Genomic DNA, 57,671 nt, shown 5'->3' with positions numbered 1-57,671 from the left:
AAACCGAGCCCTTTGGATGATCCGAATGGCGGCTTCATCAAATCCGTATCCTGCTCTGCCAGAAACAATTTTCGCACCTTGGAGGACTCCATGTTCGTCCACCTGCACCATCACAACGACTGTTCGTTGGCTGATATTGGCGGCTTTAGCAGCTTCAGGAAAATAAGCTTTCAAATCAAAATCAATGATAGGAGTCGGAGGACGATCTCCATTGAAGGAAAACAAATACCCATCTTTGTCAGTTCCATTCCCTGAGAGTTGATTTGGATTCAAATCTGAATTGTCTGGTTTTTCTTCGGCTTCTTTGTTAGATCCCTCCACCCATTCTTGTTTTTCTACTGGAGCGGGACTTGACGTCCCACCGATCAGTTCAGGAGGAATCTCTTCAAACGAAACATCCATATCTTCCATCGATGTTTCTTGAAAGGCAGCATTACTAGGAAGGGTCAGTATAAAATAAATCAAATAACAAAATAGATGCAATCCTACTGAGGCAAAGAGACTAGCACGGAAGAGTCCGAATCGTCTCAGTTTGTATTGCAGATACAAGGTAAATGACTTCATGATATGACTTACTAGTGATGGATATTCGGAGTAGAACTAGAAGATTGGTTGTGTTTTCCGCTAGTGATGAAACTGGCATGGATTTCTTTGGAAAGGATTTCCAAGTGACCAATGATGAGTTTCATTTTACGAGTGAAGTAATTGTTTGCCATCACCACCGGAATCGCAACCGCAAGTCCTGCCGCTGTGGCGAGAAGGGCAGTGGAAATACTACGCATTACCACTTCTGCTCCCGAGTTACCAAGAGTTCCCAGTCCATAAAAAGCTTTGATAACCCCAAGAACCGTTCCAAGTAATCCGATGAAGGGAGTGTTATTCCCGAGGGTGTTGAGAATCGGAAGTCTTTCTTCCAGACCCAAACGTTCTTTTAGAATTTTCCCTTCCATCAGTTCCTCTAGGCCTTTGTGATTTTCCTTTTCTCGTTCTAAAACAAAATGCATGAACCGAGTGTAGGAATTCTCCATGGGATGGGTTTCCAATAGTTTTTCTGTACCTTTTAGGTCTCTGTGACGAACAAGGAGGGTGAGAGAATCCAGAAGAGACTCTGATTCTTTGTTAAAATTACGTTTATAAACAATTAACCTTTCAATAAATACGGCAATCGCGAGAATACTTGCGAATAACATAACGAGGAAAATGATTTTTTCCCCAAGGTCTACGAAATCTTGCATTTTGGAACCTTCTAACGGACAGAATTCTTTACCTTGGACAACAATCAAAGAGAAAAATTACGGAAAAAGAACTTCGGTTGATTCCAAGCCGACCCCAAAGAAAGAATGATTCCAAGGATTGGTATGAAGGCAAAAGACATTCTTCCCAGTTTTTTGGGGCTCATTTTCATCATTTTAGGTGTTTCGTTGGTAGTATTCTATGCTACAAAATCATGGGAGACATTCCTAGGTCTCTGTCCCAACAAAGATTTTTTGTCTTGGGATGAGAATATTCGACTGAACCAGGTGCTTGACCAGTATGTCGACTTCCGCAATGGAAATTGGTTTCGAGGAATTTTGCCTTTTTTGGAAAGTCCCACTTGGCCACCTCTTCGCTCCCTATTAACGTTTGTTACGCTCTATTTGCCAATCGACGCTTATGAAACCTATCGTGATTCTTTTTTAGGACTTTTGTTTTTGGTTTTGGTGTATCCGGCTTTGATTTATATATCTTATCGCATAACAAAGTCTCTCCTTTGGTCAGGAATCATTTCAGGCCTTATTTTTATTCTCACCATCCAAACAGGAGAAGTGCCTGCCTATTCACTTTCTTCGATGTTGGAAACCCAGTCTATGTTCTTTCTTTTGTTTTCTATTTATGCCATCTATCGGTTGTATGATGTGGATAATCGGGAATCGGAAATTGATTCCGGGACCAAGTGGCTTGTTTTCTTTTCTCTGTTCGGATTTTATTTTACTAAATACCCGTATGGGATTTTATTCTTTATGGCATGTTTTGCCTATGAACTCTTACGATCCACATCCACATACAAAGATGCTTTATTCTATCTATTAAAAAATTATGCCAAAGGCATTCGGTTAATGTATTTGATCTTTGTTGTGCTTATGGTTTTATCTTTACCTATACTTCGAGTGGTCACAAAAATCAATTTAAACCAAAAAGGATTCAAACAATTTATGTTCGGGATCACATTTGTTTTGTTTGTGGATCTTTCTGTTTATTTTTTTCGAAAACGGGATGCAATTCAAAAAGTATTTCCAAAAACAGCAGTGGTTCTTTGGGTTTATGCCATTTTTCCTGCCTTTCTATGGTTATTTATGAATCCGGACCGAGTGAATGCGCTTATCGATGCACAGATGATTGTGAATGCATACACTCGCAGTTTCTTCTTAACACTTTGGACAGAACCAGGACTTGATCCTTCCACACCAGGAGTGTTCGACTTTATCTGGGGATTTCGAGCCCTCATTCTCTTTTCTGTTTTGTCCTTGCTGTATTTTTTCTTTCGATCGGGGACCAAATTTCGAACAAAACTAAAAGATCCTCTCCTTGCAGGCACACTCATTTTATTTTTAGAACTTCTTATCTTAGAACTCACGACTGGAAACAAACAACCAAGGCATGTGTTACAATTCATCCCTGCCATTGGACTTGTTGGCTTTCTTTGGATATTGCGTTTGTATGAACTCGCTGATAACAAAATAGAAAGATTGGCTTCAGTTTCGGTATTTTTACTCACCTCCCTTTTTGTATTTTCTAATTCTATATATTCTCAAGGCATTTTGTCTGGAGAATTTTATAAAACGAAAATGTTTTGTTATCGGGGAATGAATGCGAGTGATTTCCAACCGGCAAGAGAGATCGCCGAACAGATATCATCTGAGAAAAAATATGTTCTTATCAATGCATTTCATTTTGAGGAAAAATATGGTTCTCGTGGTCGTGTGCTTGCTTCCGATTTTGATCTTGCCATGAAGTTGAAGACTTATAAAACAGGGATGGTACGAAATGACCACAAATACCGATGGAAAGAATGGACAGATTTTGATTCTGTTCTTTTATTAAGTGATGTTTGTCCTGATAGTTTTGTAGAAGAAAAATTTGAAAACCGAACAAAAATCTTGAATAGTAAGTCAACGTTACTGTCTACTTATAGAGAGAGTTCCGGTATTGCTTGTCTTCAAGAATATAAATTGCTCAAATAGAGAAAAAGATTTATGAGTATTGCTTCCTTTTCCATCAAACGGCCCATTTTCATTTCTTCACTAGTCATCATTATGGTGATCACAGGTTTTATTTCCTTAAAACGAATTGGAGTCGATCTTTTCCCCGACATCAACATTCCCTTCGTTGTGGTTTCCACTGTTTATCCAGGTGCTGGTCCAGAAGAGATTGAAACTTCGATTTCCAAACCATTGGAAGAAGAGCTCAGTTCCATCTCTGGCCTCAAACGGATCACATCTCGGAACCAAGAGGGAATCTCTATGGTGTTTGCCGAGTTCAACCTAACCACAGATATCAAATACGCAGAGCAACAAGTTCGGGATAAAACAGCTCGTGTGAAACCGCTCTTTCCTGAATCCTCCAAAGAACCTTTGGTGCAGAGGTTTGATCCCTCTGACCAACCCATCATGCGGATCTCCCTTTTTGCTGACCTTCCAGAAGGAGAACTTTATGATTTGGCAAAAGAGAAAATCAAAACCAAACTCGAACAAGTCAACAACGTAGGTGCTGTCAAAATCATCGGTGGATCTCGTAGAGAAATCCATATTGAGCTGGATCGAAACAAAATCAATGCCTTCCAAGTTCCGGCCATCTCCATTGGGAACCAAATCAAAAATTCAGGAGTCAACATTCCTGCCGGAAAAGTAGAAGGGGGAGATAAAGAAACTTCCTTTCGAACTGTTGCCAAATATGAATCCTTATCTCAAATTGAGAACACGGTTGTCTCGTTTGGTGGAGAGTTTGGGCGAGGGGTTCTTGTAAAAGATTTGGGCCAAGTTAAGGACACTCTTCAAGACCGCCAAACGCTGGGTATGTTGTATGCACCAATCAGCGCAGAAGAACACGAGGAACCTTCGATCATCGGGAAATTATTATTTAAATATGATGCTCCAAAAAAAGAAAGGGTCCAAAAGAAAGCACTTTTCCTAGATGTTTACAAACAATCGGGAGCTAACACAGTAGAAGTTGCCGATGGAATCCTTGGAAAAATTGATACCATCAATGCTCAAATCAAAGACCTCAAAGGGGCACCCAAGGTCATTTTGATTCGAGATGGATCCAAATGGATTCGTGCAAACATTGAAGACGTAACCATTGCCATCATACTTGGGATTTTACTGGCTGTAATTGTAGTCTATCTCTTTCTTGGAAACATTCGTTCCACTCTCATTACCGGTATGGCCCTCCCCAACTCTATGTTAGGTGCCTTTATCATTATGTATGCCATGGGTTTTACCATGAACGTAATGACTCTCCTTGCCCTCTCTTTAGCAGTTGGACTCCTTGTGGATGACGCCATTGTGGTCAGGGAAAATATCTTCCGTAAACTAGAGGAAGGGGAATCTGTCATTGTAGCGGCAAGGAAAGGAACAGAAGAAGTGACACTTGCCGTTATCGGGACTTCCTTAACTGTCATTGCTGTATTTCTTCCGATTGGATTTCTTTCAGGGATTGTAGGTCAGTTTTTTAAACAATTCGGGCTAACCGTAGTTTTTGCGATGATCATCTCCCTTTTTGATGGTCTGACCGTAGCGCCCATGTTATCTGCTTATTTTGCAGGAAAAACAGACATCCATAAAAAGAAAAACATAGTTCTTCGTAACTTTGATAAGTTTCAAAATTTCTTGGACAGAATGTACGGAATCATCATGAAGTTTGCCCTAAAAAAACCATGGGCAGTCATTTTACTTACCTTCCTTACTCTAGTTACGAGTATCTTTTCCCTTGCTTTTGTGAAAAAGACCTTTCTGCCGGCCAACGACCAAGGGGAATTTATGGTGAATGTGGAAATGGCTCCGGGAACTTCCTTGCAAGGAACATCCGAAACAGTAGAACAAATCCAGAATGAAATCATCAAAGCCATTCCTGAATTAGAACTTCTTGCTACGGTTGTTGGAAATAGCGATGGAGAATCCAATATTGCAACCATTGGTGTGGCACTTCTTCCTGCAGAATATCGCAAACGAACCACAGGAGATGTGAAAGACCAAATCCGTGAATTCCTAAAGGCTTACCCACAAGCAAGACCCAAAGTGAACGACTATTCGGCGATAGGTGGTGGAGTGCAATACCCATTCAATTTAAATCTAAAAGGGGAAAACCTAAAAGATTTAGAAACCTATTCCTTCAAAGTGATGGAAGAACTGCGCAAAGTTCCTGACCTAACCGATGTGGACACCACCTACCGAACCGGAAAACCAGAATTCCAAGTGGTTCCAAACCGTGCTAAAATGCAAACGGTGGGTGTCGTTGCTGGTGTGATGGGGGCTGAGCTTCGTTACCATATTGAAGGTGGGGAAGTGGCAAAGTATTTGGAAAACGGAATTGAATATGACGTCCGCCTAAGGCTGAAAGAAGAACAACGAAACCTTCGTAAGTCCTTCTATGAAACTCGAGTTCCAAACATCCAGAACCGTCTTATCCCTCTCAGTGCCATTGCGGAAGGAAAAGAAAGTAGTTCTCCTGCAAGGATCATCCGAGAAGACAGATCTCGAGTGGTTCCTATCAACGCAAATCTTGCTCCAGGAGGAGCCATTGCTTCTGCATCTGAATCAGCAGCAAAGATATTAAAAGAAAAACTCCCTCCACCTCCGGGAATCACTTATTCCTTTGTGGGCCAATCGGAAGATTTTAAGGAACTGTTACAAAACATCGTCCTTGCTTTTGGAATGGCGCTTATCTTCATTTATCTTGTGTTAGCTTCTCTTTATGAGTCATTTATCACACCGATCACCATTCTTTTTGCTATTCCCCCTGCGATTTCGGGAGCATTCTTTGCTCTGGCTTTGACGGGTGAGATGCTGAATCTTTTTAGTATGATTGGACTCATTCTCCTTATGGGACTTGTAGCCAAAAACTCCATCCTCCTTGTGGATCACGCCATCCTGGCTATGAAAGAACATGGAATGACAAGGGATGAAGCCATCTTTGATGCGGGTTCCAAACGACTTCGCCCCATCCTTATGACATCTCTTGCGATGATTGCGGGAACTCTACCGATTGCTCTGGGAATTGGAGAAGCATCTAAATCAAGAACTGCCATGGGGATTGCCATCATCGGGGGACTTGTTCTTTCGACTCTCATCACTCTCATTGTGGTGCCTGCGGTGTTTGGATACATTGACAGTTTGCGGGAAAAAATTGAGGGAGCCTTCCGTCCTGATTTTGAAATCCGACCAGAAGATTTAGAGGACTAAGCTCAAAACTTATCGAATCTCTGGCATAAATTTAAACTTGCCCAAACTTTGAATTCGGCGTTCTCTTGCTTACATGTCCAGCGAACGCCGAATCTACAAACGAATCTCCGAAAAAGTCCATCTCACATACCGAGTGATCCAATCGGGTGCCGGCTCGGCCCAGTTTTTACCCAAAGACAAAGGGGAGGGGGAATCCCAAGACATTTCTGAAGGTGGATTGTTGTTCCGAACCAAAGAACCCATGTCTCTTGGGACAAGGTTGGAATTAGAACTAAGATTTCCCGATGTAAAGTACGTTTTGTACCCAAAAGCAAAGGTAGTACGTTTGGAGGAATTTGGAGAGGGAGCTTTTTATGAAGTGGGTCTTGAATTTAACCAAATGTTCGACGATGATCTAAAACTTTTGTTAGAACACATTAGCCGATTAGAAATCTAGAATTCAATGTTCTTCTATCTTGAACAATTGTTTGGTGTTTAGGTAGAACATCCCCGTGTTTCATCGGCTGTTAGTTTTTTTCCGTGGGAATCCTCTCGATCCTATTTCGCTTTTTGCTGTTTATTCCGAAATCCTCAGTAAACTATACTTTCTTGGATTTGCCTATTGTCTAGCCTACATTCAGAGTGTGTATTTGGAATGGAATGCCCCAGACCAAACTAACTGTATCCTTTCTGCCATCGAACTGGTGCTGAGCCTCCTCCTCGTTTGTACTTCTTTTTTCTATCGGAGGATTTTTCGGATCGCACCCATCCTTGTTCGTTTGACTTTTTTTCTTTTGGTTCTTGTAGAAATCGAAACAGGATTTCATGATCCGACCATTCCTTATTTTGATCCAAGGAATTGGTTAACTATAACGGCCCTTCTTGCCACCTCTTCTTTCTTTTATCCCGGACTTGTGTGGCAGTACATACTAGAATGGTCTTTTGTTTTATTGATTTATATTCTTCGGGTTTACTTTGCAAACCATACTGTCATTCCTATTGAAACGTGGCGTGAGATGTCCACAATTTTCCCTTTATTTCTAGTTGCCTTCTTTTTAAACCATTGGTGGTTTCGTACTCGGTACATTGCCGCTTACCGAGGTATGTTACTCGAAGAAAAACGCAGAACTTTTTTGCAAGATATTCATGATAGTCTGGGTTCCCAACTTACAGACTTAGTCCTACTTAGCCAAAAGATGGAAAAAACTCCTTCCGAGATTACGGAAGTGCAACTGAAAAAACTAAAAAAACTTTCGGAGTCCGCTTTGCAATCTTTAAGAACACAAGTACAAGAAGAAGACCAAAGGGATTTGTTTCAGGAATCGTTGTTAGACGGACTCAAATTGCTAATCAAAAAAAGATACAAACTTGTGGGTCGGAATATTGAGTTGGAATGGAATTCTATAGAGGAAGATTCAATTATAAAAATTCCTGACCCAGAAGTTGCTCATCATATCATTCAAATCTTTAAAGAAATCACAACCAATGACTTACGTCATGGGACTGGAACTTCCTCTTGGCTAGTAGAACGAACGAATGAACATTTGTTATTCCAATTTATATCTGAAATACAAAAAGTTTTAGAGGGACAAGAAGGTTCTAAGCTCACAACCTTTAAAGAAGATTTCGTTGAATCCGGCATCGGCGAACGAGGATTACAGCATAGAATTAAATCTTTGAACGGGGAGATCACCATCCTAGATTCGCCTTATCAAATCAAAATGAAACTTCCTATAGGAATTTTCGAACTATGAAGTCCACTTCCATTGGAATTATCGAAGATAATGAGGACTTCTTGCAGTCGTTATGTGGAGTTTTGGAACAAAATCCAAACCTTAATTTGACAACTTGGAACTCAGCTGAAGAATTTTGGGCAACTGGACTGACTAAAGAATTTGACCTACTCATTTTGGATATTGGACTTCCTGGTATGAGTGGAATTGATGTACTAAAGACCTATCATACCATTGAATCTAGAAAGAGCCTTGTGATTTCTTCCTTACAAACCGATGACGCTATTTTTTCAGCTCTTCGCAATGGTGCTTCTGGTTATATTTGGAAATCGGAACTGGATTCCTTACACGATACCATCCAAACTTTACTCGACGGGGGGAGTGTGATTTCTCCTTCGATAGCAGCAAAAGTATTGTTATCTTTTCGGAAACCCCAAACCAATTTGGATCCACACGGAATTGGGGTAGAAGTGTTAACACCTAGAGAGAGGCAAATTTTGGAACTCATTGTCGAAGGAGACAACCCCCAACAAATCGCCTCTTTATTTGGAACCACTGTGGGAACCGTACGCCAACAAATCAAAGCAATCTACAAAAAACTCCAAGTGAATACAAGGGTTCAAATGCTAAAAAAAGCCCGTCAATTCGGAATTTTTTGAAGGGAAGTGGTTCGACAATTTATACCATCTGGTAAATGGACAAAGGGCCGGGAATCGTGTATCCTAAAACCATCGACTTACCAAAATACAAACAAACGGGATTAGAGTATGTAGATTGGATCTCTGCTCTTTTCATAAAACTAAGACTAGTTCTTTGGTTTGGGGTGTATTTTGTCCTCGTATTCTTTATGAATTGGGTTTTTTAGTCCGTGCGAATCTTCCCTAATTTTGGAAAGAAAGAGAACATTTGAGGCCAGTCGTAAATTTACCCTTTGCAGTACTTCTTCAAAGATTTCCCCTTTTTATACCATTTGGTAGATAGACAATCCTTCAAATTTCCGCTATTATCGTACAACTGAATTCTGGTCTTCGATACTTTGACTGGTGACTAGCGTACAATTTCCATTAAATATTCCATTGCCAATGCAAATGCCATCGCGTCGCAAACGTGATGGTTTTTTTTAATCAATCCATCAGATGTTTGATTTCTTTTAAGAGAGTGGACTGGCCGGACATTAGTTTTTTCTCCGAGGTTTTGATGGATTCTTTTTTGCCAGGCCTAGCAAAGAACTGTTCGAGGACTACTTCTTTGAGAGTTTCTTCAAACCACATTCGGGTTTGGTCTTCCCTATTTTTCGCATAATAACCGTTTGTTTTTGTTGCGGAAACATAATCCAAAATGAGTTTCCAAATTTCAGCAATGCCTCTGCCGCCGATCGCACTACAAGTGGTGGCTCTCGGTGTCCATTTGGATTCAGGAGCAGGAAAAAGGTGGAGGGCAGATTCATATTCCACCCGGGCACGCATCGCATAAGGTTCGTTTGGCCCGTCTGCTTTGTTGATGGCGATGAGGTCCGCCATCTCCATAATTCCCCGTTTGATTCCTTGGAGTTCGTCTCCGGCACCTGCAAGCATCAGTAACAAGAAAAAATCCACCATGGAGTGGACTTGGGTTTCCGATTGTCCGACACCGACTGTTTCAATAATGATGGTATCAAACCCTGCGGCTTCACAGAGATACATGGATTCTCGGGTTTTACGGGCAACCCCTCCGAGAGAACCACTGCTAGGTGAGGGACGAATGAAGGCATTGGCAGATTTGGATAGAACCTCCATCCTTGTTTTGTCCCCCAAAATAGAACCTTTGGTTCTTTGGCTACTCGGATCAATCGCAAGCACTGCGAGTTTATGATTTTGTTCCAAAAGATAACTTCCAAAACTTTCGATGAAAGTGGATTTCCCAACACCGGGAACTCCTGTAATTCCAATGCGAATCGAATTGCCAACTTTATGCATCACAAGTTCCAGAATGGCTTGGGCTTTATCGTTATGGGCTTCTAAATTACTTTCTACCAGAGTGATTGCCTTTGAGAGGTGGGTTCGGTTTCCCGATAGAACTCCGTCTGCTAATTCCTCTGCGGTAGTTTCTTTACGAGAGAGAGTTTTTCTTTGGTCACGAATGTAGGGAGAAATGGCTGGGGCATCGGCCACACCAGGATTTACCGAAAGTGCCGACTTTGGATTCGATTCTTCCTTAGGAGTTTTCTTTTGGCCCATGTCCTCGTTTGGTGTTTCCATATTGGTTTTTTACCTGAGTGCGAAAGATACAAAAACACCGACTGTCCTATTAGACAAATCGGTGTTTGGTGAAGATACCCTTCTTTACAATTAGAGGCCTTAAGCGGCTCTTCTTTCGCCGAGGAGGATATTTAGAATTTGTTTGGCCGCTTCTGAAATCACAGTTCCCGGTCCAAAAATGGCCGTGGCGCCAGACTTATAGAGGAAGTCGTAGTCTTGGGCCGGAATCACTCCACCGACGACCACAAGCACATCCTCGGCCCCGAGTTTCTTTAATTCCTCAATCACTTGGGGAACTAAAGTTTTGTGGCCTGCAGCTAGGGAAGACACTCCTAAGATATGGCAATCGTTTTCCACAACTTGTTTTGCGACCTCTGCGGGAGTTTGGAAAAGAGGCCCGATATCAACGTCAAAGCCCATATCAGCAAAACTAGTAGAGATCACTTTGGCACCCCTGTCATGTCCATCTTGGCCCATTTTGGCAACCATGATCCGTGGACGACGGCCTTCGAGTTTGGCAAATTCATCCGCAAGATCTCTTGCTTCCAGATACCCTTTGTCTTCGGAAATTTCGGAGGAATACACTCCTGAGATGGAACGAATCACTGCTTTGTACCTCCCAAATACTTTTTCCATGGCATAGGAAATCTCACCGAGAGAAGCACGTTTGCGCGCTGCATCCACTGCGAGTTCCAAAAAATTTCCATCCCCGGTTTCGGCACATTTGGTGATGGCGTTTAACGCGGCTTCTACGGCAGTACTGTCGCGATCTTTTTTCATTTGTTCCAAACGTTTGATTTGAGCAATACGAACAGCAGTATTATCAATGTCTAAAATATCAATAGGAGCTTCTTTATCCAAACGGAAACGATTCACTCCCACAATCACATCTTTGCCAGAATCGATCCGGGCCTGTTTTCTTGCGGATGCTTCTTCGATACGCATCTTAGGGATTCCAGTCTCAATGGCTTCTGCCATGCCACCTAACTTTTGTACTTCGAGAATTAAATTCCAAGCTTTGTGAACTAGGTCGTTTGTGAGTTTTTCTACATAAAAGGAACCACCCCAAGGATCGATCACTCGGTTGATATTGGTTTCTTCTTGTAAGTAGATCTGTGTATTTCTTGCAATCCTTGCTGAGAAGTCAGTAGGAAGAGCAATCGCTTCATCCAGTGCATTGGTATGTAAGGACTGAGTGTGGCCAAGGGCTGCAGCCATAGCTTCAATACAAGTCCTTCCAACGTTGTTGAATGGATCTTGTTCTGTGAGTGACCAACCTGAAGTTTGGCAATGGGTTCGTAGCGCCAAAGATTTGTTAGACTTTGGTTGGAATTGGTTCACTATTTTTGCCCAAAGGAGACGGCCCGCACGCATTTTGGCAATTTCCATAAAATGGTTCATTCCAATCGCCCAAAAGAAGGAAAGCCTTGGAGCAAACTCATCTACCGTAAGTCCAGAAGCAATTCCCGTTTTGATGTATTCCCAACCATCCGCAAGAGTATAAGCAAGTTCTAAGTCGGCTGTCGCACCGGCTTCTTGCATATGATACCCGGAAATGGAAATCGAGTTAAACTTAGGCATATATTTGGAAGTATAGCCAAAAATATCTGCGATGATTTTCATCGAATGTTTAGGTGGGTAAATGTAAGTGTTACGCACCATAAACTCTTTCAAAATATCGTTTTGGATGGTGCCGGAAAGTTTGTCTTTGGAGACGCCTTGTTCTTCTGCGGCAACAATATAAAAGGCAAGGACAGGAATGACGGCCCCGTTCATAGTCATGGAAACGGACATTTGGTCGAGTGGGATTTGGTCGAAGAGGATCTTCATATCCAAAACCGAATCGATCGCCACACCAGCTTTACCCACATCTCCTACGACTCGTTCGTGGTCCGAGTCGTACCCGCGATGGGTGGCAAGGTCAAAGGCAACAGAAAGTCCCTTCTGGCCTGCGGCTAAGTTTCTACGATAAAAGGCATTGGATTCTTCGGCAGTGGAAAATCCTGCATATTGGCGGACCGTCCAAGGTTTGTTGACATACATTGTGGAATAGGGTCCGCGTAAGTAAGGGGGAATTCCTGCAGCGTAACTGAGATGTTCCATTCCTTCCAAATCAGTCTTCGCATAACGAGACTGGATGGCGATTCCTTCTGCTGTTTGCCAAAGGGAAATGGCCTTTGGATCAGGTTTCTCTGAACCGAAAGAAAGAGGGAGTTTTGCAAAATTAGGTTTGTTCATTTTATTTCCCGATCCATTTGGTTTGGGCTTTTTCCATAAATTCCACGATGTTACGTTTCATATGGATGAAGTCGTTGATTCCGAGTGACTCTGCTTGTGCGATGAGATCTTTTGGATATCCAGCAAGTAATTTCCAAGAGTTTGGCAATTGGGTTTTCATCTCCGAAGCAAATTCAGGGAGATAGGTCGCATACTCTTCGTCAGACGAACAGAGAACAACGATATCAGCCCCCAATCCTTTGGCCTCCGACACACCTTCCTTGACCGAAGAAAATCCAAGGGTGTCGATAATTTCATATCCGAGACAACCGAGAAAGTTGGAACTAAAACCGGCCCTTGCTTTCCGCATGGTTAGGTCACCAATGGTAAGTAAAAAAATCTTTGGGAGTTTTTTCCCAGAAGCTAAGTGCGCGTCTGTGATATTTCTCCATTTGTCAAATTCATACGACAACCGGACAGGCACCAAACGAGTGTATGTCGATTTGTTGGAAAAGTTTCCCCGATTCTCTACTTCTTTTAATGAAGTTGCGAGTTCCGGATGTCTTTCGGAAGGAAGAGGGTATTGGTTCGTTCCGAGTAAAATTTCTTTTTTAGTCGCCAGGGCCGTTCTTTTTTTATTAGCCCGAGATTTGATTTCCTTTTGGATAGTACCTTTTTTTAAGGCCTCCCCAAATCCACCTTCTGATTCTAGGGTTTGGAATTTGGCCCAAGCTGTTTCTGCTAGTTTTTTGGTAAGGACTTCTAAATAATAAGAACCGGCAGCCGGGTCTTCCACTTTGTCGAGAAAGGATTCATAACGAAGGAGGAGTTGTGAGTTTCTTGCAATTCGTTTGCCTAACTCTTGTTGCGTGGAGTATTCGGAATCAAATGGTAATACTGATACGAAATCTGCCCCACCCATAACAGCAGACATGGCAGCCGTTGTTCCTCGTAACATGTTTACATAAGGATCATAGGCTGTGAATTGAAAACTGGAAGTCCTTGCTACGATGAGAGCTGGAACTGATTCCCCCAGTCCTGGTTTGTAAGCATTTAAAATTTCCGTCCAGAGGATTCGTATAGCTCGGAATTTAGCGATTTCTGTGAAGTAGTCAGAACCAATCCCCATCCAAAACCAAATGTTGGAGGCTGCATCTTCGATAGAAACGCCTGTATCTATGTGACGATTTAAATAATCCACTCCCCAGGAGAGGGAATAGGCCAGTTCCTGGCCGATGGAAGCTCCAGAATCACGTAAGTAATAACTGTGAATTCCAACGCCAGCAAAACCTTTGGATCCGGAAAGTGCGGCAAAGGATTTGCCTATAGAACTTTCTTCGGTTCCTAGTTCCCCACAAAGAAGTGCTGTCCCATAAGGATCATAATCGCCAAGTACAGTGTTATGCGAAGAAGTGAGCTTTTTAAGGGATTCGGCAAAGGAGAGCGTTCTTGTGGCAAGAGAAATTACTAAAGGAAGTTTCTCTGTCAGGCCAGCCAAATTTTCTAAATCGGCAGCAGAGCTTATTTTTAGTCCAAACTGATTTCCTTTTTCTTCGTGAGAGATAAGGATTGCGGCATCGGCACCTTTTTTAGAGAGGTCACTCAGGTCCGATTCGGAAGTTACGGTTTCCGTCACATTCCAACCAGGGTTACGTTTATAAACTCTTGGCAGGTCTTTCGTATCTTCTTTGCGATAGAAGGGTTCGATTTTGAAACCTTCTTCTGTTTCCCAAGTGACTTTGTCCCAAGGGTTACCTTTTAAATCTTTCAGGATTTGGTTTTTCCAATCCTCAGTCGAAACTTCAGGGAAGTCTGAAAATAGAAATTCGTTCAATTTATTCCTCTACGATTTGGTAATCTTCCATATAACCTGGGAAGTCGCCTAACCCACGTGTGAAGGTGAATTTTGCCGGGTAAACCACAAGGCGTCTGCCGGATTGCAAGAAAGTTCCTGACAGGAGTGTGAAAGGGGAGGCAACGATAAAAGCTGCAGTTCCGAGAACGGTTCCTGCAAGTCCCATTGGACGCGCCACCATCAGATCAATCAACATTTCGCCACCAGAGGGCACTTCTCTTGCGGACAAAGTTTGTGTACATAGGAGACAGATTAAGAAAAAGATGGACAAGGGTCGTGTTTGTTTCATAGGCTGATCACTCGGGCTTTCATCTGATGAAATCTCGAGAATGATATCCCTGTAAAGTAAGAAATATGGCTAAAGAAATTGTTTTGTTTGTTCTCTATTCTGTTGTGCATCTTTTTGCGATCGCTACGATCACAAAGCAGGATGCCCTCTATCTCCCTTCAAAAATCATTCCCATCCTGATCCTCATTGTAGCACTCTTCCGCTACTTTCCGAATTTGGAAAAACGTGGGAAATTGGTGGCTGTAGGCCTTGTGTTTTCTCTTTTTGGAGATGCTTTTCTTGCGCTTCCCAAAGAAGGATATTTTGTTTTTGGACTTGGTTCCTTCCTCATTGCACAGTTGATTTATTCTTACGCGTTCACATTGGACTCGAAAGTAAAACCCATCTTGGCTATCCCTTTTTTACTTTTTGGTTCTTCCTTTTTTCTTGTTCTCGTACCAAAACTTGGATCACTTCTCATTCCAGTTGGTGTCTACATCTCTGCGATTTGTTTGATGGGTTGGCGAGCTGCAGCAAGAAATTCCGTATCAAAACCTTTTTACCTGGGGCTCGTGGGTGCATTGGTATTCATTCTTTCTGATTCCATTATTGCATATTCCATGTTTCTAAAACCAGAAATGGACCGATTCACTGCTTCTATGGGAATTATGATCACCTATTATCTTGCCCAAGTGCTCATTTATGCTGCCACAAAGTCGGAAGAGTTGGATGTTCAATCAGTGAAAAATACTTGATTCGATTACAACTCACGAGTATCGTATTTATGGTTTTTAAAAACCAGGGAATGGGATTATGAAATCGCTAAAAAAAACATCCTTTATTGAGGCAGTTGCTGCCGCAATTGAACATGAAGTTCAATGTTTCAATTTTTATTTAAAACTTTCCGAAAGTTTACCGGAAGGCCAGATTAGAGAATTGTTCAGCCAACTTGCGTTAGATGGTGATGAACATATTAAATTTATCAAAGATATTTATAAAAGTGCCGAAGGAAAAGAACTTCCTAACTTAAAACAACTTTCTGAAATAGAAAAGTTTCATTCTTCCACCATTCAAAAGGTAATGGACCGGTTAGATCGAAACAAAAACGAAGAAGTGAAAGCGGACGAAAGAAAAGCAATAGAGCTTGCCATCCGAGAAGGGGAAGATGCGCGTAATTTTTATGCGACGATCCGTAATAAATTCCAAGATCCAAAAATCAATTTATTATTCCAAAAATTGGCCAATTTTAATGAGTCCAACAATTCATTGTTAGAAGCGCAAGCTATGGCTATGGAGCAGTCCACTCCTGCAGACCAAGTTTTCTATTGGGAAGATGAAGATTTGATGGAAGAGGTCAATCGTCCCACTAAGGCGGCTCCAAAACCAAAAGCTTCTAAAACAGCGGAAAAACCGAAATCCTCGGCTAAAAAAACTTCTAAACCAACCAAACCGGCAAACAAAAAGTCGGTAAAGAAAGCTGTGAAAAAGGCAGCGAAAAAGGCCGTAAAAAAAACAGTAGCGAAACCAAAATCAAAACCCGCTAAGAAAAAAGGTAAGAAAAAATAGTGAAATACCAAGTAACTCATTCATTTCCCGTTTCTCTCGAGAAACTCCTTCATGCAAGAGAAGAGAGATACAAACACCTAGATCAGTTCCCTGATTTAAAAAATGTAACTCTTTTGGAAGAAACCAAGGACGGAAATATCATCCGCCAAAAACGGAAAGTGAGTTTGGAAGGTTCCATGCCTGCCGTTCTTTCGGCAGCACTCAACGACCTCTCTCTTTTGGAAGAATCCACTTTTGACATTACTACCAATACTCACGAATTCAAAATCTCCCCTCCAGGAAAAGACAATGTGTTTGTGATCAAAGGGAAAAGTAAATACGAAGCCGATGGGGCCGAATCCAAAAGATCTTATGATGTGGATGTGGTTTCTAGTCTTCTATTTGTTTCTCCCATTGTGGAAAAAGCCATTGAAGAAATTCACAAACATAGTTTGGAAAAAGATAGAAAATCCATCGCCAAATTTCTGGGGGTCGAATCCTAAGTAAGAAGTGAAGTCTTCTTCTCCTAGCTTTTTACGATCTGTATTGGAACTCAATTTGACGATCCTCATTATGGGGAACGTCACTTTGTTTGCCAAACTCCTTCCCTTTCCTGCAGTTACGATCATCTCTGGTAGAGCTTTATTTTCTGTCATTCTGCTCGGTCTTTTTTTCTGGCTTCGTGGTAAGTCGGTTTCTTACCGAAGTTTTAAGGACTTTTTATTTGTTTTCGGAATTGGGATTTTATTTGCCCTGCATTGGGTGACTTACTTTCACTCCATCCAAGTGTCCACTGTCGCTGTCGGGATGTTGTCTCTTTTCACCTATCCTGTGTTTTCTGCTCTCATGGAGCCACTGTTTGGTGGGAAACGTCCCGAACCTTTTGCTTTTTTTCTGGCATGTTTTTCCTTATTTGGACTCTTTCTCATTGTGCCCGATCTTTCTTGGGATAACCAAATGTTCCAAGGAGTGGTTTGGGGGGTGGTCTCTGCGGTATTGTATGCGATTCGCAACCTACTCACTAAAGAGATGCATGTCCACTATCCTAGTTCCCAAATTCTTTTCACTCAATTGATTGCCACGTCCCTGATTTTACTCCCCTTTGCCGATGGACTTTTTGTGATGCTTGCAGAACCCAAATACCTTTTGTTTCAAGTGGTGTTGGCCGGTGTATTTACCTCACTTGCTCATACGATTTGGATTCGCAGTTTATCGAATTTATCTGTGACCACAGCAGGCACTTTGTCTACCTTAAGTCCGATCTACGGAAGTTTAGCGGCCTGGTATTTTCTCGGAGAGGTGCCACCCGAAAGACTTTGGTTAGGTGGCGCTGTGATTTTATTTTGTGCGGTCCTTGAGGTGTTTCGGAAAAAAGCGGAGGGTGAGAAGGGAGGAGAGGTGGGTTAGGGGTAGGGATTTCACTTGTAAGTAAGCTTTCGTTGCTGATGCTATGGCTTTGATTAAAAAATTTGGTGAGGAAAAAATTTCGTATATGCTTGTTTGTCGTAATCACATGCAACTTTGAAGTTAAATCACAAAACTTCGATTTCCGCCAACTGCTAAGTTTTGAATATCCCACCTTACACCCATTTCATGAACAGTAAGATACCATTCCCAGCCAAAGTACCCATACAAAGGGGCATCGACTAAATCACCCAGAGAATCTCCGTAAAAGGTAATTTGGGTGGAATTGGGATCGAAATCTGTTTGGCATGGGTTTGTAATGTCATTTGTTTTAATCACTAAAGTCCTATCCGCTCTGATTTCTGACATCGCAAAAAAGCAAATTATTGTATAGAAAAGAATATTCTGCAGTCTCATTGTTTTAAATTCCATAAGTTAAATTAATGTGTATGTAATGGATACATTGGCACTTTCATTCTCAATTTCTAAAAAATGACCAACTTCAAATCCCGTAGAATCGAAACTTCCATATGAGTCAAACTCATAAATAGTTTCAGTAGGAGTAGAGGAAGTAGGATTCCCTCTATCTCGATTGCTTATTGTGAATTCGCAGCCTATCCTACTAAGGTAAATGTTTTGAGTTGTCGTGCGATTTATAGTTAATCTAATTTTTTTGTAATCTTGCTTGAAAGCCTGATTTTCAACAAATGTAAACCAAAATCTTTTCCCCGGTTCTAAGGTAATATTGTAAACTTTCCCTTCTTCTAGAAGAATCTCTGGAGCTGAACAATAGTTAGGTTTAAAAAAACCAGCCATAAAAAGGGAAACTATCGTAGACCTTTGCCCTCTTTCCCGAATTTCTGCTTCTTCGTCGCTACAGTTGGTAAATAGGAATAAAGAGATTAGTAATACTAATGACGAAATGGGTTTCATATTTCTTTTACTCCGCGAGCCATCAGCTCTTGTGTGATCTTTTGGCGAAGTGCTACATTTTTTGTCCGCACCATAACCAGAAATTCTTCTGGAATCCCTTGCACATCATCCCCATAATCGATTTGTAGTCGGATGAGAACTAAAGCTACCGTGAGTTGTGTGCGGATATCGATAAGTTCTTGAGTGGTCAATTCGGGAAAAGAGGTAACCACTGTTCCAAAGAAGGCGTCAGCAGCATTTGATTCTTTGACTAAGAGTTCCTCTTTGGTACCTGCTACCTTATCGGGGATGGTTTCTCCTCGCATTTCACGGACAATTTTGCCATTCATTTCTTCGTCTGAATACGGTGAAAATTGAATGGTTTTCCAGGCTTCAATGGATTGTTGTTTTAAAGCAACGTCAGTCATAAGATCCAAATCTTGCATTCCTTTTAAAAAATTCTCCATAGCTTTCGCCTCATTTTTTTCGTCTAACGTCACAATTTTTCGATTTTCAATCCCTAAATGATCCATACTCACATTCCTTCCAAATCTAAAGTATGCTTTCATTGCCGAGAAAGTGAAAGTAAAAATGGTTAGTGCACCCGCAATTTGGTAGTTTGTATAACTTCTTTGAAATCGATCTCTTGCTGCACTGGAATTAAATCCAGTATAGGTTCGTTTCAAAGCTTCGTTAGAATTTTGTGCATCAAAGTAAAAATAACCCGTTAACAAAATTAAACTGATTTTAACAATTCTATCTGTTAAATCTTCCTTATAAATCGATTCCTTGTTTTGATTCCATTGATAGGAAGCGGAAGAATTAAAATATAGGACAGAGTCCAAACTACTTTTCCAAGGATTCGAATCATGCACCTTTTGGAAGTAATCGTTTGAGACAATATCAATAGTATCGCTTTTCCGAATATACTTTCCCATTTTCTCTGATCTAACGAAATAGGCATCATTCGTTTCCGTAAAATCCGCTTCAATGGTATCACCATTTTTTAAGAGAAGTATCCCTTTTTGGAAAGACCCCTCCGCATACAAAGATGTTAAGTTAAGGAGAAGAGAAAGTAAAACAAATCCAAAATTTAGAGAATTTCTGCTACCAATCATTTCCAACGAACCGCTTCACTATCTACTTTTGTCTCAACCCATTCATCATTTTTTATCTCATTGAATATTATGATCTGTTTATTATTTAAATTTTGAATATAATAATCTTTGAAATAAATCCTACGTCCTTCTAAAAAATCTGGTGGATGTGGCAGGACATAAACAGACAATAATGAAACATCCTGGTTTTTTGCCTTTATTGATGGTGATCTGGGTGTCGTATTTTCCGGTTTAGAAACTTGGAGGTTAGGTTTTTCTAATTTTTCTTTCTGGTACGTAAAGATATTCCCTACAAGAGAGATAGCGAGTGCTAAACATAGAAAGATTATAATAATATTCTTTTTCATGAATTCTACAAAAAACAGCCATTTAACAGGAAATACTTGGTTGTGGCTGTTAAAGCAATGTAGGACATTCTATTTTTTTTATTTCAATTAAAAAATAGGCGCAGAAAGGAAAAATAGCAAGATTTAGAAAAGTCCCTTTTTTCGGCTTCAGCTGATTGGAGTTTGGTGCCGATGGATCCCTGTTTAATGGCTCCCAGAGAACTATTGGGGAAAAATTTTCTTAATCCCCCAATCTAATTTTGATTCTATACCGCAGGACTGTATTTGACTAACATCTCTTCCAATATTTTAGAAGGTGTTTCGTAGTACGGATGATTTCGAAAGATTTCCTGATAGTCTAACCTTTGAAAGTCTTCGTATTCGCAATGGATTTCTCCCACCTGTTCCTTTAATCTCCGCACATGGGGCATAGAAAATCGCGGAAGGTTTGGATCGATCCAGCCATTGTTTTGAAAACTTTTCATTTTTTTAGAACAACGACAGGGATTTTTTTCATTCATGAGTCCACACTGATCATCCATAAATGTATATAGATCTTTTCGTGCTCTACTTAATCTCTTTCGAAAGGCATCATTGGAAATATCGAGTAACTCTGCACAGTCTTTGTCACTCAAGCCCATCAAATCCGCAAGGATCAAACTTATCCTTTGTTCTCTATCCAAACAAAGTAACATCCCGAGTGTACAAGATGCTTTTGCTTCTTCTACTAGAATTAAATTTTCAGGGTTTGATAGTTCGTTTGTTGGAATCTCTATATCTGGCATTTTCTCTAATTCGTTTGCATAGCCCGAAAACCCTATTGTAATTTCCTCTAAACGACCTCTCTTTCCATTTAACGCGTGATTGACGGCAATACGATAAGCCCAAGTTTTAAAACTAGCACGTATTGGATCATAGGCCGCAAGGTTAGTGGCAATTTTTAAAAGTACCTCTTGTGTCGCATCTTCCGCTTCTTGTGGATTTAAAAGGATACGGCGGATGACATTATAAATCCAAGTTTGTACATTGGCGAGTAATGATTCTAATGCACGGCGGTCTCCCATCCGTGCCTTTTCAATTAATTGTGTTTCCTCTGGTAAATTTGTCTTCATTAGAGTGTTTGTCGTTCAAACATTTCAAAGATTAAAGTTTGTTTCATCAAGGCGAAAAAATCTTTTCCCGTTTCGGAATTTTGTAGTGTTTCTCCTGCTTTATGGCAATCTTCTACGTTTTCCCAATACAAAAGATCTAACATGATTCCTTCTCTCGTATTTGACCGGAAGGCTCGCCATGCGAGAAAACCTTTTTGGGTTTGCAGAAGCGGTAACATTTTTTTCCGCATCTGGTGGTATCTTTCCGAGTCCTCCACTGCACATTCAACGATCGCAATTTCGATGGCGGTTGATGGGGGTAAACTTTCCAGGGTAAGTAAATCTTGGCCTTGGGCTTTTAAACTTTCTAACATAATGGGTATCCTTCCTTGAGGTTTTCTGCCTCTTTAGTGGATACCCAAGAATGGGGGAGTTGTGACAGAGTTGTGGAAAAAAAGTTAGAAAAAAAAAGAGGACTGATATCCACGGGCATCCTCGGACCAATCGAAATTCTTCAGTTGCAAGCCAATAAATCATAGTGATTTACCATATACCTTCTGTTTTGTGGTCACGGATTCCTTGAAATTGAAAAATTAATAAAAATAGTTAGAATATAGTTTGACTTACGTCAAAAATTTAAGTTTCTAATCTCTCTTTGTAGAAATAATAAATTTCTACAAAGGAGTAAATTTTGAAAAAAATTAGTTTAATCATCGCATTGGCAGTTTCTGTCTCTGCATTCCAGTGCCAGTCAGGAGAAAAAACAACTGTTGATGATTCCCGGACGATATTAGAAGGGAGTTGGGTTCTAACAAACAATTGTGTCAAAAACCCGAGCCCTAATCCCGTTGCATGGCTTCTCATTAGCAACAATCGGGATATCAAATCTTGTTACAAAAGCAATAGTTCTGTTGTGAAGGGATTACTTATCAAACAAAGTGAGGGAAATTATAACATCGATTGGGCGGAAGGTCCTGCGTCAACAGCTCAGTATCCTGTGGGAGGACCTCTGAATCTTTTCGGAATGACTACACAAGGATCAACGGTTTGTTATACTCGTGTGAAAGGCTCAATATACAATCCACCAGCTTTTTGTAAGTGATAGGGAAACTTCAATTGTAAAAACAGGGGAGATTTTTGTTAATACAAAGTTTCTCCGCGCCACCGATTGCAGCGTAAATCCTTTCTGGTTGGAGAACCCATGTTTTCTAAAGGCAATCCTTCCAGAAAGATTGGAGCGGAAAGCGGGATCGCCTAATCGATAGAATGTGAAAACAAAATTCCATTGGCGAGGCGCCCCAAAAAATTTCCTAAAAAATATCTAATTCAATCGTGTAAGTGGTGGACGACCTGAATTAGTTTTTCTTGTACTTCTTTGGCAATTTTTTCGAGTTCGGGATTTTGAACTAGTTTTGTCATGGTCATGGGATCAAAGATAGAAACTTTAGTTTCCCCATTTTTTTCTTCGGTGACAACAACATTGCAAGGCAGTAATAGTCCGATTTCATCAGCGGTTAGGAGGGCTTTGTGCGCAAAACCAGGGTTACAGGCTCCAAGGATGGTATAACGTTTGAAATCGACTCCGATTTTTTCTTTGAGGGTGTGTTTGACGTCGATGGTGGTCAGAACGCCGAAACCTTCTTTTTTTAAAGCTTCGGTTGTGTCGGTGATGGTTTCTTCAAAACTCTTTTTTCTGTGAACGGTTAGTCCTAACATAATTCCTCCGTTATCCTATACCCCGTAGGGTATAGGAGTCGAAATGAAGTTGCAAGAAATTTTTGATTAGGTTTCGAAAAAGATCATTCTTTTTTCGGGAGTATTTGCATCTCTTCCACACTAGGAAGCTGTGTGGACATGTGACGGATTTCCCCTGTGGAATTTAAGAGAAAGTATTGAGGGAGTGGGTCGGTTTTTAAGGAAGCAAACCTGTCATCCAAGATGAGAGTTTGGAATTCCTGCTCTCTGGGGGTGTAGTTAAGAAGGACGTAAGTGCCGAGGTCTGGTTTCCCTTCCCCACATTCAAGCCCTTGCAACATCTCACACCTAGATTTGGTCACTGCAAGGAGGATGAGTTTTCCTTCGCGAGACGCTTGCCCAAAAGCGAAGGATTTGTTATGGCCCCAGTGGATTTCTTCACTCACCATTTCATTGATTTTGATATAACCATAAACCAAAAGTAAAATGAATAGTGGCATGGATAAAAAACCAACCAGGTAAAAAACACGGGAATATTTCTGCATACAAGGCAATGGAACCTAAGGGTCTGGTTCCCGCCAAGTTGAATTTTTAATCTTTAGTAAACCCAAATTTTCAAAAAAAACTACACCTTCTTCTTCCCATATCAAATCTGGTTTAAAGAGAGAAACCTTAGGAGAAATCAATGGAGATTTGGTATACCGAAAAATTGGAATTAGAAAAAGGCCGTGCTGTGAGTTACCGGGTAACAAAAACAATCGAAAGCCTACAATCTCCGTTCCAAAAAATCGATATTTTTGAAACACAATCCTTTGGTAGAATGTTTACACTCGATGGTGTAACAATGGTTACAAATAAGGATGAACATTCTTATCATGAAATGATTGCCCATATCCCAATGATGAGTCATCCCAACCCAGAATCCGTTCTTGTGATTGGTGGGGGAGACGGGGGAACTGTTCGTGAAGTATTAAAACACCCTTCCGTCAAAGAAGTTGTGTTATGCGAGATTGACAAAGCAGTTGTAGACATTAGTTATAAATACTTTCCCGAATGTGCGGATGCCATGAAAGATCCTAAGGTCATCCATTATTATGATGATGGGGCAAAATTTGCTAGGGACAACAAAGGCCGCTTTGATGTGATTTTAGTAGATTCGAGTGATCCTGTGGGGCCAGCAGAAGTACTCTTCAAAGAACCATTCTTTCGCGATATGGCAAGTGCCCTAAAACCAACAGGAATCATTGCCACTCAAGCGGAATCTTTTTGGTATCATGGAGATGTGATTTCTTCACTATTTGATTTCATTCCCAAAATTTTTCCTGAGTATGGATATTATTACACTACGATTCCGACGTACCCTTCGGGAATCATTGGTTTTACTTTTTTATCCAATGCGATTGATCCTTATTCAGTAACACCTGATCCGAAACGTGTTCCCAAAGGACTCAAATACTATAGTCCAGAAATTCATAAAGCGGCTTTTGTACTTCCTGAATTTGCAAAAGCTTATATCAAACGAAAAGGATAAATCTTTGTGAAATGGGTTTCCGTTTTCTATTTTTTAGTTTCTGCTTTTGCTCTGACAAGGCCTGGTTTTCTTTGGGCCCAAGAAACAAGAGCCACAAAATTAGAATTAGAAGCGGAATCCTATGAGGAACGTGGGTATTCTAAAAAAGCAGAAGAACTCCGCTCTAAGGTAAAACGGATTCGGGCGGATCAATTCCAAAATCGAGACCACCAAACGGATGTTTATCCGATCACTTCGAATCTACCTGCAACGAACAAAGGTTCTTTAGAGTTTCACCAAGGTACTTGGGAAATAGGATTTCGGGGGTTTACTCAGTTTGGGAGTTTTTCTCCAGGAAATGAATGGGCACTTGATAATGGTCGTGTTGCTTTCCAAGGAGGGACTCCGTATTATCCGCGTTCTCCTATTGGATACCAGAATATTCGAACCCTTCCTTATTCCTATGAGTTTGAGGATGTAAATCGGACCTCTGGTTCTATATCCCCTCGAGTGGCTTATAAACATAAATCGGCAAAATGGGGATTGGAATATACCTACTTCCAGTTTCAAACAACCAATGATTCTATCTCCTTAGGTTTTTTGGGTGGAACACAGTCGGCTTACCACTCAGATCGTTTGTATAGCGCAGAACATAAGTTAGTAGTAAAAATTTTCGAAGAGTATTCTAGAAATATTGGTTATAGCTGGGATTTCGGAATCCGAGCGGGTTCTTTTCACACAAACTCTGTTTTTTCCTCCCAGACCTTGGGACAGACGGGCGTTATGCGAGACTCGATGCGTTATCTTGCACCGAGTACTGGGATTAAGTTTTATTATAAATTACAAAATGGTTTTTCCTATGAATTGGGGGGAGATTTATTTTTTACTCCCCTAGGTCGGCTCCAATACAGAAGGGATATTTTCACACAAATCGGCGGTGTACCGAGGTTTGCGGAAGGTATAGTTTTAGGAGATGAAGCTTATTCCATTTTTTCAGAAAAACCAGTCCAAACTACCATTGTAGGTCTTGATTTATTAGGACAATTCAACTGGCAACCGTTAGAGCACCATAAATTTCACTTGGGATTACAAGTCATCCAATACATTTGGAGAGCTAACGAATCCTATGCGCCAGGAATTCGAGCCTTAAACCAAGAGTCTTTTCACTCGGGAGTAAGAGATTATTATTTGAGCTCTGCTTATTACGAAGCGGATGGTCGGGACAAACGTCCTTCTCGCAGTTACTTAATTCAGAATTTATACTTTGGATACACTTATGTTTTTTAGTGTTCGTTTTTCAACAATAATGCTTTTGTTTGGTTCTTTTTTAGCCATGGGCTGCGGAGTTTCCCTTCGGGTGTATCGGCCTTTTCCTAAGGAGACAGCTTTTGAATATGTCAAAAAAATGGATCATATTCAAATCATTGTAAATGAGGAAAACCGAATGAAGATGGGAGTTTATGATGGGTATTTTTTTAAGCCCGAAGGACTTCCCAATGAATATGGTCCTTTGTCTTATTTAATACGAAAAGAACTCTCTATCCGAGGAGACCGTTTTCCTTTGTTACTTGATAGAGGAGGAAAAATTCTAGTCGATGAATTTCAATTGGTTTCTTTGGACAGGTGTTCAAAAAACCTAAGTTTTGTAAAAATGAAAGTGCGAATTCAAATTGCAGGAACACAAGAAGAGCAGTTTTCCTATTATGATGAAATTGATTCTCGTGTGACCAATTGTTATTTAACAGGGAGTATTTTAACGGTAGTACCTTTGCTTTGGTATGTGCCATACAATGGATTTCGGGGAAACCGAGAGGACCAATTGAACCAATTAGGTAGAAATTCTTTATCGGAATTTTTTACTAGATTGGAAGTATTATCTGGATATAATAATAACCCTATGATGGAAAAGATGTCGGAACCTCAAAATGAGCCGACACCCGTAAAACCCAAACAAACTCCCACCAAACAAGAGCCAGTGGATCCAAAACTAAAGGAAATTCTAGAGAGTCTATGAAATTCCAAGGTTTTGTCATTCTATTTTGGATTGGGTTTAGTTTTTCCAATTGTTACTCTCTAGAAAAACCATACAATTATGGAAATCCATATCTCCCGAGTCCAGAGTTTACGGAAGAGGATCCTCAATTTGAAGAAGGGGAACCGGTCTGGATTTTGGACCAAACGGGGAATTGGATATTTTCTCTTCCTTCCAAGTTAGTCCTTTGGAATCTAAAGGCAGACAACCACCATATTTCCAAAGAAACCAAAGACTATTTGATTCGTTATATTAAAGAAAATAACTTACGTGATGTGAAAGTTCGTTTCAATCAATACTCTCCCCTTTCGGAATGGAAACGACTTCCGAAAAATAAAAATATCAACCCAGTGGTCCGGTATTTTTTTGGATCGATTTCTTTACTTGCTTATACTTTTCTTCCAGGTCGTTTGTTTGCAGGAACGATCGGAGGGGATCATTATAATTCTTTTACAAACACAATCAATGTATATTCTGATTTGCCTCCTGTTGTCATTCATGAAGGAGGCCATGCCAAAGACTTTGCACAGAGAGAAAAAAGAACTCTATATGCAGCAGTTTATGCAATTCCGGTGGTGGGTGCCCTTTACCATGAAGCAAGAGCTTCCGATGATGCATTGAATTATTTTGCTGAAAAAAATGACAAAGAACAATTGAATTCATCCTACGAACTTCTTACCCCTGCCTATTCCACCTATGTGGGAGGAGCCATTGGAGATGTGGTGGCCAATCCTATCACTGCTGTGGCGGTGATCCCGGGTCATATTTACGGTCGTTATAAAAAAAGGGATATTGATATGGAATTAGAAAAGAGAAAACAAAAGACTCCATTTAAGGAACCTAAGTAAATTTGAATCCAAGATCCAACTTCATCCAGAAATTCAATTCCCGTAGAGACTCGCTTAAATCCTTACTTTGTATTGGTCTCGATCCGGAATTGGAAAAATTACCTAAAGTGAGTTTGGATTCCAAAGCTCCGCTCGTACATTTTACAGAAACCATCATCCGTTATACCCATTCTTATACGACTGCTTGGAAACCAAATGTGGCTTTTTTTGAACGGTTGGGAGCAGAAGGATACTTTGCCTTAGAACATATGGTACAAGTGATGCGAGAAGTTTCCCCAGAAGTGCCCATTGTGATGGATGCCAAAAGAGGGGACTTGGCAAATACCTCCAAAGAGTATGCGAAATACTTTTTCCAATCTTTGAAAGTAGATGCTCTGACAGTGAATCCTTACATGGGCCGAGATAGTTTGGTTCCTTACTTGGATCTAGGTGGGTATATTTTTGTCCTCGGACTTACTTCCAATCCTTCTTCTAGTGACTTCCAAAAACAAAAGTTGGTAGGAAAGGAAATCTTTCTCTATGAAGAGGTGAGTGATCAGATGGCAAAGCTTGGGGAAGAGTATCCGAACCAAGTGGGACTTGTGGTGGGAGGAACCCATCCTTCGGAAATCAAAGCCTTACGTGTCCGTCATCCAGAAATGTATTTTCTTATTCCTGGATTTGGAGCGCAAGGGGGGGATTTAGAATCCATCATCCAAGCCTCAGGGAAACGATCGCTCATCAATTCTTCTCGTGGGATTACTCTTAGTTCTTTAGAAGAAAATTTCGGACAAGTCGCACAAAAGAAAGCAGAAGAAGTTCACTTACAAATGAACCAACTCTTTCTCTGATGGTCTAATCACCAACAGGGAAACAAGTGAAAGAAAGATTAGCCATCGTTGGTACAGGAATCGCAGGTCTCGGCTCCGCCTACTTTTTAAAAAATGATTTTGATTTAACGATTTTTGACAGTGCCGATTATATCGGAGGCCATACCAATACAGTGATGGTAGAGGAGAATGGAGTTTCCATTCCGATTGATACTGGGTTTATAGTATTCAACCATGTAACCTATCCCAATTTACTTAGACTCTTCAAAACATTGAATGTTCCAACAAAAAAATCGGACATGTCTTTTAGCGTACAACATGATCCCACCAAATTAGAGTTTTGTGGGTCTGGGCTTACTGGACTCTTTGCTCAGAAAAAAAATCTTTTTCGACCTCGGTATTTGAAGATGTTGCTTCAGATCGACCGGTTTAATCAATCGGCACCAAAGATTTTGGAAGATCCGAAATATGACGATTGGGATTTGGGTCGGTATATGGAAACTTTTGGGTATGGGAAAGACATCCTAAATTTTTATTTAATCCCAATGAGTTCGGCAGTATGGTCCACTCCACCAGATTTGATGTTAGAATTTCCAGCAAAATCACTCATCCGTTTTTTTTACAACCATGGATTTTTGGGACTGAATACCCAACACCAATGGTATACGGTGGATGGAGGATCCCATGAATATAGTAAAAGGATCATTGCACCGATAAAAGATCGTTTTCGTTTGAATACACCTGTAAAACAAGTGAACCGGACAGCTGAAAGTAAGGTGGAACTTGTATTTGGCGAAGGAAAACGGGAAGTATTCGATAAAGTTTTACTTGCCACTCATGGCCATATTTCTGCGAAATTGTTAGGAAATCCGACAAAATCAGAGAGTGAGTTACTTCCACTTTATCGTTACCAACACAATACCGCCACACTCCATACCGATGCCAGTGATATGCCAAAGGTAAATTCTTGTTGGTCGAGTTGGAATTACAAAATTGTCGAAGGGACCGGTGGAAAACAGGATCCTTATACGATCTATTGGATGAACCGACTTCAAAATGTTTCCAACAAACAAAATTATTTTGTGACCATTAATGATCCTGACCGCGTGCGAAAAGACAAAATCATTAAAAAAATTGATTATGAACATCCACTTTTTTCTGTAGAAGCTTCTCTTGGACAAAGCCGTCTGCCAGAGTTAAACGAAACCGGTCCGATCTACTATGCAGGTGCTTACTTTCGGTATGGGTTCCATGAAGATGGATTTTTGTCTGCCGTAAATGTCTCTCGAAACATTCTGAAAAGGGATCCATGGACTTAAACTCTTGTATGTATGAAGCGGACGTATTTCATGCACGGACCGCTCCAAGACCTAACAAATTCCAATATAGGATTTTTAATTTTTATTTGGATTTGTCTGAAATAGACCAGTTGTCTCACAAAAGCTTTTGGTTTTCCAGAAATCGTTGGAACCTGTTTTCCTTTTATGACAAAGACCATATCCAGTTTGGAAAAGAGAACATTTATGAAAACATAAAGGCCTTCCTTACCGCATCGGGGGTAACAAACATTGGAAAGATATTTCTATTAACGAACCTTAGGGTGCTCGGGTACGGATTCAATCCGGTTAGTTTTTACTTTTGTTATGACAATTCAGGACAACCCCTAGTATCCATTGCAGAAGTAGGGAATACGTTTGGAGAGATCAAACCATACATCGGATACTTTAAGAACACCAAAGGTACGATTGCAAATCCAGAAGTGTACATTCGAGAACAAAAGAACTTTTATGTCTCACCTTTCATTCCTTTAGATTCCGAATTTGAGTTCCGATTGAACATACCGAAAGAACAATTGCAGATCGGTGTCGACTCTTATGAAAATGGGAAACGAATTCTTACGACATCCTTTCTTGGAAAAAAAATTCCATTTCATTCTAAATACTTATTAAAACTTTTTACCCAATTTCCTTTCATCACCGTCAAAATAATAACATTGATTCATTGGCAAGCTTTCAAGTTATGGATGAAAAAAATTCCATACATACAGAAAGGCCAAAACTTAGAGAAACAAACAGGAGTTCCCCTTGGAAAAATCACAGAACCAGTCCCTCTTACAAGACACGATTGATTCAGAACTTTTTACCGAATTAAAGAACAAATCTAGCGTAGAACAATTTCCCATTTATAGGAAAATATTTTTTAAAGCAATGAGTTCCATGAAGAGAGGATCACTTCGAATGATCCTTCCTGAGGGAGAACAGTTGGTCATTGGAGATCCCAATTCTTCCTTTGATCCGAAATTTCATTCAGCGCTGATTCATGTGAAAAATCCAGTTTTTTTCAAAAAATCAGTGTTATACGGAGATATCGGATTTTCAGAATCCTATTTAACTGGGGATTGGGATACTGATTCGATTGAAAATGTGATCTCTTGGTTTATATTAAATGTGGATGACAGTCCTAGCCTTTCGGGTGCAAAGAAAAAATTATTTCATTTGGATTTGTTTAATTTAGGTAATAAATTCTTACATTTTCTAAGAAAAAACACCTTAACTGGGAGTAAAAAAAATATCGTAGAACATTATGATTTAGGGAATCAATTTTATAAATTGTTTTTAGATCCGACAATGACTTATAGTTCTGCTTATTTCGAATCCTTGGACCAGACACTGGAAGAAGCTCAAACTAAGAAAGTAGATACACTTTGCCAAAAGTTAAAACTAAATCCAGCCGACCATCTTTTGGAAATTGGAAGTGGTTGGGGATTTTTATCGATTCATGCAGCAAAAAATTATGGATGTCGGGTTACTACAGTTACTCTTTCCGAAGAACAATATGTTTATGCGAAAGCACGGATTGAAAAAGAGGGTCTTGCTGATAAAATAGAAATTCGAATTCAAGATTATCGTAAAATTGAAGGGCAGTTCACGAAGATTGTTTCTGTAGAAATGTTAGAGGCAGTGGGGGATGCATTTTATGAAACCTTCTTTCAGAAATGCCAAGAGCTTCTTACAAGGGATGGGATTATGGCACTTCAGGTAATCACCTGTCCTGATTCTAGATTTACATCTTTCAAAAATGGAATCGATTTCATTCAGAAACATATTTTTCCTGGTTCTCTTTTGCCTTCCATTGGCCGGATGAACCAAGCCATAAATCGCACAGGAGATATGTATCTTTTCCATTTAGAAGATATGGGTCTTAGTTATGCGAAGACTTTAAGAATTTGGCTTACTAGTTTTGAAGAAAATCTGACTGAAGTAAGAAACCAAGGTTATAGCGAAACTTTTATTAGAAAGTGGAGATACTACTTGGCTTATTGTGCGGCTGCATTTCAAATGAGAAATATCAGCGTAGTTCAGTCTGTCTACGTTAGGCCAAACAATCTAAAAATCTAAATTGGGTTTTCGCCGGAAACTACCGGTGCAGAAGCCAGACTGGTAGTTTTCTATCCAAAAAACATCTTGCCAAAGGAACCTTGAGTCTTTACTACTCTGTCTATGAGAGAAACGAAGTCAGTATTTACTTTTGATGAACCAATTGAACGATTGTGGTCGGGAATCACCGTCTACGAGGTGTTAGTCCATTGGTTGGCTGATGAGGTAAGGGGAAGACCAAAGGTCGATGGTGACTTCTCTTGGACATGGAAATTGGGACTCGAGGGTGATTTCACCACTCATGGGATTTATAAAAAGATTGAACCACTCAAAGAATTGGTTATGGAATGGAAAGACCATCCCGCAGATCCTACTGGAAACATTTATTTACAATTATTATTCGAATCTTTGGGGCCAAATCAGTCGCAACTAACAATTGTTAATGGCGGATTCCCGGATGGAGAAGGTTCCGATGTGTGGATTGAGGGAGCAAAAGAAGCATGGGATGGGCAAGCCGTACACTTAAAAGGCTTTCTTAAGGAAAACCCAGATATCACAAAATTTTTTAAAAAGCCTTGATCTCTAAGGCCTTTCTAAAATCCTGGTAAAAGTAAGGGTTGTTAAGGAGGGTTGGAAGATGGAATATCCCGAATTGGAAACGTATTTCCAGAAATTAACTGATATAACAGACCGTATCGCAATGATGAACAATCATTTTGATGCGACACCTGAAATCGACATATCACAGTTATCTGAGTTTTCCGCTGACATTCAGTCAAAGGATTGGGAGAATACGGATAGAGAGTATTATGAACTCTTTACTAGCTATTTTACTTTTCATGTAAAAACTGTGGAAGAAATCATTCAAGAAGCACGCGAGATTTTGAACCCGGAAAACCGGGAGTATGTAAAGAAACTGGTAAGTCATGTTCGTAATGCGGATGACTGGTTTGTAAATCTTAAAAAGAAACGCAAACTCGCTCGTACACAAGTCGCTTAAACTTTTCTCTCCCTCGGTCGAAACCAAGGGAGAGTCACCTCAATTCGCTTTACAATTAAATCCATTTCCTTTCTCCTTTCAGATATGCTCAAGGCACGGTTTCTTTTTTACCCGCTTATCCTTTTACTATTTCTGTTTTTAGTTGATTCTCTATTTCGAATCCCCTATGTTCAGACAATTACGAAGATCGATTTAACGGCTGTTAACTATAAGGCAAAATCAGATTTTTTAGAAAAACTGATTGCTGAAAAACCAGGGGTCCATTCTCCAAAAACCAAAAAAATCATGTTAATTTTGGGATCCTCGCGCCTACTTTATTTCGATCATGATGAGCTTGTTTCTTTTTATCCTGATTGGGATATTTATAATCTTTCTTCTGCTGTAACAACTCCTGCTTATTACGACTTCCAACTTACGAAGGTATTGGATGCGGGGATCAAACCTGACCTAGTCATCATGGAAACCGATCCAAATCAATTTAACCATAACTCGGTATTCAAAAGTTCTAACCTAACTTATAGTTTTGATCTATCTTATGTTCTTTCCAACTTGAGTTTGTTTGGAAAAGACCATGTGTCCTTTTACATAGGTCGCAAACTTTTTGCTGTGGGAACTTACAAACCTTACCTAGACCAAATGTGGAAGAACTATAAAAACCCTTATTTGGATAATGCCATTGGAATGCATCAGGCTACTTACGATTTTATCCTCACTCATAATGGGAATGGGCTTTCTCCCATAGACAATTATATGGAAAAGGACTCAAACTCTCTGCAAATGACAAGCCATAGGACTTTGGATTGGTTATTTGCATCTTATGTTCGTAGTCCTATGCAATTTGGTTTTTATGAAAAGATTTTGAATCGTTTGCAGACTGAAAAAATCAAAACAGTAATTATTTGGCCCCTTTCTTCCCCAGACTTTGAAACTTTGATGGAAAAAGAACCTCTTGTCAAAACTTGGGAGAAAGAAATTGACGAAGTCACGGCAAAACGTAATTTTTCCATTCTCAAACTAAAGAATGATCCATCATACACTTGTAATGCGTTTGCCGATGGTGGACATGTGGCAAAGGATTGTTATCGTGGTTTGATGCGTTCTATTCTATTGGAATACTTTCGGAAGTATGAACCGAATCATCTGTAAATTCTATCCCACAGATAGGGATTGGTCCTGAATTAGGGTTTTCTTCGATCACCGATTTTAACGAACGAGGTTTTTTAGGAATCACCATTGTGGTTCCTTCTTCATTTGTTTGTATATACTTGAAGCTAACATTGACACCAGCAGGGGAATCAGCCCAAAAAAATACTCCTTTCGACGGTGCCGTCACAATCCTCCCATAGTTCTTGCGCGAATTTGCTGCAGAGATGATCGGCGTGTTCGTATAATAAAAGTTTGTTGATCCTTGTTTGATTGTACCTTTCGAGGTAGTGGGAGAAACGGGATTTGTGATAATTCTTGTCAGACTTGTTGACAACGGATATTTTACTAGAGCTGCAGATAAATTGACCGTGGTTGATCCGGCACCATCAGAATTGACTTGTTCTACTGAAGTTAGGTTTGTGATCCCAAAACTTTGGGCACTGAGTAAGGCAAATAAACGAAAGAATACATCCGAATTTTGAGAACCTAATGCGGTGGAGTCAAAATTGGCAGAGGTTTTAAAAACATTAATCAGATTCCCTGTCGAGTTTGCCCTTGTACCAGAAGCACCGATCACTGTTTCTCTAAAAAAGTTTTGTCTTTGAGTATCTGTAGTTCCAGAGATGTCATAGAGATAACGCATAAATACATAGGCATAGGAATATTGTTTTAGAATGTCCGAACCACTGCTATCCCAATTGAGTAGTGATACTCCGTTGATCCCATCAGCACAACGCGAGTCATTCACTCCCGAATAACAATCCATTCTACTTATTTGTGGTCCATATCCTGCAATATCACTTGCGACTTCGCTTGTACCTTCGTTAATCCAAAGTTCGTCGTTTTGGTTTGCAGCACGCATTCTTGGGTATCGTAGTAAGTGTTGGAATTCATGGGCTGCGGTGGAAGCAAAAGCATTGGGGTCGTGGTTAATAGCGGCTATCAGTTCCTTCCCATCCAGATACAGAACCTCTGCATAGTTGGAGCGAACTCGAGAAAATAAATTGTCTGGAAAATAATTCATGGGATCAAAGTATCCAGCCACGTAAGCACTGTTTGCTGTAGCACCATCCCGAATGTCCATAACGAGGATTTTTACTTTACCATCTCCATCGATGTCACTTGGTGTACCAAAGGTCGCAATTAGTGCAGGATAAGTGATGGTATCAAAATCTCGAGCAAACTTAACTAAATCGTAATTTACGGATAAAGATCTTTCTTTATAAACTTCTACATTGGTTCCAGAACTAACTAAATCGACAGGAACACAGACGCTTGCTTGTGTGATTAAATCCCTGGCCCAAAGATCAGCTCCGTTCACACAATTGGCTCCAATCAGTGCATAGGTTCCAAGAAGTAGAACTAGGTCGTCATTTTTTTCTGTTTGTGGATTGAACGGAATGCAATAAGATGTGAATGATGTTAAAAAGAAGAAGGGAAAAAGGATCAGTCGTTTTAAATGCATAAATTCTTGGTACCCTGTCTTTTTTCCCTAACCTTCTTTTGGACGAATCCAAACTTTGGAAAGTCTCTAGACGGTTTGTATTTTTCCGAGAAGTTACCTACGGAGAATGGCTACCTTTTATTAGGGATAGAGATTTTTACAGAAAAGGGAAACTCTTTTTATAACGCCCAGGAGCTTAGGTTCCAAAAATCTCGTGGCTGGGAAGAGATTTTATTTGTCGGCAAAGTTACAAGAGAGGGAACGGATTTCCTCCTTATCCCAGAAGCCTGTCAAATCCGCGCCGCTGCAACTTGGGGCAAAAAAATGGCACTCCTACGCAGGTTCGATTGCGACCATTTGCAGTTTCGGTTGGGAGTGGGAGATTCTGGATTTTTTGTCCTTTCTGAATCCCTGTTTGGAACCAGAAAAGAAGTGACTTTATCTTATGTCCTAGAACATACCGTGGGAAATTCTGTTGCTGTCCTTTTTGAAGCGCCACAGATGACAACGGAAGGCATTTGGGGCTTTCATTTGAATGGGCTGGGAACAAGGAACCCAGAATGGACCTGGAATCCTTCCAAACGCAGTTGGGAGCCATTCCAAGGTTACCAGTCCCGGGAAGGTTTACAATTCTATCGGTGGAAACGAACCTTTTCTAATTGACCCAGGTGTTCGTTTCAGAGACTTTCCTTTTACATTGAAAAAGATCAGAATTGGGGTCATAGCGGCTGCCGGAAAAGGAACCCGAGCATATCCCCGAACCAGTTTCATTCCAAAACCTCTCTTCGTCATAGAAGGAAAGTCCATTCTCCACCGCAATGTGGAACTAATGGTCAAGACTTTTGGAATCGAAAAGGTCTATGTTTTGGTAGGCCACCTCAAAGAACAAATCATCGCCGAAATCGACCACATTCGTTTGGTTCTACCAAAGGTAGTGATTGAAGCAGTTGATTGGACTCAAAGAGGTTTGGCATCTGATGTGGCAAGTTTGGAAAAAACCATTCACGAACCTTTTCTCACGATCCTTGGTGATGAATTTTATTACCGAACGGATCATGATGTTTTTCTAAAAGTTTTAAACAAACACCCAAAAATGGCAGCATCCATCGGGGTCGTAAAAACATCCTTACTCTCGAGAATTCGGAAAAACTATTCCGTAGTATTAGAAAATGATAAAATACTAAATCTGGTTGAAAAACCAGAGAACCCACCGAATGAACTTTTAGGATTGGGAAGTTATTTTTTCACTCCAGAGTATTTTGATTTTTTTAAAAAAACTCCCCCCTCTGCAAAATCAGGAGTAATTGAGATAACGGATGTTATCGATAAAATGGCAAAAGAGTCCAAGGGCGGTGTTTATGCAACTATGCTAAGTTGCGAATACTTCAATATCAACTCCATGCAGGATTACTATCATGCAGTGTATGAAGTAAGAAATGATTTATTCCATAAATTTAAAACAAGTTTAGTGATCCCAACAAACAATAACGAAAGATCCATCACCGATGTGATCGTAGACTTTAAAGATAAATTTAATGAAATCATAGTTATCGATAATGAATCTACAGATGATACATTGACTCTCAGTAAAAAAGAAAAAGTCAAAACCTATACTTTTCCCGGTGATGGAGATCCCACAAGACTTGGAGAACAAGTGAGAAGGGGAATCGAATATACAACAGGTGATATCATTGTCGTGGTTTCTCCTGATGGATCATTTCGTTCTAAAGACTTTCCTAAATTGTTAGAATACATGAAAGATTCTGACATGGTGATTGGAACTCGCACCACAAGACAGATGATCGAACAAGGTTCAAACCTCAGGCCACTTTATCGTTTGATAAATTTACTTATGGGAAAAATAGTAGAAGTGTTTTGGTGGGGACAAGAACCAAGATTTACTGATGTGGATTGCCAGTTTTTCTCTATTTGGCGAGAGTCATACGAAAGAGTAAAACCACAATTGGTTGTAGAAGATCGTAAGTTTATTTTAGAACTTATGATTGATATCGTTAGGTCTCATATGCGTTGTATTGAAATTCCTGTATCTTATTTTAAACCTGTAGGGCAAGTGGAATACCGGTTGCGTGATATGATTTCAGATTTAATCCATATAATGAAATTGATTTTATCTAAAAAGTTTTACTTAGGAGAAGATCGCGATGGCGAATAAAGTATTGGTAACAGGTGGATGCGGATTTTTAGGATCCCATGTTTGTGAATTATTTCGTAAAGAAGGTTGGGATGTTGTTAGTTTTGATAACATGACCAAATATGAATTAAAACGGACTGGATATGGTTCGGATGCAACTCGTGATTATAACTGGAATTATTTGAAATCGATTGGTGTCACAATGGTGAAAGGTGACATCCGAAACTTAGAACATTTAATGGACCGTTCTTCGGATTGTGATTATATCGTTCATACTGCAGCACAACCTGCGATGACAATTTCCTGGGAGGATCCTGAGTTAGATTTTTCAACGAATGTAATTGGGACTTTTAATGTGATGGAAGCGGCTCGCAAACACAAAATCCCTGTTGTGAATACTTCTTCCATTCACGTATACGGAAACTCGATTAACGATACTTTGACGGAAGGTAAAACTTCCTACGAAAGACAACCAGTAGAAATTTCTGTAGAACAACCGACTATGGTGGGCCAAATTTCTCCATTACATGCATCCAAAATGAGTGCCGAACACTATGTTCGCTCATATACAGATATGTATGGCGTAAAAGCCGCTAGTTTCCGATTTACTGGAATTTACGGAGAACGCCAGTTTGGTGGTGAAGACCATGGTTGGGTAGCAAACTTTGCAATTCGTTCTGTATTTGGATTGCCACTCCGTATTTTTGGAACTGGAAAACAAACAAGGGACATCTTACATGCAGAAGACGGCGCCAAATCTTATTTAGAATTTTTTAAAAACCCTATTCCTGGTGTGTATAATATTGGTGGTGCGAGCCCTCATAAAATTTCCCTTTTGGAATGTATCCATCTGATTGGCGAAATTCTAGGCAAAAAACAAGAAATTCTTTTTGAGGTGGAAAGACCGGGTGACATGCGTTACTTTATCTGCGATATCAAAGAAGCAAAAAAATTCGGATTCAATCCAAAAATTTTGCCAAAAGAGGGTGTGACAAGACTGATCAAATGGATTGAAGCGAACAAAGACGTTTTCAATATCGCTGGGAAGTAGAATGTCTAACAAAACACTGGTCATCATCCCGGCGTATAATGAAGCCGCAACCATTGAAGAAGTGGTTCGAGGGGCAATTGCGTTTGCAGATGTTTCTGTAACGGATGATGCCAGTAAAGATGCCACACCTACCATTTTGGCAAAACTACAGAAAGAATTTGGGAAACGTCTCCATGTCATTCGGCATGAGAAAAATACTCATATCCCAAAGGGAATCCAAGATGGAATGAAGTATGCTGTGGAAAAAGGATATGACTGGGTCATCACAATGGATGCTGGATTATCGCATGACGCAGGTTATCTAAAAGAGTTTCAAACTTTTCCCAATTGTGATTTAGTCATCGGTTCCAGAACATCTACGGTAAATGTTCCAATCTATCGTAAGTTTATTTCCTGGCTTGCTGCTAAGGTGATGAACTATTGTTTGTCAAAAGGTGTGTTCAATCTTTTTGGCGCAAATTTACGAGATTGCACTAGCGGGTACAGACGTTATTCAAAGCCTATGTTTCAAAAAATTGCAGAGTACCCATTAGAGTCGGTTGCCTTTGATTTTCATATGGAAGCTCTATCGATTGTTGCAAACAATGATGGTTCCATAAAAGAATTACCAATTCGTTATATTTTTTCGAATAGTAGTTTCAATCGTAAGGTTTTGAAACTAGCTATTCAATTTGCCAAAAAACTTTTGTTACGAAAATGGAAACTGATCCCACAATACCCTTAGACAAATTACGTTTCGGTTTGAAATGGAAGGTTTTTATTGTCACCTGTAGTTTGCTAGGTGGAATTTTTGTTTTAGATCGGCTTCTTTTTTTTGAATTATATTTTATGTTTCCCAATGAAACTGAATGGGATTCCTCTCCTTGGTATAATTTCATCCATAAAACAAAAGAATTACAATCGTCGAGAGATGAACATAGAACCATCATTACTGGAAGTTCAGTTGCTTTGTATTCGGTTCTACCGGATGAATTGAATCAAAGATTAAATTCAAAAACTAAGTATTCTTTTTTTTCCCATGTTGCCATGGCTCCGACGGATCTTTATTATTATAAAGAAAATCTTTTGGATTCGAATCCAGATTTAGTAGTTTATATACATAATTTTGCAGATTTGCAGTGGGAATACCAAGAACCAATTGAAGGGAAGTTCCAGTTCAACGAAGGCAAATGGGTGAAAGAATTTGGAGATCGTTATCCTGCAAAAACTATCTATCCAAATACCTATTTGAAAGACCATTGGGTAGAGTTACCTAGAAAAACAATTTCCAGATTAGCTACAAAATCTTTATTTTATGTGAGTCGGTTCCGAGTTTTCTTTTGGGATCCTATAGAGGTTTATATAGACAACCACTTCCGAAGTGGAAGAAAGTATCATCTTTACCAAGGTGAAAAACCGAAAGAAGGGATTTGGTCGAAAGGATGGACAAAAGAAACGGCAACTCTTTTTTGTTCTGAAAAAAAATCGAAAGAATCTATCTTTTTTCAAAAAGCTAAAACAAAGTTAAAATTTCGCTTTTATTCGAATCAAAATTCTATTTTGAAAGAAAAACCTATTCAAGAAATAGAAAAAACCTTTGAACGTGCCGGTTGGAATGATTTGGAATGGGCCACCTTGATCCCAAATTCCATAGAATGGTCAGTGGTGCAAATCCAAGTTTTGTCTGAGTTATCTTCGGCAAAAGAAGTGAATCTAATTCGTTATGGTAGGGATGAGTCAGTTGGTGTTCGGTTATCTCATTTTTTTTGTAAAAAAGTAACCTTGGAAAACAGATCTTATTCTCGTGGAAGTTATTGGGATGACACTCGTTTGGTGACAATGACTATTTCGGATTTTCAGGCTGACTACTTTGAGCGAATGATCCGAGATGCAGGAACAAGGAATGAACTTTGGAGGTTACACTTTGTTCGGGAAGCCAAAAAAAATGCAAATACTCTCTCCTTCGAACCTTGGTTAGAATTCAACCGGATACTAATTATTTCTGATTATTTTTACCAACATAAAGTTCCTTTTGTTTTAGTGATGAGTCCAGAAAATCCAATTGAATTTGCATTTTATAAAAATTCACAATGGAGAAAGGATTGGATCGCACGTTTAAAATCGCACTTGGAGACAAGAGGCCAAACTTTTATCGATCATACGGATGTTGTAAGTGATGTTCGATACTTTTTTGATCCACATCATCTAACTTATGAAGGTGCTCATTTCTATAATTCAATTTTTTCTAATTCGATAGAGCCTAAAATTTTACTACCTAATCCTTGATTTGGAGTTATCAAATGATCTTAAAACGTTTATCCCCCATTTTTTTATTTTTTAATTCGAAACAATGGCTCACCGTTTTATTTTTTTTCCTGATCTGGGGTGTATCCACTCTAGGGTATTGGAAAAAGTACGAATGGAATCCTAGCTCAATGGTGAATTTTGGTTATGAATTCGCTATACAAAACCAGGTGGAAACACCCGAAAAAGCAGTTCTATTCAAAGGAGAAGCAGGGGATTTGGGCGCAGGTTATGATGGCCAAATTTTTTATTACTTTTCAAGGCCTCTTTCTGAATTCCATTTAAATTGGCCAAAAGGTTTTGATGAATCTTACCGAGCACCAAGAATCGGCTATCCTCTGTTAATTGCATTATTTGGATTTTTTGGAAAAACGGCTGCCATCTTTGGAATGTATTTCTGGAATATTGCGTTAACACTAATATCTTATTTTTATTTACGTAAACTTTTAGATGAAGAAACCAAACCATACTCCATTTTATACCTCTTAAGTCCCTTTGCTTTGGGAAGTTATTATGTACTGGTAAGTGATTCGGTGATGGTATCCATTCTTATCATTGCTTATTATCATTACGTAAAAGAAAATTACCTCCCTTTTATCGTTTTATCGAGTTTGGCGATTTTAACCAAAGAACCTGCACTTTTTGTGTTATTTCCCGTGGGCCTTGCTGCACTTTTTCGTAAAGATTGGAAACGAATCATTGTTGTAGGGTCAGTTCTTATCATTCCTGTTTGTTGGCATTTGTATTTGGCATATCGATTTCCTAACTGGAGACCTGGTCGACTCACAGACTTTATTTTGCCATTGGAAGGTCTTATTTCTTATATGGAATCCATATGGCGTTTACTTGCAAGTGGAACAAGTTGGAAAGATTTGGCTCGGTTATTGTCAAGGTTCCCTCTTGTTGTTTTGTTTTTTCTTGGACTATTTTTACCTTTTACTGGCAAAGTAAGTAAGGGTTGGGAGTTTCGTATTTCTTTTTTACTGATAATGTTTATGATAGGAACCGCTGGGTACTATCATTTTTGGTCAGTTTACGAAAACGTATCGCGAATGTTTACACTCTCCATCCCTGTTCTTTTGCTTCTCATCAATGAAGACAAAACCATCCGAAAACAAGAGTATATCTTCTTAACTTTGATTATACTCATATTGTTTTTAGTGAAGGTTCTGCTTATTTCCAAACAATTAAGTTACCAAGTTGGATTCTAAAAATTAGAATCCTTTTGGATTTGGAAACTTTTTTTGGCTTCTGAATTTAATGTCTGGATTTCTTCTTTTTTGAAAATCATTTCAAATCCGTCAGACATCACAAAATGAATGTAAGGTGCTCCTGATTCTTTTATCACTGTTTGTAATTGATCCAAGGATTGGACTGGGGTTCCATTCACTGATTTCAGAATCATTTGATGGGCAGTATGATAGGCCTTATTTCCTGAGAGCGGCAAAACCTGTGATAAAAAAACCACTTTGCCTTCATTGGAATTTCGCTTGATACGATAAAAATCGTTTAGATAAAGAAGCTCTTTACTAACTCGATTTCTCCACTGGTTCCCATGTTCCGTTAAATACTGTTCCGATAATTCTTGAAAAATAATTCCAGCTAACATTAAATATTTTGGAGTCTGGAATCTGGAATTTCCATAAGGGATTCGAATGGCAGACTCTGGTAGTGGTTTTAAGTCCATCTCAAGAGATACAGGTTTTTTGTTTCTAAACACTTTCAGTTTGATTTTTTTGCCAAAGGAGGAATCGGGCTCATTTGTATTATGAAACAGATAGGAAACATTGAGTTTTCCAAATTTGGGATGATCAAAGTAACCTTTAGGATCTATTTTGAAATTGGAAACTTCAAGTAATACATCCTCTAACTGTAAAACTCCGTCGGCAGAAGAACCCGGATAAATTTCTGCTACAAGCACTCCTAAATCATCTTTTCTAAGTCCGTAATAATTTCTAGTGGAAGAATCTATCAGTGGCTTGAAACGAAATCCTTTGAATGGGAAGGTTTTTCCGTCTATAAAGTGTTTGATGGTGAAAGCAGGAATCACTCTTCCTGAATTGTTTTCTTTAAACTGATAAAGGACTCCTTGTGGAATTCTAGCAGTTGCATCTACGATCAGTTCTCCCACACCATCTAATTTTTCTTCGGATTGGATTTCCATGTAAGGAAGTTCCACATAACCGCTGGAATAGGAATCCATATCCAAACGAATCATTCTTATTTTTTTCTCTTCTAGATTCCTTTGGTCTTTGCTTTCCATCACAAGGCCTGTTCCAGGCAAAAAAACTTCATTAGGAAATGTGACGGCTTTTAGATCTTTAGAAGCATTAGGATCATTGAATTTTAAAATAGCGAGACCTAAGTCAGGATCCAACCTTTCCAATTCTGCGGTGAATACTTTGAGAGCATCCGGTTTTTTGATTTCAATACTTGTGTAAAAATAAACTGCTTGAGCTGGAATTAAAATTCTATTATCTCCAATATAAATTCCCGTCGATTGGCGAATTTCAGGTGTTTTAAACCTCCAAGGTTGGATGAAGTGAGGGTATTGAACGGTTACCTTTACTTGAAGGATGGCGGCATCGGTCATCGCAACGGGATTGGATTTCCCGGTTACCGATCCAGTTAGAAACAAAAGAAAAACGATGGTGAATCTGCAGGGTTGATTCAAAAATAACATTATATTAGTTTCCTGTTAGGTGGTAGTTTTTTTTGATTTCAAGGTCAGCACGTTCTGACTCTTCTCGGTCTAAAATCATCGGTAATTGGATTCCATAAAATTGGATTCGAATGGTTTTATCCTTAGAAGATTGTAAAATTTCTTTTAAGTGATTTAAATTTTTTACCTTTGTTCCATTAAAAGATTCGACTACCATATTCAAATAAAAATCAGAATTAGAATTAATAGGGTGAGGTAATTTACGATATAAAACTACATCTTCGGATTCCCCATCTGAAAGAGTGGTGGCATCATAGAACCGGTAAACAAGTAAACTGCCACCTTGTGTTTGTCCATTTTTGCTCCAAGCTTCGAGCAGATCTCGGTTAACGGTTTGAAACACCAATCCACCAAATACAAGGTAGTCGTAATTAATTCCGTACCTTGCTCTTTGGTTTTCCATTTGAGGCATTTTTTTTGCCGGAAATTTTACGTTTATTTTTTTCTTATCACGGATAAGATCAAACCGGATCTCTTCTCCCGCAAATTTATTGTCTACTACTTCCAAAAAATCTATGGAATTAGATTCTAATAAGTTTCCATTTTTACCAATTTTTCGTCCGTCAATTGCAGTTAAATAATCACCTGGTTTTAAATGGCCATCGGCAGATCCTTGTTTTAAAACTTTTGTGACAAACACTCCTTCTTCAGCACTTGGAATTCCATAATAGTACCGATGAGATTCTGAATAGGAGGGTTGTGTTTGGATTCCTAACTCCACGTACCCATGATAGATCCCATCTTCAATATCTTTTAGAAAATGTTGGATCACCGCTGTGGGAATTATATAGCCAATGTTTTCTCCTTTTGTAGAAGCTTGGAAAGCCACACCGACCACCTTCCCGTTTTGGAGTGCGGGTCCTCCAGAGTTTCCGGGATTGATGGCGGCATCGACTTGAACTACTAAGTGGCTATCAATTTGCGAATGGGCATAGGTTGACTGTTCAATTCGAGAAACAATACCTCGGCTAACAGATATTTTACTACCGCCAATCGGATAACCAACAATATCGACTGGACTTGCAAGTTCTGGCAAATTTCCTAATTCTAAGTAATTACTGTCGTTATAAAACTCTGGATCCGAAACTTCAAGAAGAGCCAAATCACAATCATGTGCGATAAACAAAACTTTTAACTCATACCATTCGGTTTGGTTGTTCCTTTGGGTCTCCATAAACTTGGCGTTGGACACAACATGGGCATTGGTGAGAATGCGATTTTTTGAAATTAAAAATCCAGAACCGGTGGATGCGGAAATTCCAGAAGAGATCCAGGGAGAGAAGGGGTCTTTGGCCTGTGAAAATACGCGGATTTGGACTACAGATTTCTTAATTTCGTCAATGGATTGTCTGTATTCTTCCGGGTAAAGTGGGCTTAGGAATAAACTTGTAAAAAATAAAATAGTACTCGCAAAGAGAAATGGGGAGAGGAGAATTTTTTTTTGTTTTTGCATGAGTTTGTTTGAATCCATCATATTTGGCTTTACTGCTTTTTTTTCACTGATTGCCGGCATTGTTTCATTTAGAAAGAATCCACGGACAAGAATGAAAACAAGTTTTTCTATCCTTGCGGCTTTTTTCTGTATCGGTGATTTGACAATCCTTTGTGATAGTTTGTTCTTAGAAAATCGAATCTTACACCAACCCCACACTATTTCTACATATCTTGTATTTGAATCTTTTATCCTACTTTATTTTGGATTACAATTCCCTACATTTTTTCGAAATTTTTCGAGACTTGTCGTCATATGTTCTTTTGTTTTCGGAATGGGAATTATGTTGTTATTTGTGGATTTGGGACTACTGAACGAGGTGTACCCAATGGCTAGTTTAATTCTTTTGAAATATTACTATAACACTTATTATGTGCTTGCGTTTTTAGCTTTTGCTTACCTTATCATCGCCAAACTGAGATATAATTTTCCTGCCATCCAAAAGTTTATGGAATATATCTATATTGCGACTTTCCTTACCTGCGTATTTTTTATCACCCTTTGTTTTTTCCCCAACTGGATTCCTTTAACAACCAAATACTTTTTACATTTTTTTCTATTTGTGAATCTGTTGTTTCTCTTTTGTTTTACTGTTTTTTTATTTCATTATTCTTTTACAGAAAATTATTTAACTCATCCTTTTTCCTTTATCTTTGAAAGATCCACTAAGATTTTTGAAGACCAAATCCTTGCCACAAGGTCCCACTCCCGACTCATCAAAGAAAAACTTTGGAGTCTCTATGATTCAAGAAACTGGCGTAAAATTATGGATAGTTTTTGGTTCCAAATTCTTGTGGATGAAACTTTAGACAATGCTTTAGAACATGGAGGCAAACGGGAAGATGACATCATCACCGTACACGTGTTTGAATCTCGTAAATACATTGATGTTTATGTAATTGATAGTGGAAAAGGTTTTAATCCAAGACTCGTTCCAAGTCCGATTGAATCGGATCGGAAGTTAGTGACTGGGGGACGTGGGATTCATATTTTGAAAAAACTATTTGTCGTTCGGTGGAATTTTCTTGGTAACGAGGTAAGTATCCGCGTGGACAAAACAAAGAGTAATGATTGGAAATCTGTAACCTAATCAAAACTCTTTGTTTTTCGGTAAAACTTATAATTTTATCTTAATGTCCTTCAAATTCGCAAATAGAGAATACATCAATTCCATAAGTATCTTTGATCCTTTTTGCTCCACCTAAATCTGGTAAGTTGATGATCGTAGAACATTCATGAACCACACCTTTTAGACTTTGCACCAACTTGATCGATGCTTCCAGAGTCCCACCCGTGGCAATCAAATCGTCCATGATCAAAACTTTTTCACCGGGATTGATGGCATCTGTATGGATTTCCACATGATCCACGCCGTATTCCAAGGCATAGGATTCAGAAATAGTTTCCCCTGGTAATTTCCCTTTTTTACGAATGGGAACAAATCCTACACCCAACTGGAAGGCGAGGGCTGCCCCAGGAATGAATCCTCTGGCATCAATGGCAGCAATTTTATTCAATTTAGCATTTTGGTATCGTTCTACAAACATTCCAATTGTCAGTTGGAATCCTTCTGGATCAATGAGAAGGGAAGTAATATCGCGGAAGAGAATCCCTGGTTTTGGGTAATCGGGAATGGTACGAATCTTAGATTTAACAATGGACATATTAGGATGAAACCAAAGATGACTAGGGCTTTGCAATAAAAAAAGGCCGGCATAGAGCCGACCTTTTCTTCACAAACTAGAAGCGCTTACAATTCTATCTCATTTGTTTGAGAGCGAGAATCCTTTCTTCTAACGCTGGGTGAGTGGCAAATAGGGAAAGAAATCCCCCTTTGTTGGAAGATATTTTAAGGGAAGCCAGAGCCTCTCCTCTTGGATCTTCTGGCATCTCCACCATTTGGCGTAGTGATTCCAATGCAGAAATCATAGACTCTCTACCCGCAAGTTTGGCACCACCAGCATCAGCACGGAACTCACGTTTGCGTGAGAAGTAAGCCACAGCCATGGAACCGAGAATCGAGAACACAATGTCCAGAAGGATGGTGACAACAATTCTTACGATATGGGCCATCTCTTCTTTCACCGCATTCGATGCGATATAGGCAATGATGCGAGAGAAGAACATAGCAAAAGAGTTCACAACACCTTGGATGAGAGTGAGTGTAACCATGTCTCCATTGGCAACGTGTGACAATTCGTGAGCGAGTACTCCTTCCAATTCCTGTGCATTCATACGGTTGAGAAGTCCCGTAGATACAGCCACAAGGGCACTGGATTTACTTGGACCCGTTGCAAATGCATTCACTTCGGGAGATTCGTAAATTCCCACTTCCGGCATAGGAAGGTGGGCTCTTTGTGCTAGTGATTGCACTCGGCGATAAACATCCATTTCTGGTGCAGAAGCTTGTTTTGGATCGATGATTTTGACACCCATCGTCCACTTCGCCATCATCTTGGAAAGTAATAGGGAAATGAAAGATCCCGCCATACCCCACATTAAACAGAATACAATGAGTCTAGTTAGATCCAAACCATAGGCACGGATGCTAAATCCCATCGAACCAAGTAGTGTGGTTACGATAGAGATGGTAGTCATAATCAAAATATTGGTTAACAGGAAAAAACCGATTCGTTTGATCCAAGTCATAGGAAATTGTTCTCCTTAAGGTTTTTTTGAAACCTATTGTTTAGACTAAAACTTTACTTGTTTGAGCCCTAGATTACAAGCAAAATTAATGTCCTGATTTCTCTGCTTTTCCCTTTGGAGCAAGGAACCTAATTGAAAAAAATAAGGTCGCAAGGGATAAATAGGCGATCGGGAAGTCTAGGCTGGCAAGTTCTGTAAATCGATTGAGGATGGCATTTCCTTGCAATTCATAAGCATGGATCCAGCCAATCGCAGAAAGGACTGCGGCAATGGATGCCCAAATCGCAGCTTTGTCCCATTCTCTTTCTAAAACAAAAACCACCATTGCCGACCAAACCATAGAAGTGATGAGAAACCCTTGAGACAAAGCAAGCACTCCACTCAGAGCATAAGGAAGAAAACTTAAATGAGGAGGGATGTCTGATAAGGAAAAGTGGACTATCTGTTTTACACCTAACTCTTGCAAAGTGGTTTGTAATTTCCCATCTAAGAAAATAAATACATTTTGGATAATAAGGACTGCCCAACCCGCAAAGGCAGGTAAAAGTCCCACTACAACCGCAGGGGAATGGTGTTTGGGAATAGCTTGGAAGGCTTGGCTTGTAATCACAATTCCAATCCAAAGGACAATTGCCATTCCCGCTTCCACCGGAATTAAAGCTTGGATGAGTCCCATGAGTCCAAATAAACTAACGATAGTCATAAAAATTCCAGAAAGCACCGAATAACTATGTTTAGCTCCTAGTGCCTTCCAACCTGGATGTCCAATGTAGATGGTAGTCGGAAATGGGGAACCAAAAGCAGTTCCCGCAAGTGTGCCAAGGCCATTTACAAGTAAGGAAGTTTTGGTATCAAAACTATCACCCGAGGCTTCAGCAGATTCTATATTCTGAAGAGAACCAATCACATTAAAAATTCCCATCGGAAGGATCACAGAAAAATAAGCTTTGATATTGGCGTATGTTAAAGTTTCGACAAGAGGACCTAAGGAAAGTTGGGGAAAGTAGAATCCTAAAGTTTCTAACCCACTGTCGATGGCTCCTGGTTTGTAAATAGGATCTCCCCAAAAACTAGACAAATAAGATAATAAAATCCCAAGGACAACAGAAAGTAATCCACCAGGAATTCCAAAAGGGAAACGAACCTTCCCAAAGTATTGTAATAGAATCACACCTAACGGGATAAAGGCGATAATTGGTCTTTCAAAAGTGCGGAGTAAAAAATCCATAGAGATGAAGGTGATCGCAATTCCTGCCAAGGCAGAAAGTAAAGCGGCTCTTGGTGTGTATTTACGGATCTTTGCGGCAACAAAAGAACCAATCACTTCAATACATCCGGAAACAAAAGATACAAGAAGTCCCGCTTTCCAAGCAGCTACATAGTTACCTGTAGCTTGGTAGGTGGGGAACATAACAAAAAATACAAAAGCAAAAAGAGAGACCGTATTGATTCCATAAGGAATGGCTGTAACATCTGTGCGTTTGGTTTTTTGCCCTAGTTTCCACGCTTGCCAGGCATAAAATATATTTCCTACAAGTAAGGAAACGGCAGCCCCTGGCAAAACAACAGCAGTGATAAAGGCAAGTGGGAACCCGCAAACTCCGATACAGAGGGCGGAAAGAACCAGAAGTTGGATGAGGTTGTCTACCATGAGACCAAAAAAACCGTCGAGATCTCCTCGAGTGATGGTAAAAAAATTCATTCGTTTCGTTTCCCTCCAAAATCAACTCGAATCACGTTTCCATCTCCTGTCACTTCCGGCTTAGTTACTTTTGGTTTGGCGCTTATTTCTTCTGCATTGGGAGCTGCTTCCACTTGGAGAAACCGAAGTTGTGTGGCCGAGTTTTGAAATTTATCATAAATTCGAAAGACAGCATCCCATGGAATCATTGTTGGTTCCCAAGCAGAACCAAATTGGAGTTCTGCAAATAAATAGTCTGGTTTACTATCCAAAACTTTTACTGCTTTGTCACCAAACACAAGTACAATGCCGGACTCTTTCTCTGCATTGAGTAATCCACGTTTTCCAATTTCTAATTTTGGATGTGGCATTACGTGAATATAAAATACTCCAAATCGTTCCCAATAGAGATTAAATAAATCTCTTTTAAACTCACGTAATGTTGTGATTTCTTCCTGCGTGAGTTTTTCGCTCATAAGTTCCTTTTACCATGTGATGTTTCCCACTCGATGTATTCGTCGTGGACTTTATATTCGGGAATAATCTCTTTGAAAGCTCCAAAGATTTCTCTATTTTTATTGGCCTTTGCCAAAGAAAACAACCTGTTCAATTTATTTTGAAAGAGGAGGAGGTTGTAGTTTTCCAAAGGTGCCGCAATCCGAATTTTTGGATGGTGGGTTTTTTTAATTCCTTCTTGGTTTAAGAGAAGTTCTTCGTATAATTTTTCGCCTGGACGGAGGCCAGAAAACTCAATGGCAATGTCTTTGTGTGGAGTGTATCCAGACAAACGAATCATTTCTTCCGCAAGAGAAAGGATTTTTACAGGTTCCCCCATATCCAAAATAAAAATTTCACCGTGTTCGCCCATACTTCCGGCTTGTAACACTAGTTGTGTGGCTTCCGGAATGGTCATAAAGTAACGAATGACGTCAGGATGAGTCACAGTCACAGGACCACCTCGCTTGATTTGTTCACGAAAACGGGGGATCACACTTCCATTGGAACCTAATACGTTTCCAAACCTTACAGTAATGAACTTAGTCCTGGAATTTTGGGAGATATGTTGCAAATAAATTTCTGCAGCCCGTTTGGAGGCTCCCATCACATTGACAGGGTTTACCGCTTTGTCAGTGGAAATTAAAACAAATCGTTCCACACCAATTAGGCGACAAACGTCTGCTACGTTCTTTGTTCCCATCACATTGTTTAGAACTGCTTCTGATGGATTGATTTCCATCATAGGAACATGTTTGTAAGCCGCAGAGTGGAAAACAACGGAAGGTCGGTGTTCTTCAAAAATCGCAGAAATACGAGAAAGGTTTTTTACATCAGCAATGACTGGGCGAATGTCTATCTGTAAGTCAGAAAAACTTTTTCTCAGTTCATAATCAATTTCATATAACGGAGTTTCTGCGGCATCTAAAATAACGAGAACACTTGGTTTAAAAAGGGCAACTTGCCTACAAATTTCCGAACCAATCGAACCGCCAGCACCTGTCACAAGAATTACTTTTTTTTCTAAATAAGAGCGAATGGATTCAATTTCTAAATCCACAGTAGGTCTTCCTAAAAGATCTTCTACTTGTACTTCGCGCAGTTGTGTGATATTAGGTTTTCCTGAAAGATACTCTCCGAAAGTAGGAAGGATTTTAAAATCCACGCCTGCACTTTCGCACTCTTTCATGAGTTTTGAGACCACTCGCCCATCCGGCTGCGGAACCGTCATAATTACTTTTTTCACACCGTACCGAACTAAAATTTTACCAATTTCATCCGTCGCTCCAAGGATTGGAACTCCTTGAATGTAACCACCTTTTTTGGATAAGTTGTCGTCCAAAAATCCTATGGGTTGGTAGTCTAAATCCACGTTTCGTCTAATCTCTGTTAAGAAGGAACTTCCTAGTTTTCCTGCTCCGACAAGTAGGATGGGTGTGCCGCGTTTTGATTTGTCAGAATTGAAAATTTGTTCTCGTAACATCCTCCAGCTCAAACTTCTTAAACATAAAAATCCGAGAAGGATGAGTGTGTCGAGAATGGGTACCATTCGAGAGAGTTGGTAGAACCGGTTGTAGAAAAGAAGGGCAAGAGTCGAAACTAACGAAGAAAGGACAGTGGCTTTGATGATGGCAAGAAGATCATGTAACGAGGCGTAGGACCAGAGGGATCTGTAGATTCCTGAAAAAAGAAAAACTATACTCCTTGAGACAACTACGATAGTGGCACAGACCCAAAAGTCAGGATAACTATCCAAAAATCTTATGTTTTCAAAACGCACAAGGTGTGCGAGAAAATACGACAAAAACATAAAGAGTATGTCTACAGGAAAAACCCAGTATCGTCTCGGGATCGTTTTCATATCTGATAAATAAGGGTATTTGGAACAAAATTCCTTGTAAATACAGAATCTGTTCCGAAGAATAGAAAAGAGGAAAAACCTGTTTGAAATCACTTCTTTTCCGCCTAGCGGGAACCTTTTCTGCGGAAATTGGCTCCGAACTCTATCTAAAACTGAAGGAGGAAACTCTTTCCCCCTCTCTTTTTTGCCTTGATTTTTCACAAGTCGAAGAAGTCACAGAAGTAGGCTGGGAGTTTGTTAGAAAGATTGTAGAACGCTGTCGAGAAACGGGCTCAAAAGTGGCCGGGTTTGGGCTCGGAATACCCACATCAAACGAAAATTCCGAACTTATTTCCTTGTATCCAACAGAATCGGATTGTATTCATTATTTAGAATCGCAAATCGTAAGTGAAACTCCCGCAAACGAACTCACTCCCAAATCAGAAGAAAAAACCGTCCATTGCCCTGAATGCCAAACCCTTCTTCGATGGAAACTTGCGGGGGATTACCTCTGCCCTAATTGTAAGAATAAATTTTTTGTGAATAAAAAAGGATGGGTCTCTACTTACGAACGTTTGGTGTGATTTAAATGTTTTGTAGGAATGGCTTCCCAGGGTTTATCGGGCCAGGGGTGTCTTGGATACCTTCCTTTTAATTCTTTTTTTACTTCATGATAGCCATGGTTCCAAAAACTTTCTAGATCTTTTGTGATTTGTACGGGCCTTCGCGCAGGAGAAAGTAGATGGATGAGAATACTCACCTTTCCATTCGCCAATTTTGGCAAAGATTTTAGACCAAATAACTCCTGTAATTTGACGTGTAACTCTGGTTCCAGGCCATCATAATTTAATTGAATCCGTGAGCCGGAAGGGACTTGAAGGGATATGGGGGCTTGGGAATCAATGAGACCTATTTTTTCGTATCCCACATAGGCTTTAAATGCTTCGAAAAAAGGAAGATTGTCTAATGATAATTTTCCTGAATCTAAATTGATAAAAGGGAATAACCATTCTTTAGAATTTTGTTTCAAATGGTTCATGTCTGTATTTGTATCTAAAACTCCATGGCGCTCTAAAAACCTCACTCGGTTGTAAAAACTTTGTAGTTCTAGATCTTTTTTCCATTCCTCTTCCCAAGGAAACTTAGCTAAGTATTCCTCGAGCGCCAAACCGAGTACAGTCGGATTGGAAGATTTAGTTTCTTTAGAATCTAAAATCAAATCGCCTAAACTCATTTCTTCTTTGACAACAAGAAACGATTCTCCTCGTTGGTTTGTCCTTTTTTCGGGAACAAGTTTTTTGGCAATGATAGGGGAGAAATATTTTTCCATTTGGTTTTCCTCTATAGGAAGGAAATGGGTAATATAAAGATCTTGGCCGAAGGAAAAGGTATCGAGTGCGATTATAAATTCTGGAATTTGGATGGAGGTTGTATTTAAAATTCCTAGTTTTCCATTCGAAAGTTTGAAATTTTTTTCATTTAGAACCTTTGCTTTGGCAATTCGATCCGGAAATCCAGAAGCTAGATAAAAGAGGCGGTCCTTTCCTGGTTGCAACATCGAAAAATCCGTTTTTTCCCTGTAAATACGCGAAATTTGATCATATACAGCTCGTAACTCATACGAAAATTGGGAGGGAAAAATTTCATTGGGGAAAGTATTTGCCTCAGTACCAGAATTTTCTTTCCCCACTAATGAAACAATGTCGGCGATAAGATTTTCATTTTCTTTTGGTAGGATGGCCAGAATTTTTCCCAGTCGAATGGGAAGGGGATAACGCAAACATTCTTTTCCGAGATTGGTAAGGTTGGTTTTCTCATCCAAACATCCGAGCAGTTGCAAACGTTGGATGCTTTTTATCACTGAACCTTTGTTTGGTGGGTCTAAAAATGGTAATTGTTGAATTTCTTCCCCCCAAGACTTCACTTCCAAAACTAAACGATCAATATCCCCGTCGAGAATTTCTGGTTTTGTTCGGTCGAGAAATGATCTTTCTTCTTCCTTGGACCAAAGGCGATACACAACACCTTTTCCTTCTCGGGCAGCGCGTCCTGCGCGTTGTTTGGCACTACTCAAACTGATTCGTGTTTTGATTAAATGTGAAACTCCGGAATCGGAATCGAAAAGAGCTTGTTTTTGGTAGCCAGAATCAAAAACCACACGGACTCCAGGGATGGTAACAGAAGACTCTGCAATGTTAGTCGAAAGAATAATCTTTTTTTTACCCTGTGGTGAAGGTAAAAAAATTCGTTCTTGGTCTGCCAAATCCATATCCCCAAATAAACCCATAACTACGGCATTCGATTTGATTAGCGGAATCGATTCCAATCCGCTTCTTAAGTTGTGGATTTCTTTTTTTCCAGATAAAAAAACAAGGATGTCACCTTCCGTCTGTTCAACGGCTTTAGGAACAAGATCCAACAATCTTTGATTTGTATTTTTATTGGAATCTCCCATATGGAAAATTTCCAAAGGATGTGTTTGTGCGCTGACTCGAATGGGTTTGGAATGAATTCCTATGGATTCAAAATTTTGACCTTCTAGGGTTGCGGACATGATGAGTATTTTTAGATCCGCTCGAAACACTTCTTGGGATCTTCTCGCCAAAGCAAAACATAAATCCGAATCCATTCTTCTTTCGTGAAATTCGTCAAAAACAATCAAACCATAGTCTTTAAGCTCTGGGTCTGTGAGTAAAATCTTTGTTAAAATTCCATCAGTGACAAACTCAAGTTTTGTCTTTTTACCCACTTTTGTATCGAATCTGACTCGGTATCCTACTGTTTCTCCCACATCTTCGTTCAGAGATTGGCTGATACGTTTGGCTGCGTTTTTGGCCGCAATTCGTCTCGGTTCTAAAATACAGATTTTTTTCCCAAAAGATACCCCCTTCTTTAAAAGTTCTGTGGGTAGTGCCGTGGTTTTTCCTGTACCTGGAGGTGCATCCAAAATGGTAACGGGATTAATTTGAATCGAATCAACTATGGATTGTAAGGCGGTAAGTACGGGGAATGGATCCAAAGGAAGTGACACTTTTGTTCTTATAGAATAGGGTGGGGTTTTATGAAAAAAAATCAAACAATTTGTGTTTTATTTTAAGAAATCGCAAGAATCGGGTTTTCAGCAGAGATTAAATCCGCTAAGATTTCCTTGTGGATGCAAATCACAAACACTACGAAATCATCAAAAACTCTATCGAATATGTATTGGAACACTTTGAAGACCAACCCCATTTGGATCAGTTGGCCGAAAGAGTTTCTCTCAGTCCCTTTCATTTTCAACGGGTATTTCGAACCTGGGCCGGTGTTTCCCCCAAAGAATTTTTACAATTTGTCACAATTTCTCACGCCAAACGATTGTTAAAAGAATCTACACTTTTAGATACAACTTACTCTTTAGGACTTTCGGGAACAGGACGATTACATGATCTTTTTGTTAAATTGGAAGCCATGACCCCAGGAGAATACAAACGGGGAGGGGAGGGACTCATTCTACAATACGAAGTATTTCCTTCTCCGTTTGGAAACATCTTAATTGTATCTTCTGAAAGGGGAATCCAATCACTGCAGTTTATAGATTCATATGAGAAAGGGATCCTGGAAATGAAAAAAGAATTTCCTTATGCAGATTGGAAGGAAGGGGAATCATCAGAACACCAAAAATTAAGAGACTACTTCCAAAGATTTATGATCCCCAAAACTCCCATCCCTTTATATGTTTATGGAACGGAATTCCAATTAAAAGTTTGGAAATCCTTATTAAAAATTCCACTAGGTAATCTTTGTACTTATGGGGACGTGGCCGAATCCATTGGGCAAACATCGGCTCAAAGAGCCGTGGGGACTGCCATCGGGAAAAATCCAATTGCGTATCTCATTCCTTGCCATCGTGTCATCCAAACATCAGGTCTGTTTGGTGGTTATCGGTGGGATCCAAACCGAAAACGAATGATCATTGCCTGGGAACAATCTAAACTTGTCTCACCAAACAATGAATGGTCAAAATAACCTGAATTAATTTCTAAAAAACCTAATCACACCTAATTCTTTAGATTAAACCAAATGTCTTGTATGAGAGACTAAAAAGAAACCTACGAGTAAAAAACTTTGTGCGATTAGGTAAGTGACCCAAGGAACTTGGAATTCCCATTTGGGGTGTCTTGTTCCATTGATCGTGGTTTCTCCCATCACTGCATCGGAAAGAAGAAAGAATCCTGCTCCAATGGCCAAATAAATCCAAACTCCACCAAATGCGAGATAGGCGTTAAAGCATAACGAAACAAAAAAACAGAGGATGAGCCCATAAACAAAGGCAGAAGCCATCACCCATTTAGACCTTTGTGAATTATAGACTCGGAAATAAAAGATTAGAGCCGGGAGGACTAACAAAGTGCCAGTGATCCCATAAGGTAAAATGCCGGTATACAACTCATCCCAACTGGTTAACTTCCAAAACGATAACAGAAAGAAAACTTGGGCAATGGCAAAACTAAAAATTCCCCCAAGAACCGGATCTTTCATTTGTTTTTTTGCGATGGGGAATTGTAAATTAAACCAATCTCCCAAAAAGGAAAATCCAATGGCATATAAAGGATAAGAGAATCTTGCATGTCCCAATTGGAATAATAACCAAGCAAATAGCAGGATTTGAAAGGAAAATCCCAAATAAACACCACGCGAATGTTCTAAACGTTTGAGAGGATTTGGTTCTTCTTGTAAGGTAAACCAATGGATAAAAAAAGCCGAAACAATGGCTACGGGAATGGTTGTGAGAATTAAGTAGTATACCATAAGTGATATTAACATGGTTCTAAAGTAAATGCAATCAAGAAGTTTGACTAAAGTTACTGTTGGCTTTTTACTTTTTTTTATCCATTTATATTCTTCAAATTGTATGATTTTTCGGTCCAATCAAAAGAATGACCCCGACATATCTCCTACTTCTTCGGCAGATAAAGAGAGTTACTTAGTTCTACGATTGGTTCGTGGGAAAGACAAAACGATGGGAATCGTAGAGGAGATTCCTGTAACGCTTACCTTTGAATCCCATTCTGAAGGAACAAAACACTCGTTACGTATCTACCCTCTGCCCTTGGCTCGGTCCCAAGAACCTTTTTTTTTGCCACTAACACCTAAAACAAAATATCAGGAAGAAATCCTACTGGTTGGGTGTTTGTACTTTTTCCCCATTCCTAACTTCTTTAGAGGGAATTTAAACTTAGAGATTCAACATACTAAATTGTTGTCGGATCGGGAGTTTGTTTTTCAAAAATTGGTTCCTTATGATTGGCAAGGGAACTTCACCAAATACTGGGAATACGACCTCGATCGTGGCGAAATCACGGACAAAACCATCCCCTCTCTCTCCTCTTACAGGCATTTGGAGTGTGAAGATAACATTCGCTATCGTATGAAAATCCCGAAAAATGGGGTAGTAAGTCCCCCAGAAGCAGACTGACCGAGAAACCAAATACAACCTAATCTTGTGGTACAAAATAAGGATCATTTTGGCATTGTTATCAATTTTAAGTTTTTTGTTCCCAAATCTATCGATTGTAGCGGAAATCTCTGTGCACAAAGAAGGAATGTTCCGAAGATTCATTGGGTTTTCCCTAAAATTATCTTTCATATTCACAATTTGTCTCAAATTCTTATGCCGTTCTGAATGCTAGAATTTCAGGACTTGATAGCCAATGTGCTTCTGACGTAAACAAACCTTCTAGTAGTACTAGCACTTACAAAGCACTCGTTGCCGATGGAACAAATCGCATTGCTTGTGCGTCAGCCAATTGTGCAACTGGTGGTACGGCAGAACAAACGGACTGGGTTCTCAAACCGAATAAAGAATACAGAAGGACGGATGGGTTCATCATGATTGGTACGACAACCTCCAGTGGAATCTTTACTGCAGATCTGACGAATGAGGTCTCAACCACAGTCAGTGGGACATCGACAATTGCTACTGGTTTGAGTGCAAATTGGACAAACAATGCCAATGATTGCTCCAATTTTACTGATAGCGCAGGAAATGTTTCCAATGGGAATCACCTTAATAAAACCATAGGAACTTTTCTGACAGTGGGTAATGCCGGATGTGCCAACAACAGTTGGAAACTGGTTTGTGTGGAACAGTAAAAGTTTCGTAGAACTTTGCATCGTAAGTTTGGTCTGGACATTTCCAAAGACAAAACTGTAAAGGATGTACGAGTACACTCAAGTCGCATACCGCCTGCTATGCGACATAAGATCAATTATGGGAAGTGCCTCACTGCATCACGTAAGAATCTACTCGAAACCCTAGCCGTTGCATCATCTAAAAATCTACT

Annotated in this window: 56 protein-coding genes and 1 pseudogene (1 of these 57 running past the window's edge); 33 read left to right on the top strand and 24 right to left on the bottom strand. The window is 39.7% G+C overall.

The features are described from left to right. Positions 1-564 carry the 5' portion of an energy transducer TonB gene (locus JWG40_RS07885; protein ID WP_205285286.1) on the bottom strand. It extends 78 nt beyond the left edge of the window, so the window shows 564 of its 642 coding nt (coding positions 1-564); its start codon is at positions 562-564; its stop codon lies beyond the left edge, outside the window. Between the two features lie 11 nt (positions 565-575). Beyond that, positions 576-1,235, bottom strand: coding sequence for a MotA/TolQ/ExbB proton channel family protein (locus JWG40_RS07880; RefSeq protein ID WP_015682892.1), 660 nt, complete (start codon positions 1,233-1,235; stop codon positions 576-578). A 105-nt stretch (positions 1,236-1,340) separates the two neighbouring features. Between JWG40_RS07880 and JWG40_RS07875 the strand changes: the two genes are divergently transcribed. From JWG40_RS07875 to JWG40_RS07850, 6 genes are all read left to right on the top strand, one after another. After that, on the top strand, positions 1,341-3,221 hold the full coding sequence (locus JWG40_RS07875) for a hypothetical protein (protein WP_232369255.1): 1,881 nt from the start codon (positions 1,341-1,343) through the stop codon (positions 3,219-3,221). A gap of 12 nt (positions 3,222-3,233) precedes the next feature. Then, on the top strand, positions 3,234-6,437 hold the full coding sequence (locus tag JWG40_RS07870; protein ID WP_205285285.1) for an efflux RND transporter permease subunit: 3,204 nt from the start codon (positions 3,234-3,236) through the stop codon (positions 6,435-6,437). Between the two features lie 73 nt (positions 6,438-6,510). Then, entirely contained in the window at positions 6,511-6,873 is a 363-nt protein-coding gene (locus tag JWG40_RS07865; protein ID WP_002980800.1) for a PilZ domain-containing protein, read from the top strand. 49 nt (positions 6,874-6,922) lie between these two features. Next, the gene (locus tag JWG40_RS07860) at positions 6,923-8,170 is read left to right on the top strand and encodes a sensor histidine kinase (RefSeq protein ID WP_205285304.1); all 1,248 of its coding nucleotides are present in this window, start codon (positions 6,923-6,925) and stop codon (positions 8,168-8,170) included. Further along, the gene (locus JWG40_RS07855) at positions 8,167-8,808 is read left to right on the top strand and encodes a response regulator (protein ID WP_205285284.1); all 642 of its coding nucleotides are present in this window, start codon (positions 8,167-8,169) and stop codon (positions 8,806-8,808) included. The genes JWG40_RS07860 and JWG40_RS07855 overlap by 4 nt, the downstream gene beginning before the upstream one ends. 35 nt (positions 8,809-8,843) lie before the next feature. Continuing rightward, positions 8,844-9,014, top strand: a complete 171-nt coding sequence (locus JWG40_RS07850) for a hypothetical protein (RefSeq protein ID WP_205285283.1) — start codon at positions 8,844-8,846, stop codon at positions 9,012-9,014. 259 nt (positions 9,015-9,273) lie between these two features. Here the strand turns inward: JWG40_RS07850 and meaB are convergent, their stop codons facing one another. The 4 genes from meaB to JWG40_RS07830 all read right to left on the bottom strand — a co-directional run bounded on the left by meaB (position 9,274) and on the right by JWG40_RS07830 (position 14,747). Next, positions 9,274-10,386, bottom strand: a complete 1,113-nt coding sequence (meaB, locus tag JWG40_RS07845) for a methylmalonyl Co-A mutase-associated GTPase MeaB (protein ID WP_205285282.1) — start codon at positions 10,384-10,386, stop codon at positions 9,274-9,276. A gap of 99 nt (positions 10,387-10,485) precedes the next feature. Then, positions 10,486-12,624, bottom strand: a complete 2,139-nt coding sequence (gene scpA / locus JWG40_RS07840) for a methylmalonyl-CoA mutase (protein ID WP_205285281.1) — start codon at positions 12,622-12,624, stop codon at positions 10,486-10,488. 1 nt (position 12,625) lies between these two features. Continuing rightward, positions 12,626-14,437: a methylmalonyl-CoA mutase family protein gene (locus JWG40_RS07835; protein WP_205285280.1), complete on the bottom strand. Its 1,812-nt coding sequence runs from the start codon at positions 14,435-14,437 to the stop codon at positions 12,626-12,628. 1 nt (position 14,438) lies between these two features. After that, positions 14,439-14,747 carry a hypothetical protein gene (locus JWG40_RS07830; protein WP_232369254.1) on the bottom strand — a complete coding sequence of 103 codons (309 nt, stop codon included), beginning with the start codon at positions 14,745-14,747 and terminating at the stop codon, positions 14,439-14,441. 65 nt (positions 14,748-14,812) lie between these two features. On the opposite strand from JWG40_RS07830, the gene JWG40_RS07825 reads away from it, so the two are divergent. From JWG40_RS07825 to JWG40_RS07810, 4 genes are read left to right on the top strand one after another with little or no spacing between them, the layout of a single operon-like run. After that, entirely contained in the window at positions 14,813-15,481 is a 669-nt protein-coding gene (locus tag JWG40_RS07825) for a lysoplasmalogenase (protein WP_205285279.1), read from the top strand. Between the two features lie 58 nt (positions 15,482-15,539). Then, complete coding sequence (locus JWG40_RS07820) at positions 15,540-16,292, top strand: ferritin-like domain-containing protein (RefSeq protein WP_205285278.1); 753 nt, start codon at positions 15,540-15,542, stop codon at positions 16,290-16,292. Next, positions 16,292-16,774: a DUF2505 family protein gene (locus JWG40_RS07815; RefSeq protein WP_205285277.1), complete on the top strand. Its 483-nt coding sequence runs from the start codon at positions 16,292-16,294 to the stop codon at positions 16,772-16,774. The genes JWG40_RS07820 and JWG40_RS07815 overlap by 1 nt, the downstream gene beginning before the upstream one ends. 55 nt (positions 16,775-16,829) lie before the next feature. Beyond that, complete coding sequence (locus JWG40_RS07810; RefSeq protein ID WP_232369253.1) at positions 16,830-17,678, top strand: DMT family transporter; 849 nt, start codon at positions 16,830-16,832, stop codon at positions 17,676-17,678. Positions 17,679-17,819: 141 nt separating this feature from the next. Here JWG40_RS07810 and JWG40_RS19905 read toward each other — a convergent pair. From JWG40_RS19905 to JWG40_RS07780, 6 genes and pseudogenes are all read right to left on the bottom strand, one after another. After that, positions 17,820-17,972 (bottom strand): annotated as a pseudogene (locus JWG40_RS19905) (LIC10707 family hydrolase); the annotation flags it as partial. Between the two features lie 138 nt (positions 17,973-18,110). Then, positions 18,111-18,608, bottom strand: a complete 498-nt coding sequence (locus JWG40_RS07800; protein ID WP_205285275.1) for a hypothetical protein — start codon at positions 18,606-18,608, stop codon at positions 18,111-18,113. Beyond that, a complete protein-coding gene (locus tag JWG40_RS07795; protein ID WP_205285274.1) occupies positions 18,605-19,705 on the bottom strand; it encodes a hypothetical protein in 1,101 nt (366 codons plus the stop codon). Before JWG40_RS07795 ends, JWG40_RS07800 begins: the two co-directional genes overlap by 4 nt. After that, positions 19,702-20,052, bottom strand: a complete 351-nt coding sequence (locus tag JWG40_RS07790) for a hypothetical protein (RefSeq protein ID WP_205285273.1) — start codon at positions 20,050-20,052, stop codon at positions 19,702-19,704. The genes JWG40_RS07795 and JWG40_RS07790 overlap by 4 nt, the downstream gene beginning before the upstream one ends. 245 nt (positions 20,053-20,297) lie before the next feature. Continuing rightward, entirely contained in the window at positions 20,298-21,143 is an 846-nt protein-coding gene (locus JWG40_RS07785) for an RNA polymerase sigma factor (protein WP_205285272.1), read from the bottom strand. Further along, positions 21,143-21,496 (bottom strand): antibiotic biosynthesis monooxygenase family protein, encoded by a 354-nt coding sequence (locus tag JWG40_RS07780; RefSeq protein ID WP_205285271.1) that lies wholly within the window; start codon positions 21,494-21,496, stop codon positions 21,143-21,145. The genes JWG40_RS07785 and JWG40_RS07780 overlap by 1 nt, the downstream gene beginning before the upstream one ends. A gap of 317 nt (positions 21,497-21,813) precedes the next feature. Here JWG40_RS07780 and JWG40_RS07775 point away from each other — a divergent pair, with 317 nt between their 5' ends. After that, positions 21,814-22,224 carry a hypothetical protein gene (locus JWG40_RS07775; RefSeq protein ID WP_205285270.1) on the top strand — a complete coding sequence of 137 codons (411 nt, stop codon included), beginning with the start codon at positions 21,814-21,816 and terminating at the stop codon, positions 22,222-22,224. A 224-nt stretch (positions 22,225-22,448) separates the two neighbouring features. On the opposite strand, the gene JWG40_RS07770 is transcribed toward JWG40_RS07775, so the two are convergent. Next, positions 22,449-22,838 carry a DUF302 domain-containing protein gene (locus JWG40_RS07770; RefSeq protein ID WP_205285269.1) on the bottom strand — a complete coding sequence of 130 codons (390 nt, stop codon included), beginning with the start codon at positions 22,836-22,838 and terminating at the stop codon, positions 22,449-22,451. A gap of 83 nt (positions 22,839-22,921) precedes the next feature. Next, positions 22,922-23,362 carry a hypothetical protein gene (locus tag JWG40_RS07765; protein WP_205285268.1) on the bottom strand — a complete coding sequence of 147 codons (441 nt, stop codon included), beginning with the start codon at positions 23,360-23,362 and terminating at the stop codon, positions 22,922-22,924. A gap of 140 nt (positions 23,363-23,502) precedes the next feature. On the opposite strand from JWG40_RS07765, the gene speE reads away from it, so the two are divergent. The 11 genes from speE to JWG40_RS07710 all read left to right on the top strand — a co-directional run bounded on the left by speE (position 23,503) and on the right by JWG40_RS07710 (position 33,539). Then, positions 23,503-24,348 carry a polyamine aminopropyltransferase gene (gene speE, locus JWG40_RS07760; protein WP_002975754.1) on the top strand — a complete coding sequence of 282 codons (846 nt, stop codon included), beginning with the start codon at positions 23,503-23,505 and terminating at the stop codon, positions 24,346-24,348. Positions 24,349-24,354: 6 nt separating this feature from the next. Further along, positions 24,355-25,614 carry a hypothetical protein gene (locus JWG40_RS07755; RefSeq protein WP_205285267.1) on the top strand — a complete coding sequence of 420 codons (1,260 nt, stop codon included), beginning with the start codon at positions 24,355-24,357 and terminating at the stop codon, positions 25,612-25,614. Beyond that, positions 25,604-26,341, top strand: a complete 738-nt coding sequence (locus JWG40_RS07750) for a hypothetical protein (RefSeq protein ID WP_205285266.1) — start codon at positions 25,604-25,606, stop codon at positions 26,339-26,341. The genes JWG40_RS07755 and JWG40_RS07750 overlap by 11 nt, the downstream gene beginning before the upstream one ends. After that, on the top strand, positions 26,338-27,207 hold the full coding sequence (locus JWG40_RS07745; protein ID WP_205285265.1) for a hypothetical protein: 870 nt from the start codon (positions 26,338-26,340) through the stop codon (positions 27,205-27,207). Before JWG40_RS07750 ends, JWG40_RS07745 begins: the two co-directional genes overlap by 4 nt. A gap of 2 nt (positions 27,208-27,209) precedes the next feature. Beyond that, the gene (gene pyrF, locus JWG40_RS07740) at positions 27,210-28,037 is read left to right on the top strand and encodes an orotidine-5'-phosphate decarboxylase (RefSeq protein WP_205285264.1); all 828 of its coding nucleotides are present in this window, start codon (positions 27,210-27,212) and stop codon (positions 28,035-28,037) included. 26 nt (positions 28,038-28,063) lie between these two features. Continuing rightward, positions 28,064-29,335, top strand: a complete 1,272-nt coding sequence (locus JWG40_RS07735) for an NAD(P)/FAD-dependent oxidoreductase (protein ID WP_205285263.1) — start codon at positions 28,064-28,066, stop codon at positions 29,333-29,335. An 8-nt stretch (positions 29,336-29,343) separates the two neighbouring features. Continuing rightward, positions 29,344-30,144 (top strand): DUF1365 domain-containing protein, encoded by an 801-nt coding sequence (locus JWG40_RS07730; RefSeq protein ID WP_205285301.1) that lies wholly within the window; start codon positions 29,344-29,346, stop codon positions 30,142-30,144. Next, positions 30,101-31,414 (top strand): SAM-dependent methyltransferase, encoded by a 1,314-nt coding sequence (locus JWG40_RS07725; protein WP_205285262.1) that lies wholly within the window; start codon positions 30,101-30,103, stop codon positions 31,412-31,414. Before JWG40_RS07730 ends, JWG40_RS07725 begins: the two co-directional genes overlap by 44 nt. Positions 31,415-31,516: 102 nt before the next feature. After that, on the top strand, positions 31,517-31,972 hold the full coding sequence (locus JWG40_RS07720; RefSeq protein WP_205285261.1) for an SRPBCC family protein: 456 nt from the start codon (positions 31,517-31,519) through the stop codon (positions 31,970-31,972). Between the two features lie 58 nt (positions 31,973-32,030). After that, complete coding sequence (locus JWG40_RS07715) at positions 32,031-32,393, top strand: PLU-1-like domain protein (RefSeq protein WP_205285260.1); 363 nt, start codon at positions 32,031-32,033, stop codon at positions 32,391-32,393. 84 nt (positions 32,394-32,477) lie between these two features. After that, the gene (locus JWG40_RS07710) at positions 32,478-33,539 is read left to right on the top strand and encodes a DUF1574 domain-containing protein (protein WP_205285259.1); all 1,062 of its coding nucleotides are present in this window, start codon (positions 32,478-32,480) and stop codon (positions 33,537-33,539) included. On the opposite strand, the gene JWG40_RS07705 is transcribed toward JWG40_RS07710, so the two are convergent. After that, on the bottom strand, positions 33,493-35,004 hold the full coding sequence (locus JWG40_RS07705) for a peptidase MA family protein (protein WP_232369252.1): 1,512 nt from the start codon (positions 35,002-35,004) through the stop codon (positions 33,493-33,495). The two genes, JWG40_RS07710 and JWG40_RS07705, sit on opposite strands and share 47 nt — an antisense overlap. Between JWG40_RS07705 and JWG40_RS07700 the strand changes: the two genes are divergently transcribed. The 6 genes from JWG40_RS07700 to JWG40_RS07675 are packed head-to-tail and all read left to right on the top strand — an operon-like array spanning position 34,999 to position 41,680. Continuing rightward, a complete protein-coding gene (locus JWG40_RS07700) occupies positions 34,999-35,646 on the top strand; it encodes a hypothetical protein (protein WP_205285258.1) in 648 nt (215 codons plus the stop codon). The genes JWG40_RS07705 and JWG40_RS07700 overlap by 6 nt on opposite strands. A 34-nt stretch (positions 35,647-35,680) precedes the next feature. Continuing rightward, positions 35,681-37,156 (top strand): nucleotidyltransferase family protein, encoded by a 1,476-nt coding sequence (locus tag JWG40_RS07695; RefSeq protein ID WP_205285257.1) that lies wholly within the window; start codon positions 35,681-35,683, stop codon positions 37,154-37,156. Continuing rightward, positions 37,146-38,186 (top strand): NAD-dependent epimerase/dehydratase family protein, encoded by a 1,041-nt coding sequence (locus JWG40_RS07690; protein WP_205285256.1) that lies wholly within the window; start codon positions 37,146-37,148, stop codon positions 38,184-38,186. The genes JWG40_RS07695 and JWG40_RS07690 overlap by 11 nt, the downstream gene beginning before the upstream one ends. 1 nt (position 38,187) lies before the next feature. Then, positions 38,188-38,910, top strand: a complete 723-nt coding sequence (locus JWG40_RS07685) for a glycosyltransferase family 2 protein (protein WP_205285255.1) — start codon at positions 38,188-38,190, stop codon at positions 38,908-38,910. After that, positions 38,883-40,451 (top strand): hypothetical protein, encoded by a 1,569-nt coding sequence (locus JWG40_RS07680; RefSeq protein ID WP_232369251.1) that lies wholly within the window; start codon positions 38,883-38,885, stop codon positions 40,449-40,451. Before JWG40_RS07685 ends, JWG40_RS07680 begins: the two co-directional genes overlap by 28 nt. Before the next feature lie 14 nt (positions 40,452-40,465). Next, on the top strand, positions 40,466-41,680 hold the full coding sequence (locus JWG40_RS07675; RefSeq protein WP_205285254.1) for an AZOBR_p60025 family cell surface glycopolymer formation protein: 1,215 nt from the start codon (positions 40,466-40,468) through the stop codon (positions 41,678-41,680). Here JWG40_RS07675 and JWG40_RS07670 read toward each other — a convergent pair. After that, positions 41,677-43,152 (bottom strand): PDZ domain-containing protein, encoded by a 1,476-nt coding sequence (locus JWG40_RS07670; protein ID WP_205285253.1) that lies wholly within the window; start codon positions 43,150-43,152, stop codon positions 41,677-41,679. The two genes, JWG40_RS07675 and JWG40_RS07670, sit on opposite strands and share 4 nt — an antisense overlap. 4 nt (positions 43,153-43,156) lie before the next feature. After that, the gene (locus tag JWG40_RS07665) at positions 43,157-44,704 is read right to left on the bottom strand and encodes a S1C family serine protease (protein ID WP_205285252.1); all 1,548 of its coding nucleotides are present in this window, start codon (positions 44,702-44,704) and stop codon (positions 43,157-43,159) included. 31 nt (positions 44,705-44,735) lie between these two features. Between JWG40_RS07665 and JWG40_RS07660 the strand changes: the two genes are divergently transcribed. Continuing rightward, positions 44,736-45,773 carry an ATP-binding protein gene (locus JWG40_RS07660; RefSeq protein ID WP_205285251.1) on the top strand — a complete coding sequence of 346 codons (1,038 nt, stop codon included), beginning with the start codon at positions 44,736-44,738 and terminating at the stop codon, positions 45,771-45,773. A 40-nt stretch (positions 45,774-45,813) separates the two neighbouring features. On the opposite strand, the gene JWG40_RS07655 is transcribed toward JWG40_RS07660, so the two are convergent. The 5 genes from JWG40_RS07655 to JWG40_RS07635 form a co-directional block, all read right to left on the bottom strand. Beyond that, positions 45,814-46,347, bottom strand: a complete 534-nt coding sequence (locus JWG40_RS07655) for an adenine phosphoribosyltransferase (protein WP_205285250.1) — start codon at positions 46,345-46,347, stop codon at positions 45,814-45,816. Positions 46,348-46,441: 94 nt separating this feature from the next. Next, entirely contained in the window at positions 46,442-47,332 is an 891-nt protein-coding gene (gene htpX, locus JWG40_RS07650) for a protease HtpX (protein ID WP_205285249.1), read from the bottom strand. Between the two features lie 85 nt (positions 47,333-47,417). After that, positions 47,418-49,034, bottom strand: coding sequence for an NCS2 family permease (locus JWG40_RS07645; RefSeq protein ID WP_205285248.1), 1,617 nt, complete (start codon positions 49,032-49,034; stop codon positions 47,418-47,420). Next, positions 49,031-49,489, bottom strand: coding sequence for a ClpXP protease specificity-enhancing factor SspB (locus JWG40_RS07640; RefSeq protein WP_205285247.1), 459 nt, complete (start codon positions 49,487-49,489; stop codon positions 49,031-49,033). The genes JWG40_RS07645 and JWG40_RS07640 overlap by 4 nt, the downstream gene beginning before the upstream one ends. Then, on the bottom strand, positions 49,486-51,369 hold the full coding sequence (locus JWG40_RS07635; protein WP_205285246.1) for a polysaccharide biosynthesis protein: 1,884 nt from the start codon (positions 51,367-51,369) through the stop codon (positions 49,486-49,488). The genes JWG40_RS07640 and JWG40_RS07635 overlap by 4 nt, the downstream gene beginning before the upstream one ends. Positions 51,370-51,452: 83 nt before the next feature. On the opposite strand from JWG40_RS07635, the gene JWG40_RS07630 reads away from it, so the two are divergent. After that, positions 51,453-51,932 carry a hypothetical protein gene (locus tag JWG40_RS07630; RefSeq protein ID WP_205285245.1) on the top strand — a complete coding sequence of 160 codons (480 nt, stop codon included), beginning with the start codon at positions 51,453-51,455 and terminating at the stop codon, positions 51,930-51,932. Here the strand turns inward: JWG40_RS07630 and hrpB are convergent. Further along, positions 51,914-54,379, bottom strand: coding sequence for an ATP-dependent helicase HrpB (gene hrpB, locus JWG40_RS07625; RefSeq protein ID WP_205285244.1), 2,466 nt, complete (start codon positions 54,377-54,379; stop codon positions 51,914-51,916). The two genes, JWG40_RS07630 and hrpB, sit on opposite strands and share 19 nt — an antisense overlap. 119 nt (positions 54,380-54,498) lie before the next feature. On the opposite strand from hrpB, the gene JWG40_RS07620 reads away from it, so the two are divergent. After that, positions 54,499-55,353, top strand: a complete 855-nt coding sequence (locus tag JWG40_RS07620; RefSeq protein ID WP_205285243.1) for a methylated-DNA--[protein]-cysteine S-methyltransferase — start codon at positions 54,499-54,501, stop codon at positions 55,351-55,353. A gap of 45 nt (positions 55,354-55,398) precedes the next feature. On the opposite strand, the gene JWG40_RS07615 is transcribed toward JWG40_RS07620, so the two are convergent. Next, positions 55,399-56,151: a lysoplasmalogenase family protein gene (locus JWG40_RS07615; RefSeq protein ID WP_205285242.1), complete on the bottom strand. Its 753-nt coding sequence runs from the start codon at positions 56,149-56,151 to the stop codon at positions 55,399-55,401. 28 nt (positions 56,152-56,179) lie between these two features. On the opposite strand from JWG40_RS07615, the gene JWG40_RS07610 reads away from it, so the two are divergent. Together JWG40_RS07610 and JWG40_RS07605 are read left to right on the top strand one after the other, a co-directional pair. Further along, entirely contained in the window at positions 56,180-56,803 is a 624-nt protein-coding gene (locus JWG40_RS07610) for a hypothetical protein (RefSeq protein ID WP_232369250.1), read from the top strand. A 203-nt stretch (positions 56,804-57,006) separates the two neighbouring features. Continuing rightward, complete coding sequence (locus JWG40_RS07605; RefSeq protein WP_205285298.1) at positions 57,007-57,480, top strand: DUF1554 domain-containing protein; 474 nt, start codon at positions 57,007-57,009, stop codon at positions 57,478-57,480. Positions 57,481-57,671: the final 191 nt, after the last annotated feature.

Origin of the sequence: Leptospira abararensis (genome assembly GCF_016918735.1) — a bacterium.
In the GTDB taxonomy this organism is placed as follows: Bacteria; Spirochaetota; Leptospiria; order Leptospirales; family Leptospiraceae; genus Leptospira_A; species Leptospira_A abararensis.
This window is presented reverse-complemented; position numbering and strand designations above follow the sequence as displayed.

Coding starts and splice junctions, on each gene's coding strand:
- JWG40_RS07880 (WP_015682892.1), bottom strand. CDS start 1,235: ATGCAAGATTTCGTAGACCTTGGGGAAAAAATCATTTTCCTCGTTATG.
- JWG40_RS07875 (WP_232369255.1), top strand. CDS start 1,341: ATGATTCCAAGGATTGGTATGAAGGCAAAAGACATTCTTCCCAGTTTT.
- JWG40_RS07870 (WP_205285285.1), top strand. CDS start 3,234: ATGAGTATTGCTTCCTTTTCCATCAAACGGCCCATTTTCATTTCTTCA.
- JWG40_RS07865 (WP_002980800.1), top strand. CDS start 6,511: ATGTCCAGCGAACGCCGAATCTACAAACGAATCTCCGAAAAAGTCCAT.
- JWG40_RS07855 (WP_205285284.1), top strand. CDS start 8,167: ATGAAGTCCACTTCCATTGGAATTATCGAAGATAATGAGGACTTCTTG.
- JWG40_RS07850 (WP_205285283.1), top strand. CDS start 8,844: ATGGACAAAGGGCCGGGAATCGTGTATCCTAAAACCATCGACTTACCA.
- meaB (WP_205285282.1), bottom strand. CDS start 10,386: ATGGAAACACCAAACGAGGACATGGGCCAAAAGAAAACTCCTAAGGAA.
- scpA (WP_205285281.1), bottom strand. CDS start 12,624: ATGAACAAACCTAATTTTGCAAAACTCCCTCTTTCTTTCGGTTCAGAG.
- JWG40_RS07830 (WP_232369254.1), bottom strand. CDS start 14,747: ATGAAACAAACACGACCCTTGTCCATCTTTTTCTTAATCTGTCTCCTA.
- JWG40_RS07825 (WP_205285279.1), top strand. CDS start 14,813: ATGGCTAAAGAAATTGTTTTGTTTGTTCTCTATTCTGTTGTGCATCTT.
- JWG40_RS07820 (WP_205285278.1), top strand. CDS start 15,540: ATGAAATCGCTAAAAAAAACATCCTTTATTGAGGCAGTTGCTGCCGCA.
- JWG40_RS07800 (WP_205285275.1), bottom strand. CDS start 18,608: ATGAAACCCATTTCGTCATTAGTATTACTAATCTCTTTATTCCTATTT.
- JWG40_RS07795 (WP_205285274.1), bottom strand. CDS start 19,705: ATGATTGGTAGCAGAAATTCTCTAAATTTTGGATTTGTTTTACTTTCT.
- JWG40_RS07790 (WP_205285273.1), bottom strand. CDS start 20,052: ATGAAAAAGAATATTATTATAATCTTTCTATGTTTAGCACTCGCTATC.
- JWG40_RS07785 (WP_205285272.1), bottom strand. CDS start 21,143: ATGAAGACAAATTTACCAGAGGAAACACAATTAATTGAAAAGGCACGG.
- JWG40_RS07780 (WP_205285271.1), bottom strand. CDS start 21,496: ATGTTAGAAAGTTTAAAAGCCCAAGGCCAAGATTTACTTACCCTGGAA.
- JWG40_RS07770 (WP_205285269.1), bottom strand. CDS start 22,838: ATGTTAGGACTAACCGTTCACAGAAAAAAGAGTTTTGAAGAAACCATC.
- JWG40_RS07765 (WP_205285268.1), bottom strand. CDS start 23,362: ATGCAGAAATATTCCCGTGTTTTTTACCTGGTTGGTTTTTTATCCATG.
- speE (WP_002975754.1), top strand. CDS start 23,503: ATGGAGATTTGGTATACCGAAAAATTGGAATTAGAAAAAGGCCGTGCT.
- JWG40_RS07750 (WP_205285266.1), top strand. CDS start 25,604: ATGTTTTTTAGTGTTCGTTTTTCAACAATAATGCTTTTGTTTGGTTCT.
- JWG40_RS07745 (WP_205285265.1), top strand. CDS start 26,338: ATGAAATTCCAAGGTTTTGTCATTCTATTTTGGATTGGGTTTAGTTTT.
- JWG40_RS07730 (WP_205285301.1), top strand. CDS start 29,344: ATGTATGAAGCGGACGTATTTCATGCACGGACCGCTCCAAGACCTAAC.
- JWG40_RS07720 (WP_205285261.1), top strand. CDS start 31,517: ATGAGAGAAACGAAGTCAGTATTTACTTTTGATGAACCAATTGAACGA.
- JWG40_RS07715 (WP_205285260.1), top strand. CDS start 32,031: ATGGAATATCCCGAATTGGAAACGTATTTCCAGAAATTAACTGATATA.
- JWG40_RS07710 (WP_205285259.1), top strand. CDS start 32,478: ATGCTCAAGGCACGGTTTCTTTTTTACCCGCTTATCCTTTTACTATTT.
- JWG40_RS07700 (WP_205285258.1), top strand. CDS start 34,999: ATGCATAAATTCTTGGTACCCTGTCTTTTTTCCCTAACCTTCTTTTGG.
- JWG40_RS07705 (WP_232369252.1), bottom strand. CDS start 35,004: ATGCATTTAAAACGACTGATCCTTTTTCCCTTCTTCTTTTTAACATCA.
- JWG40_RS07690 (WP_205285256.1), top strand. CDS start 37,146: ATGGCGAATAAAGTATTGGTAACAGGTGGATGCGGATTTTTAGGATCC.
- JWG40_RS07685 (WP_205285255.1), top strand. CDS start 38,188: ATGTCTAACAAAACACTGGTCATCATCCCGGCGTATAATGAAGCCGCA.
- JWG40_RS07680 (WP_232369251.1), top strand. CDS start 38,883: ATGGAAACTGATCCCACAATACCCTTAGACAAATTACGTTTCGGTTTG.
- JWG40_RS07675 (WP_205285254.1), top strand. CDS start 40,466: ATGATCTTAAAACGTTTATCCCCCATTTTTTTATTTTTTAATTCGAAA.
- JWG40_RS07670 (WP_205285253.1), bottom strand. CDS start 43,152: ATGTTATTTTTGAATCAACCCTGCAGATTCACCATCGTTTTTCTTTTG.
- JWG40_RS07665 (WP_205285252.1), bottom strand. CDS start 44,704: ATGCCGGCAATCAGTGAAAAAAAAGCAGTAAAGCCAAATATGATGGAT.
- JWG40_RS07660 (WP_205285251.1), top strand. CDS start 44,736: ATGAAAACAAGTTTTTCTATCCTTGCGGCTTTTTTCTGTATCGGTGAT.
- JWG40_RS07655 (WP_205285250.1), bottom strand. CDS start 46,347: ATGTCCATTGTTAAATCTAAGATTCGTACCATTCCCGATTACCCAAAA.
- htpX (WP_205285249.1), bottom strand. CDS start 47,332: ATGACTTGGATCAAACGAATCGGTTTTTTCCTGTTAACCAATATTTTG.
- JWG40_RS07645 (WP_205285248.1), bottom strand. CDS start 49,034: ATGAATTTTTTTACCATCACTCGAGGAGATCTCGACGGTTTTTTTGGT.
- JWG40_RS07640 (WP_205285247.1), bottom strand. CDS start 49,489: ATGAGCGAAAAACTCACGCAGGAAGAAATCACAACATTACGTGAGTTT.
- JWG40_RS07635 (WP_205285246.1), bottom strand. CDS start 51,369: ATGAAAACGATCCCGAGACGATACTGGGTTTTTCCTGTAGACATACTC.
- JWG40_RS07615 (WP_205285242.1), bottom strand. CDS start 56,151: ATGTTAATATCACTTATGGTATACTACTTAATTCTCACAACCATTCCC.